Origin of the sequence: Stenotrophomonas sp. GD04024 (assembly GCF_029837545.1) — a bacterium.
In the GTDB taxonomy this organism is placed as follows: Bacteria; Pseudomonadota; Gammaproteobacteria; order Xanthomonadales; family Xanthomonadaceae; genus Stenotrophomonas; species Stenotrophomonas forensis.
In genome coordinates this window covers 1-57,671 of the sequence record NZ_JAOEDV010000007.1, presented here as the reverse complement: position 1 = coordinate 57,671, position 57,671 = coordinate 1, and the positions used below count along the sequence as shown (strand labels likewise).

General features: G+C 66.8%; 48 protein-coding genes, 1 pseudogene and 1 riboswitch (1 of these 50 running past the window's edge). Of the genes and pseudogenes, 23 read left to right on the top strand and 26 right to left on the bottom strand.

Annotated elements, in window-relative coordinates:
• Positions 1 to 703 carry the 3' portion of a hypothetical protein gene (locus N7590_RS03865; protein ID WP_279935174.1) on the top strand. Its footprint begins 287 nt before the window's first position, so only the last 703 of its 990 coding nucleotides appear in the window; the start codon falls outside the window, past its left edge; the stop codon is at positions 701 to 703.
• Between the two features lie 30 nt (positions 704 to 733).
• On the opposite strand, the gene N7590_RS03860 is transcribed toward N7590_RS03865, so the two are convergent.
• The 3 genes from N7590_RS03860 to N7590_RS03850 all read right to left on the bottom strand — a co-directional run bounded on the left by N7590_RS03860 (position 734) and on the right by N7590_RS03850 (position 2,692).
• On the bottom strand, positions 734 to 1,120 hold the full coding sequence (locus tag N7590_RS03860) for a VOC family protein (RefSeq protein WP_164241298.1): 387 nt from the start codon (positions 1,118 to 1,120) through the stop codon (positions 734 to 736).
• Positions 1,121 to 1,349: 229 nt separating this feature from the next.
• Positions 1,350 to 2,057, bottom strand: a complete 708-nt coding sequence (locus tag N7590_RS03855; RefSeq protein WP_164241299.1) for a YafY family protein — start codon at positions 2,055 to 2,057, stop codon at positions 1,350 to 1,352.
• Complete coding sequence (locus tag N7590_RS03850; protein ID WP_164241300.1) at positions 2,057 to 2,692, bottom strand: NAD-dependent dehydratase; 636 nt, start codon at positions 2,690 to 2,692, stop codon at positions 2,057 to 2,059. Before N7590_RS03850 ends, N7590_RS03855 begins: the two co-directional genes overlap by 1 nt.
• Positions 2,693 to 2,797: 105 nt before the next feature.
• On the opposite strand from N7590_RS03850, the gene N7590_RS03845 reads away from it, so the two are divergent.
• Positions 2,798 to 4,336: a GGDEF domain-containing protein gene (locus N7590_RS03845; protein WP_164241301.1), complete on the top strand. Its 1,539-nt coding sequence runs from the start codon at positions 2,798 to 2,800 to the stop codon at positions 4,334 to 4,336.
• A 105-nt stretch (positions 4,337 to 4,441) separates the two neighbouring features.
• On the opposite strand, the gene N7590_RS03840 is transcribed toward N7590_RS03845, so the two are convergent.
• The gene (locus tag N7590_RS03840) at positions 4,442 to 5,368 is read right to left on the bottom strand and encodes a DUF808 domain-containing protein (protein ID WP_006474503.1); all 927 of its coding nucleotides are present in this window, start codon (positions 5,366 to 5,368) and stop codon (positions 4,442 to 4,444) included.
• A 198-nt stretch (positions 5,369 to 5,566) separates the two neighbouring features.
• Here N7590_RS03840 and N7590_RS03835 point away from each other — a divergent pair.
• Positions 5,567 to 7,222, top strand: a pseudogene (locus N7590_RS03835) (AarF/UbiB family protein); the annotation flags it as partial.
• Positions 7,223 to 7,466: 244 nt separating this feature from the next.
• The gene (locus tag N7590_RS03830; RefSeq protein ID WP_279935172.1) at positions 7,467 to 9,572 is read left to right on the top strand and encodes a phosphoglycerol transferase I; all 2,106 of its coding nucleotides are present in this window, start codon (positions 7,467 to 7,469) and stop codon (positions 9,570 to 9,572) included.
• A gap of 537 nt (positions 9,573 to 10,109) precedes the next feature.
• On the opposite strand, the gene N7590_RS03825 is transcribed toward N7590_RS03830, so the two are convergent.
• Both N7590_RS03825 and N7590_RS03820 read right to left on the bottom strand, forming a co-directional pair.
• Entirely contained in the window at positions 10,110 to 13,637 is a 3,528-nt protein-coding gene (locus N7590_RS03825) for a hybrid sensor histidine kinase/response regulator (protein WP_164242644.1), read from the bottom strand.
• A 95-nt stretch (positions 13,638 to 13,732) separates the two neighbouring features.
• Positions 13,733 to 17,278, bottom strand: coding sequence for an ATP-binding protein (locus tag N7590_RS03820; RefSeq protein ID WP_164242645.1), 3,546 nt, complete (start codon positions 17,276 to 17,278; stop codon positions 13,733 to 13,735).
• Between the two features lie 165 nt (positions 17,279 to 17,443).
• Between N7590_RS03820 and N7590_RS03815 the strand changes: the two genes are divergently transcribed.
• Genes N7590_RS03815 through N7590_RS03805 form a run of 3 tightly spaced genes read left to right on the top strand, consistent with a single transcriptional unit; the run spans position 17,444 to position 19,235 of the window.
• Positions 17,444 to 18,076 (top strand): YceI family protein, encoded by a 633-nt coding sequence (locus N7590_RS03815; RefSeq protein ID WP_053511957.1) that lies wholly within the window; start codon positions 17,444 to 17,446, stop codon positions 18,074 to 18,076.
• Between the two features lie 10 nt (positions 18,077 to 18,086).
• Complete coding sequence (locus tag N7590_RS03810; protein WP_053511958.1) at positions 18,087 to 18,659, top strand: cytochrome b; 573 nt, start codon at positions 18,087 to 18,089, stop codon at positions 18,657 to 18,659.
• A 3-nt stretch (positions 18,660 to 18,662) separates the two neighbouring features.
• The gene (locus tag N7590_RS03805; protein ID WP_008268387.1) at positions 18,663 to 19,235 is read left to right on the top strand and encodes a YceI family protein; all 573 of its coding nucleotides are present in this window, start codon (positions 18,663 to 18,665) and stop codon (positions 19,233 to 19,235) included.
• Positions 19,236 to 19,268: 33 nt separating this feature from the next.
• Here the strand turns inward: N7590_RS03805 and N7590_RS03800 are convergent, their stop codons facing one another.
• On the bottom strand, positions 19,269 to 19,541 hold the full coding sequence (locus tag N7590_RS03800; protein WP_053511959.1) for a glutaredoxin family protein: 273 nt from the start codon (positions 19,539 to 19,541) through the stop codon (positions 19,269 to 19,271).
• A 99-nt stretch (positions 19,542 to 19,640) separates the two neighbouring features.
• Between N7590_RS03800 and N7590_RS03795 the strand changes: the two genes are divergently transcribed.
• Positions 19,641 to 21,023, top strand: a complete 1,383-nt coding sequence (locus N7590_RS03795; RefSeq protein WP_006464040.1) for an L-serine ammonia-lyase — start codon at positions 19,641 to 19,643, stop codon at positions 21,021 to 21,023.
• A gap of 78 nt (positions 21,024 to 21,101) precedes the next feature.
• Positions 21,102 to 22,097: an alpha/beta hydrolase gene (locus N7590_RS03790; protein ID WP_164242646.1), complete on the top strand. Its 996-nt coding sequence runs from the start codon at positions 21,102 to 21,104 to the stop codon at positions 22,095 to 22,097.
• Between the two features lie 32 nt (positions 22,098 to 22,129).
• On the opposite strand, the gene N7590_RS03785 is transcribed toward N7590_RS03790, so the two are convergent.
• From N7590_RS03785 to N7590_RS03775, 3 genes are read right to left on the bottom strand one after another with little or no spacing between them, the layout of a single operon-like run.
• Positions 22,130 to 23,197, bottom strand: a complete 1,068-nt coding sequence (locus N7590_RS03785) for a homoserine dehydrogenase (RefSeq protein ID WP_164242647.1) — start codon at positions 23,195 to 23,197, stop codon at positions 22,130 to 22,132.
• On the bottom strand, positions 23,194 to 24,429 hold the full coding sequence (locus tag N7590_RS03780) for an O-succinylhomoserine (thiol)-lyase (protein ID WP_279935170.1): 1,236 nt from the start codon (positions 24,427 to 24,429) through the stop codon (positions 23,194 to 23,196). Before N7590_RS03780 ends, N7590_RS03785 begins: the two co-directional genes overlap by 4 nt.
• The gene (locus tag N7590_RS03775; protein WP_164242649.1) at positions 24,426 to 25,457 is read right to left on the bottom strand and encodes a homoserine O-succinyltransferase; all 1,032 of its coding nucleotides are present in this window, start codon (positions 25,455 to 25,457) and stop codon (positions 24,426 to 24,428) included. The genes N7590_RS03780 and N7590_RS03775 overlap by 4 nt, the downstream gene beginning before the upstream one ends.
• Positions 25,458 to 25,534: 77 nt before the next feature.
• A riboswitch (SAM riboswitch) is annotated at positions 25,535 to 25,653 on the bottom strand.
• A 149-nt stretch (positions 25,654 to 25,802) separates the two neighbouring features.
• Between N7590_RS03775 and N7590_RS03770 the strand changes: the two genes are divergently transcribed.
• The 4 genes from N7590_RS03770 (at position 25,803) to N7590_RS03755 (ending at position 31,229) form a co-directional block, all read left to right on the top strand.
• On the top strand, positions 25,803 to 26,687 hold the full coding sequence (locus tag N7590_RS03770; RefSeq protein WP_053511843.1) for a M23 family metallopeptidase: 885 nt from the start codon (positions 25,803 to 25,805) through the stop codon (positions 26,685 to 26,687).
• Positions 26,688 to 26,753: 66 nt separating this feature from the next.
• Positions 26,754 to 28,358, top strand: coding sequence for a peptide chain release factor 3 (locus tag N7590_RS03765; protein WP_053511842.1), 1,605 nt, complete (start codon positions 26,754 to 26,756; stop codon positions 28,356 to 28,358).
• A 174-nt stretch (positions 28,359 to 28,532) separates the two neighbouring features.
• Positions 28,533 to 29,171 (top strand): hemolysin III family protein, encoded by a 639-nt coding sequence (locus tag N7590_RS03760; protein WP_053511841.1) that lies wholly within the window; start codon positions 28,533 to 28,535, stop codon positions 29,169 to 29,171.
• Between the two features lie 84 nt (positions 29,172 to 29,255).
• The gene (locus N7590_RS03755) at positions 29,256 to 31,229 is read left to right on the top strand and encodes an AsmA family protein (RefSeq protein ID WP_279935168.1); all 1,974 of its coding nucleotides are present in this window, start codon (positions 29,256 to 29,258) and stop codon (positions 31,227 to 31,229) included.
• Between the two features lie 494 nt (positions 31,230 to 31,723).
• On the opposite strand, the gene N7590_RS03750 is transcribed toward N7590_RS03755, so the two are convergent.
• The 3 genes from N7590_RS03750 to mtgA all read right to left on the bottom strand — a co-directional run bounded on the left by N7590_RS03750 (position 31,724) and on the right by mtgA (position 33,948).
• Positions 31,724 to 32,155, bottom strand: a complete 432-nt coding sequence (locus tag N7590_RS03750; protein WP_053511802.1) for a CBS domain-containing protein — start codon at positions 32,153 to 32,155, stop codon at positions 31,724 to 31,726.
• The gene (locus N7590_RS03745; RefSeq protein ID WP_053450529.1) at positions 32,115 to 33,134 is read right to left on the bottom strand and encodes a glycosyltransferase family 2 protein; all 1,020 of its coding nucleotides are present in this window, start codon (positions 33,132 to 33,134) and stop codon (positions 32,115 to 32,117) included. Before N7590_RS03745 ends, N7590_RS03750 begins: the two co-directional genes overlap by 41 nt.
• A 64-nt stretch (positions 33,135 to 33,198) precedes the next feature.
• Positions 33,199 to 33,948 (bottom strand): monofunctional biosynthetic peptidoglycan transglycosylase, encoded by a 750-nt coding sequence (gene mtgA, locus N7590_RS03740; protein WP_164241730.1) that lies wholly within the window; start codon positions 33,946 to 33,948, stop codon positions 33,199 to 33,201.
• 77 nt (positions 33,949 to 34,025) lie between these two features.
• Here mtgA and N7590_RS03735 point away from each other — a divergent pair, with 77 nt between their 5' ends.
• From N7590_RS03735 to N7590_RS03725, 3 genes are all read left to right on the top strand, one after another.
• Entirely contained in the window at positions 34,026 to 34,919 is an 894-nt protein-coding gene (locus tag N7590_RS03735) for an Hsp33 family molecular chaperone HslO (protein WP_164241731.1), read from the top strand.
• 116 nt (positions 34,920 to 35,035) lie between these two features.
• Positions 35,036 to 35,884 carry a hypothetical protein gene (locus N7590_RS03730; RefSeq protein ID WP_164241732.1) on the top strand — a complete coding sequence of 283 codons (849 nt, stop codon included), beginning with the start codon at positions 35,036 to 35,038 and terminating at the stop codon, positions 35,882 to 35,884.
• A 390-nt stretch (positions 35,885 to 36,274) separates the two neighbouring features.
• Positions 36,275 to 39,028, top strand: a complete 2,754-nt coding sequence (locus N7590_RS03725) for a TonB-dependent receptor (RefSeq protein WP_279935167.1) — start codon at positions 36,275 to 36,277, stop codon at positions 39,026 to 39,028.
• Between the two features lie 137 nt (positions 39,029 to 39,165).
• On the opposite strand, the gene N7590_RS03720 is transcribed toward N7590_RS03725, so the two are convergent.
• Positions 39,166 to 39,768: a TetR/AcrR family transcriptional regulator gene (locus N7590_RS03720; RefSeq protein WP_006464233.1), complete on the bottom strand. Its 603-nt coding sequence runs from the start codon at positions 39,766 to 39,768 to the stop codon at positions 39,166 to 39,168.
• 141 nt (positions 39,769 to 39,909) lie between these two features.
• On the opposite strand from N7590_RS03720, the gene N7590_RS03715 reads away from it, so the two are divergent.
• The 4 genes from N7590_RS03715 to N7590_RS03700 all read left to right on the top strand — a co-directional run bounded on the left by N7590_RS03715 (position 39,910) and on the right by N7590_RS03700 (position 44,268).
• On the top strand, positions 39,910 to 40,827 hold the full coding sequence (locus N7590_RS03715; RefSeq protein WP_053511807.1) for an alpha/beta fold hydrolase: 918 nt from the start codon (positions 39,910 to 39,912) through the stop codon (positions 40,825 to 40,827).
• Positions 40,824 to 43,301, top strand: a complete 2,478-nt coding sequence (locus N7590_RS03710) for an acyl-CoA dehydrogenase (protein ID WP_279935166.1) — start codon at positions 40,824 to 40,826, stop codon at positions 43,299 to 43,301. The genes N7590_RS03715 and N7590_RS03710 overlap by 4 nt, the downstream gene beginning before the upstream one ends.
• Positions 43,302 to 43,377: 76 nt before the next feature.
• Entirely contained in the window at positions 43,378 to 43,857 is a 480-nt protein-coding gene (locus tag N7590_RS03705) for a hotdog fold domain-containing protein (RefSeq protein ID WP_164241735.1), read from the top strand.
• Positions 43,858 to 43,884: 27 nt separating this feature from the next.
• On the top strand, positions 43,885 to 44,268 hold the full coding sequence (locus N7590_RS03700; protein WP_239544322.1) for a hypothetical protein: 384 nt from the start codon (positions 43,885 to 43,887) through the stop codon (positions 44,266 to 44,268).
• Positions 44,269 to 44,297: 29 nt separating this feature from the next.
• Here the strand turns inward: N7590_RS03700 and N7590_RS03695 are convergent, their stop codons facing one another.
• Positions 44,298 to 44,645 (bottom strand): DUF1304 domain-containing protein, encoded by a 348-nt coding sequence (locus N7590_RS03695; RefSeq protein ID WP_164241737.1) that lies wholly within the window; start codon positions 44,643 to 44,645, stop codon positions 44,298 to 44,300.
• Positions 44,646 to 44,723: 78 nt separating this feature from the next.
• Entirely contained in the window at positions 44,724 to 46,052 is a 1,329-nt protein-coding gene (locus N7590_RS03690; RefSeq protein WP_164241738.1) for an MFS transporter, read from the bottom strand.
• Positions 46,053 to 46,338: 286 nt separating this feature from the next.
• Here N7590_RS03690 and N7590_RS03685 point away from each other — a divergent pair, with 286 nt between their 5' ends.
• A complete protein-coding gene (locus N7590_RS03685; protein ID WP_053511032.1) occupies positions 46,339 to 47,739 on the top strand; it encodes a serine hydrolase domain-containing protein in 1,401 nt (466 codons plus the stop codon).
• A gap of 244 nt (positions 47,740 to 47,983) precedes the next feature.
• On the opposite strand, the gene N7590_RS03680 is transcribed toward N7590_RS03685, so the two are convergent.
• From N7590_RS03680 to nudE, 10 genes are all read right to left on the bottom strand, one after another.
• Positions 47,984 to 48,499, bottom strand: a complete 516-nt coding sequence (locus tag N7590_RS03680; RefSeq protein ID WP_053511034.1) for a hypothetical protein — start codon at positions 48,497 to 48,499, stop codon at positions 47,984 to 47,986.
• Between the two features lie 775 nt (positions 48,500 to 49,274).
• Entirely contained in the window at positions 49,275 to 49,670 is a 396-nt protein-coding gene (gene gcvH / locus N7590_RS03675; RefSeq protein WP_053450537.1) for a glycine cleavage system protein GcvH, read from the bottom strand.
• Between the two features lie 93 nt (positions 49,671 to 49,763).
• Positions 49,764 to 50,876, bottom strand: coding sequence for a glycine cleavage system aminomethyltransferase GcvT (gene gcvT, locus N7590_RS03670; protein WP_164241739.1), 1,113 nt, complete (start codon positions 50,874 to 50,876; stop codon positions 49,764 to 49,766).
• Positions 50,877 to 50,957: 81 nt separating this feature from the next.
• Positions 50,958 to 51,401 (bottom strand): NfeD family protein, encoded by a 444-nt coding sequence (locus N7590_RS03665; protein WP_053450539.1) that lies wholly within the window; start codon positions 51,399 to 51,401, stop codon positions 50,958 to 50,960.
• Position 51,402: 1 nt separating this feature from the next.
• Positions 51,403 to 52,362: an SPFH domain-containing protein gene (locus tag N7590_RS03660; RefSeq protein WP_008268117.1), complete on the bottom strand. Its 960-nt coding sequence runs from the start codon at positions 52,360 to 52,362 to the stop codon at positions 51,403 to 51,405.
• 67 nt (positions 52,363 to 52,429) lie between these two features.
• Positions 52,430 to 52,732: a DUF962 domain-containing protein gene (locus N7590_RS03655; RefSeq protein WP_164241740.1), complete on the bottom strand. Its 303-nt coding sequence runs from the start codon at positions 52,730 to 52,732 to the stop codon at positions 52,430 to 52,432.
• Positions 52,733 to 52,948: 216 nt separating this feature from the next.
• The gene (locus N7590_RS03650) at positions 52,949 to 53,278 is read right to left on the bottom strand and encodes a YnfA family protein (protein WP_164241741.1); all 330 of its coding nucleotides are present in this window, start codon (positions 53,276 to 53,278) and stop codon (positions 52,949 to 52,951) included.
• Complete coding sequence (gene mazG / locus N7590_RS03645; RefSeq protein ID WP_164241742.1) at positions 53,275 to 54,114, bottom strand: nucleoside triphosphate pyrophosphohydrolase; 840 nt, start codon at positions 54,112 to 54,114, stop codon at positions 53,275 to 53,277. Before mazG ends, N7590_RS03650 begins: the two co-directional genes overlap by 4 nt.
• Positions 54,115 to 54,127: 13 nt before the next feature.
• On the bottom strand, positions 54,128 to 54,931 hold the full coding sequence (cysQ, locus tag N7590_RS03640; RefSeq protein WP_053450542.1) for a 3'(2'),5'-bisphosphate nucleotidase CysQ: 804 nt from the start codon (positions 54,929 to 54,931) through the stop codon (positions 54,128 to 54,130).
• Complete coding sequence (gene nudE, locus N7590_RS03635) at positions 54,928 to 55,491, bottom strand: ADP compounds hydrolase NudE (RefSeq protein WP_006464605.1); 564 nt, start codon at positions 55,489 to 55,491, stop codon at positions 54,928 to 54,930. Before nudE ends, cysQ begins: the two co-directional genes overlap by 4 nt.
• 77 nt (positions 55,492 to 55,568) lie before the next feature.
• Here nudE and bioA point away from each other — a divergent pair, with 77 nt between their 5' ends.
• Together bioA and N7590_RS03625 are read left to right on the top strand one after the other, a co-directional pair.
• Positions 55,569 to 56,960 (top strand): adenosylmethionine--8-amino-7-oxononanoate transaminase, encoded by a 1,392-nt coding sequence (gene bioA, locus N7590_RS03630; protein ID WP_239544324.1) that lies wholly within the window; start codon positions 55,569 to 55,571, stop codon positions 56,958 to 56,960.
• Positions 56,951 to 57,671: 16S rRNA (uracil(1498)-N(3))-methyltransferase (locus tag N7590_RS03625; RefSeq protein WP_279935165.1), on the top strand; the 721-nt coding region annotated here is incomplete at its 3' end. The genes bioA and N7590_RS03625, both read left to right, overlap by 10 nt.

The following is a 57,671-nucleotide window of genomic DNA, read 5'->3' as shown; positions in this document are numbered from 1 at the left end:
ATTCACCGTTCGCTACTTCTGCATGGCCGCCCCCTACTTGTCGGACTTCTTCTCGTTGTTCCCTCAAGACGCCATGCCCTCGCCGGAAGCCATGTGGGACAAGCAGGAGCAGGTGTACGCGATTATCGATTCACGTTTACAGTCATGGCGCAACGGTGAACCCCTCGTCCGGGCGGTCATCCCCAATGCCGATCAACAAGGAGACGCCGAACCGGCTACGCCACTGGACGCTGATGCCTGGATCTCAACGCTGGCAACGCTATCGGATGCTGCGGTCACCCAAGAAGGCTGCTGGGCATACGCCGACCACTTCTACAGGCCCCTGACGAAACCGCCGTCAGTAGAAGTCGTCCTGGCAGTCATGAGGGAATTTGTTCGCGACCCACCACATGATGCGTCGATCATGACTGCAACGGACAACTTCCTGTCGGATATCCCGTTCTCCCGCTACATCAAAGCCTACTCCATCCTCGCGCCTGAACTGCTGGACCGTGCTTCAGATGCCGCGCTCAATCTGTTTGATTATCCAGGTTGTGAACTGACGCCCCGTCAGATACGGCAGTTCATCAAGGAACTCAGGCGGTGCAATCCCGGCCGCGATGTGGTCGGAGAGCTGGCCCAGCTGGCCATTGAGTGGGATTCGGAAGACGACGAGACATTTTCAATCGTCATCGAAGCAGCGCAGAAGCAAGGGCAGATCTAGGAGCCGGCCAGCACCGGCTCCCTCCCTGAATCAATCGCGTGCGACCAACCCCTCGGCGCGGCTGTACACACGCAGACGGTGGCCATCCGGGTCTGCTCCGACAAAAGTGTGGCCGAACTCCAATGTCACCGGTGCCTGCAGAATCCGCACGCCGAGCGCGCGCCATGCATCGTGCATCTGCTGCACAGCCTCCGGGTTGTCCACCACCATCGCCAGTTCGGCGGCACCGGCCTGCGCAGACACGGGGGGCTGCACGTCATCGCGCTGCCACAGCCCCAGTGCGGCGCCATCGCCGAGCAGGAACAGGGCGAAGCCGGGCGACTGCTCGACCGGCGGTTTGCCGAGAATGCCACTGTAGAAGGAGGCGCTGGCGGCGACATCGCGCACGTACTGCAGCAGGGTGCTGGGCGTGAACATGGGAAGCTCCGTTGTTGGGAGGCTTCATGGTGGTACCGGCCTGCTGACAGATTCTGTCAGCAGCGTCTAGCGTGCTCGACGGCTGTTGCCCTTGCCCTGGTAGATGTCGAGCTTGCTCGACTGCTGTTCGCGAAGATCAAGGGCGGTCGAGCAAGCTCGACCCCTACCAGGAGCGAAGAGCGAAGGCCGCCCTCCCCCGAAGCACAGAAGCAGTCGAGCAAGCTCGACGCTACGAACGGTCCAGCCAGTCCGGGGTGATGCCCTGCGCCTTCTGCCAGCGCCGCAGCAGGGTGGCGCGCGGCACGAGGTAGCGGTCCTCCAGCGCGCGCACCTGGCGGATGCGGTCCAGGCGGAAATGGCGGAAGTCCTCGCGGCTCTCGCACCAGGCCGCCAGCATCGGCACTTCATCGAAGTAAGCCAGCGCGAACGGCCAGACGATGCGTTCGCTGCGCTGGCCATGCGCATCCTCGTAACCGAACCTGAGGCGCTGCTGCGCACTGACCGCCTCGCGCACGGCCTGCAGGCGCGCGGCGGGCACCTTGGCCGTCGTTCGCGAAGGGCCAACGCGCAGGCCACTGTCACGCAATGCCTCGCGCCGTGCTGCAGGCAATACATGCGCGATGCGCGCCAGGGCATCGCGTGCAGCCTCGGCCAACGCGGGTTCGGTACGGGCCGCGACCCAGCGCAGGCCCAGCACCAGCGCGTCGATCTCGGCCGGTGGCAGGGTAATCGGCGGCAGGGTATCGCTCGGCGCCAGCTGGTAGCCGATGCCGGCTTCCCCGCGCAGGTCGGCACCCTGCTCGCGCAGGGTCTCGATATCGCGGTACAGCGTGCGCAGGCTGATGCCCAGCGCGTCGGCCAACGTCTGCCCGGCCACCGGCCGCCGATGGCGGCGCAGCAGCTGCAACAGCTGGGTCAGGCGCAGCGCACGCGACATCAGCCGACCAGTGCGCTGGATGCCACCACATGCTCGCCCGGCGGCGGCGCCAGGGCGGCATCCACCAGCGCCCTGGCAATCCGTTCGGCCGGATTGATCCGCCACGCCCGCGGCAACACCGGCCCCAACACGCCCAGCACCCGCAGGGCGAAGCGCTCGCCACGGCGCACCTGCTGCCGCTGCCCGCCAATCAGGCCGGGCCGCACCAGGGTGAGCGAAGCAAACCCGAGCGCGCGCAGGTCGCGCTCCAGTTCCCCCTTCACACGGTTGTAGAAGATCGCGGAGCCCGCGTTGGCCCCCGCTGCCGAATTCAGTACGAAGGCGCGCGCACCCTGGCCGCGTGCCAGCTGCGCAAACGCGAGCGGGTAGTCATGGTCGATGCGATGGAAGGCCTCACGGCTGCCCGCCTGGGCCATCGTGCTGCCCAGCGCGCAGATCACCGCATCCACCTGCGCCCAGTCGGGCGCCTCCGGCAGGGCGTCGAACTGCAGCAGCGGGGCGTACAGCTTCGGGTGGGCCAGGGTCAGCGCCCGCCGGGAAGGGGCCACCACGGCGCGGCAGCGCGGGTCGTCCAGCAGCATCGGCAGGGCCAGCCCGCCGACCAGGCCGGTCGCCCCCAGCAGCATCACGCGCATCACTACCTCCACTGCGGCATCCTGTCGCCCATCCTAGCCGTTCAAGCCGTCGGCGGCCGCGCCGATATGCTGGAACCAGTCCCTGCCAGCCCCAGGATTTGCTCCATGACGGACCAGCCCGACCACCGCCCCGCCCCCGGTACTGCCCTTGGGCCGCCGGCACGCGTGCGCGCGGTGGTGGATGACGGGCTGGGTGACCGCGTGGTGCTGCAGGGCGGCGGTGGCGTGGCCCTGCAGCAGCTGTTTGCCGGCGCCGATGCGCCGGAACCGCTGCTGGCCGCGTTCGCCAACGGCATGGCCACCCTGCCCGGCGAACTCGGTGACATGGGCGACCGCCTGCAATCGGCGCAGGCCAGTGCCGATTGGCCGCGCTACGGGCGCGCGATGCGGCAGTTGATCGACAAGTACATCCGCACCATCGAGCAGCATTCACCGGATGGGCAGCCCGAAAGCCTGCGCTTGTCCGAGCAGCTGCGGCTGCTGCTGGGCGGCGCGGTGGTGGCGCTGCTGCAGCACGACCCGGACCTGCGCGAACAGGCGCAGGCGCTGGCCATGCGCCTGCGCCAGTGGCAGCCGGGCACCGCACTGGAGCCGATCGAACAGGGCGTGCGCGAACTCGGCCACCAGGTCGGCGTGCGCGCCGAGAGCTGGCAGGAGCAGCAGGCGCTGCTGCTGGAGCTGTTCGCGCTGCTGCTGGAGAACGTGAGCGAACTGCTGGACGACCGCAGCTGGCTGCAGGGCCAGATCGCTGCGGTGCGCCAGCTGCTGGACGGGCCGCTGGAGGCCGAAGCCGTCGAGCGCACCCGCGCCGAGCTGCGCGAAGTGATCTACAAGCAGGGCCTGCTGCGCCAGGGCATCGACGATTCAAAGGCAGCGATGCGCGGGCTGATGGGCGAGTTCATCGAGCGCATGGATGGCATGGCTGCCAGCACCGGCGAGTACCACGATCGCATCGGCAGCTACGCGTTGCAGCTGCGCGAAGCGCGCAGCATCGCCGACCTCAACCAGCTGCTGCAGGACGTGATGCGCGACACCGGCAAGGTGCAGCAGCAAGCGGCGCAGGCGCGCGACCACCTGGCCAATGCGCGTCAGGAAGTGGAACTTGCCGAACAACGCATCGCCCAGCTGGAGCAGGAACTGCGCGCGGCCGGTGACCTTGCCCGCATCGATCCACTGACCCAGGCATTGAACCGCCGCGGGCTGGAAGAACTGCTGCAACGCGAGCTGGCGCGTGCTGCGCGCAACAACTCGCCGCTGGGCGTGGCAGTGATCGATCTGGACGACTTCCACCAGACCAACGACGCGCATGGCCATGCCGGTGGCGATGCGCTGCTGCAGCACCTGGTGTCCGTATGCAAGCTGCTGCTGCGCGCCACCGATGGCATCGCTCGGCTGGGCGGAGACGAGTTCGTGCTGGTGCTGCCGGAAACCCAGGGCGCCGACAGCATGGCCACCGTGCAGCGCCTGCAGCGTTCGCTGGCGCACCGCGTGCTGACGGTGCAGGACCGGCGCGTGCCGGTGCATTTCAGTGCGGGGTTGGCCCAATGGCAGCCCGGCGACGACGCCGAAGCGCTGCTGCGGCGCGCCGATGATGCGTTGTATGCGGCCAAGCGGCAGGGCAAGAACCGGGTGCAGGCGGGATAGCGCCCGGCGCCCGTGAACCGCTTCGGTGGGTGCCAACCTTGGTTGGCACGTGCGGGAAACAAAGCGTCGACCAAGGTCGGCCCCTATCGGGGAATCCGTCGCCGCTTATTTCCCGCGCAGCTTCTGGAAGCCGCTCACCGCAGCCAGCACGATGGCACCGGCGATGATGCCGACCACCATGTTGCCGACCGCACTGACCAGCCAGCCCCACTGGCCCTCGCCGCCAAGTGCCTGCACCGCGTGATGCAGTGCCGGCACGTTGTGCACCAGGATGCCGCCGCCGACCAGGAACATGGCGATGGTGCCAGCCACCGACAGGAACTTCATCAGCCACGGTGCAGAGGCGACCAGGCCGCGACCGAACGCCGCAATTGCGCCGCCCTTGCGCGACAGGTACAGGCCCACGTCATCGAGCTTGACGATGCCCGCCACCAGTCCGTAGACGAAGATCGTCATTGCCAGTGCGACCACCGCCAGCGTCAGCAGCTGGTTGGTGAAGGTCGCGGTGGCCACCACGCCCAGGGTCAACACGATGATCTCGGCCGAGAGGATGAAGTCGGTGCGGATCGCGCCCTTCACCTTGTCCTTCTCCCACGCCACCATGTCCACCTGTGCGTCGGCCAGCGCCTTGCGCCGCTCGGCCTGGCGCTCGGCGTCGTCATCGGATGAGTGCAGGAAGCGGTGTGCCAGTTTCTCCACGCCTTCAAAGCACAGGAAGGCGCCACCGATCATCATCAACGGCACGATCAGCGGCACATTCCAGCCACGGCTGTGCAACCACGCCTCCAGTGCACTGATCGCCAGCGCGGCCGGCACCAGGATCACCTTGTTGACCAGCGAGCCCTTGGCTACCGCCCACACCACCGGCAGCTCGCGGTTGGCGTTGACCCCGGTCACCTGCTGCGCGTTCAGCGCCAGGTCGTCGCCCAGTACGCCGGCGGTTTTCTTCGCCGCGACCTTGGTCAGCACCGAGACATCGTCCAGCAGGGAGGCGATATCGTCGAGCAGGGCGAACAGGCTGGCACCGGCCATGGGGCATCCAAGTGAGGGAATGAGCGGATTCTGACCGATACCGGGGCCGCTGCGGAAGCGGTCGGATTCACCGCGTGCCTACCGCCCCCCGGCGACACTGCGGAATCCGGACATTGCCGGCCAGCGGCCGGCACTACCAACTTTGTCGCATGGGAGTGTCGCTTGAGCAATCCGCCCACCGCCAATGGCAATCCCCCGCTGGTCAAGGGCATGAACCGGCGCAGCCAGATCCTGCGCCTGCTGATGCGCTACCGCCATTCGGGGGTGTTCTCGGGCATGAACCTGGACGCCGCCAGCCACCAAGCCGACGTCCCCGCCGACGGCAACCCGGAACAGTTCGTCAGCGACCTGGAAGCCCTGGGACCGACCTTCGTCAAACTGGGCCAGATGCTGTCCACCCGCCCGGACATGGTGCCGGTGGAATTCGCCACCGCGCTGGAGCGCATGCAGGAAAAGGTGGCCGAGATCCCGGTCGAGCGCATCCATGCCATCGTCGAGCAGGAACTGGGTGCGCCGGTGAACAAGCTGTTCGCTTCGTTCGACGCCGAGCCACTGGGCTGCGCGTCGATCGCGCAGGTGCACCGCGCGGTGCTGCACGATGGCCGGCAGGTGGCGGTGAAGGTACAGAAGCCCGAGGTGGCCGCGCAGCTGCGCTCGGACCTGGAGGCGCTGCGCAGCTTCGCGCTGGCCGCCGACCACCTGACCCAGGTGGGTCGCCGCGTGCGCCTGCGCGACTGGCTCAACGAGTTCGCCAAGACCCTGATGCAGGAGCTGGACTACCACGCCGAGGCCGAGAACCTGGCCCGGTTTGGTCGCCATCTCAAGCCATTCCGCCGGCTGTGGATTCCGCAACCGCTGTGGGATTACAGCAGCCAGCGCGTGCTGACCATGGAACTGGCTACCGGCGTGCGCGTGGACGCGATTCCCGATGTGCGCCGCACCGAGCAATCGATGGACCCGCTGGCCGCGGCGCTGATCCGTGGCTACCTGGACCAGATCTTCGTGCACGGCGAGATCCATGCCGATCCGCACCCGGGCAACCTGCGGGTGATGCCCGACGGGCGGCTGGCGATCTTCGACCTGGGCATGGTCGCGCACATGCCGCCGCGCCTGCGCGAGCGGCTGCTGAAGATCCTGTTCGCCGCCGTGGATGGCCGCGGCGAAGAAGTGGCCGACGACCTGATCAGCATCAGCACCCGGCTGGAGGCGTTCGACGAGGAGCGCTACCTGCGCGAGACCGGCCAGTTGATTGCGCGCTACGCCGCCAGCGGCAGCTTCTCCGAGGGCCGCGTGGTGCTGGACATGGTGCGCATCGCCACAGCCTGCGGCCTGCGCACGCCACCGGAGCTGAGCCTGCTGGGCAAGGCGCTGCTCAACCTGGAAACGGTGTGCCGGCTGCTGGCGCCGGACCTGGATACGCGCCGCATCGTCGAGCGCCAGCTGCAGCACGTGATGCGCGCGCGCCTGAAGAAATCGCTGTCGGCCGCCAACATCGCCAGCGAAGCAATGGAGCTGCAGCAGCTGTTGCGCGATGGGCCACGCAAGCTGTCGGACATCATGGCGCTGCTGGCCGAGAACCGCCTGCAGATGAAGGTGACCGGCCTGGAAGAGTCACGGTTGATGGAGAACCTGCAGAAGATCGCCAACCGCGTGGCGGCCGGCATCATCAGCGCCGCATTGATCATGGCCGCAGCGATGATGATGAAGATCGACACCGGCTGGCATCTGTTCGGCTACCCGCTCATCGCGCTGATCCTGCTGTTGATCGGCGTGGTGCTCGGACTGGGCATCGTGACCAGCGCACTGCTGTTCGATCGTCGCGCGCGGGCACGCGAGGAACGCGGCCACCGTTAGCGCATCCACTGAAACCGCCGTATTCATGCGGTTTTTAATGCAATCCAACGAAGCCTTTCACGCTCGTTTTACCTTCCGGGCGTGATTGCGCGCGCGTCATTTCAACAAACATTTCAGTCAGGTTCGTGCATGCACTATCGGGTCATCGGCCTGTCATGTGGATGTGCTTGTGGCAGCGCCGGTCGGATGGACACGCGTCGGTACGACGTCCATCACCACCACCCCGTCACTGCCGAAGCTGCCTATGCTCTGGATACTGCTGCTGTCGTTGTTGCTGCTGTGCTGGTTGTTCCTCGCGTCCGACAGGTGGGTGTGGTGGAAGGCCGGTGCGTTCTCGCTGCTGCTGCTTGCACTCAGTGCGTGGTGGTTAATCGACAAGCTGTCCGGTGATGGGCTCAATGCCGCCACCCTGTACCACCTGGGCGCCGACATGGAAGGCGCCGGCGTCGCCGACTTCAAGGGCTACATCGCCGGTTTCATCGTGCTGGCGCTGGTCTCGCTGCTGCCGCTGTTTGCCACGCGGGTGAAGCGCTGGCGCCGGCCCGGCCATGGTGCTGCCTGGTTTGCAGGCTTCGCGGCGGTGTGGGTGGCCACGATCATGATCAGCCCGCTGGCGCGCGACGGCCAGCGCCTGTACCAGCAGCTGCGCCCGGTCGATTTCGCCCGTATCGCACCCGAATACCAGGTGCCGACGCAGCCATTGCAGCGCCCGCGCAACATCGTCTGGATCTACGGCGAAAGCCTGGAGCGCACCTACCTGGACGAGAACGTGTTCCCGGGCCTGATGCCCAACCTCAATCGCCTGGCGTCCGAGTCGCTGGACGTGCGTGGGCTGGCCTCGGCCGAAGGCAGCGGCTGGACCATTGCCGGCCTGGTGTCGTCGATGTGCGGCGTGCCGCTGACCACCTCGCAGGGCGACGAGAACAGCATGGACCGCATGGGCAGCTTCCTGCCCAAGGCCGTGTGCCTGGGCGACTACCTGAAGCAGCAGGGCTACACCAATCATTACCTGGGCGGCGCCAACGGCCAGTTCGCCGGCAAGGGCCAGTTCCTGGCCAGCCACGGCTTCGATGAAGTGCACGACCTGTCGTGGTTCAAGCAGCAGAAGAAAATCGGCCGCATCCATTACTCGGCCTGGGGCGTGCACGACGACGTGCTGCTGGACACCGCCTACCAGCGCTTCGAACAGCTCTCGCGTGCGGGCTCACCGTTCATGCTGACCACGCTTACGATGGACACCCATCATCCCGCCGGCCACCTGCCGGTGTCGTGCAAGGGCGAGCGCTACCAGAGCCAGTACGGCAACATCAACATGCTCAACGCGCTCAAGTGCAGCGACCGGCTGATCTCGCAGCTGGTGCAGCGCATCCAGGCCAGCCCGTACGGCAAGGACACGCTGATCGTGATCGCCTCCGACCACCTGGCGATGCCCAACGATCTGACCCACATCCTGACCCAGCAGAAGCGCGAGAACCTGCTGCTGTTCCTCGGCGACGGCGTGGCACCGCGCCAGCTGGCGGTGGAGGACGGTTCGACGCTCGATTCCGGCGCGACCCTGCTCAGCCTGCTTGACCCGAAGCTGCAGACCATGGGCTTCGGCCGTTCGCTGCTGGATGAAAAGCGCACACCGAGTGCCAGCGTGGCCGCACGCCGCGAGGGAGGCCGCGACTATCCGCAGTACCTCGCCTTCGCGCGTTCACTGTGGCTGGGCGAACCGACCCGCGAACTGAAGATCGATGGCGATGACCAGGTGGTGGTCGGCCTGCAGCACGTGCAGCCGCCGGTGCTGCTGGAGTACGACAAGGACTGGGGCCTGAAGTCGGTGTACCTGGAAAACACCTCGCGCCAGTTCGATGACGCGAACCCGGACAACACCCTGGCCTACGTGGATCGCTGCACCGCGTTCGAGGACGGCTCGGCCGACGGCGACTGGTGTGCCCTGCTGGTCAACCGCGACAACGGCATCAAGCTCTACCGCGACAATGACCTGCGCGGCGGCATCCCGGTGGATGCACCGCTGGACGCCTTCCAGGGCCCGCGCCCGAGCGTGCGCCAGGCACACATGATCACCCAGAAGGGGCGCCGTACCCGCGCCGGCCAGTACATGCTGCAGCTGGTGGCAAGCACGCGCCCGGATCGCGGCTTCTGGATCGAGGCGGTGTCCTCGCAGCGCAAGGTGGTATTGGCGCAGCAGTGGGTACAGCCTGATGCCAACGGCAAGATCAACGTGTCCTTCGGGCTGGACCACGAAGTGGATGATCTGGAGATCCGTGCGTGGTTGAACCATGCCGAGAAGCTGGCGGTGGATACGTTCGCACTGGTGCCCTCGCGCAGCCGCCCGCGGGGGTAGGGGTTTCTTTGCAGGGCCTGCGGCCCTGCACCCGTGGTAGTGCCGGCCGCTGGCCGGCAACCTCAGAAGCAACAGCAACAGCGGGCATTCCGTGGGATGGCGGGGCGGTGTCGGAGTGCGGGGACGCCGCAAGTACGTCCTTGTAGGCTTGGCAGCCGCATCCATGCGGCTGACACCCCGCACTCCGACACCGCCCCACCTCTGAGAGATTCCGCTAGCTGTTGGTAGGTGTCGACCTTGGTCGACACGGTAGATCCACGCCATGCGTGGATGTTTTTCGGTTTCAATTCGAAATATTCGATTTCGATGGAGATTCATCCACGCATGGCGTGGATCTACTGCAGATCGCAGAAAACTGTCGAAGGCGGGGTGGGTCCGGTTGCGGGAGTGTCCGCGGCATGGATGCCGCGGCCAAGCCCCCATGGATGGGTTTACGGCGTCTCCCGCAACCGGACCCACCCCGCCATTCCACGGAATGCACGCTTTTGATGTTGACGTTGATCCGGCGGGTGCAGGGCCGCAGGCCCTGCCGCGTCCCTACCTGCCCATCACCCGGGCAATCGCTTCCACCAGCAGTTCCCCGGTCACCGGCTTGCGCAGGAAGCCACCAATACCTGCCGCTTCCACCTGTTGCTGCAGGTCCGGATCGCTACGCGCGGTCACCGCCAGCAGCGGCAGCATGTAGCCCTGGTTGCGCAGGTGCTGGGCCAGCTCGAATCCGCTCAGGCCCGGCAGGTCCAGATCGAGCAGGCCGACGTCGAAATCGCCGGCACTGATCTCGCGCAGCGCCGCCAGCGCATGGCCGGCATGTACCACTTCGTGGCCTCGTGCGCTCAGCAGGCCGCGCACCACGTCGGCCACGGTCGCGTCGTCCTCGACCAGGAGCACCCGCAGCGGTGGCATGTTCGCAGCCTCCTCGCGATGCGTTCCGCCCTCGGCTTCGGCACTGGCATCCACCACCAGCGGCAACGGCAGGGTAACCCCGAAGCAGGTGCCGCGGCCCAGCTGGCTTTCCACCTGGATGCGCCCCTGCATCGCCTGCGCCAGTTCGCGGCAGATCGCCAGGCCCAGGCCGCTACCACCGTACTGTGCGGCGGTACGTGCACCGTCGGCCTGCTCGAAGCGCCGGAACAGGCGCTGCTGCTGTTCCTGGCTGATGCCCGGGCCGGTGTCGCGCACCTCGAAATGCAGCGCGCGCAGCTCACCATCGCTGCGCGCGTGCAGCGTGATGGTGCCACGGCTGGTGAACTTGACCGCATTCGAGAGCAGGTTGAGCAGGATCTGCCGCACCCGCATCGCATCGCCGGTGGCCTGCAGGCCGGGCGGCAGCTGGTTGTCGAGGGTGAAGCGCAGGCCCTTCTGCGCGGCCAGCGGTCCCATCAGCGCAGCCAGATCCTGCAGCAGGCAGCTCAGCGCGAAGGGTTTGTGCTGCAGTTCAAGCCGCCCCGATTCGATCCGCGCCAGATCCAGCGCGTCGTTGACCAGGTGCAGCAGATGTTCGCCGGCATGCCGGATCGATTGCGTGTAGCCTCGCTGCTGCGGGTCCAGCGGCGAGGCCAGCAGCAGTTCACTCATGCCCAGCACGCCGGTCATCGGCGTGCGGATCTCGTGGCCGAGGTTGGCCAGGAAACGGGTCTTGGCCGCCGAGGCCTGCTCGGCCAGTTCCTGCTTGTGCAACGCCAGCTGGTAGGCGTGACGACGCTGCAGGCGACGCCGGTACAACCAGGCGAACCAGCTGGTCAGCAGCAACGCGATGGACGCCAGCACCAGCAAGCCAGACAGGCTGCGCCACCACGGCGGCTGCACGCGGAACTCCAGGCTCTGTACCCGCGACCAGACATGGTCGGCCGAGCGTGCCTGCACTTCCAGCCGATAACTGCCCGGGGGCAGGCGCGAGAACAGGCGTTCACCGGCCGGCCCGACTTCGACCCAATCCGGATCGTAGCCGGCCAGGCGGTAGCGATAGGTATTGGAGGCCGAATCGGCGAACGACAGCAGCCGCGCGACGATGCGCAGGTCGCGATCACCATCGACGATCTGCAGCGGCGTGTCATGGGTCAGGTCGAGCACCTGCTCGTTGCGGCGCACCTCGACCCGTTCGATCACCAGGGGCGCGCGCCGCACCGATGGCCGCACCAGTTCCGGATCGAACACCACCACGCCGGCTGGCGTTCCCGCCACCAGGTGGCCGTCGCCTGACATCACCAGGGTGTGCTCGCGGAATTCCTGGCTGGGCAGGCCATCGTGCACCCCATACAGGCGCACGCTCTGGCCGTCGGCGCCAATCCGCACCAGGCCGCGCGCACTGGTGGCCCACGCCACGCCCTGCGCGTCGACCACCAACCCCGACGCGGAGATCGCCGGATAGCCCTGCTCGGCGCCGACCACCGCCTGCCGTTCCAGCCGCCCCTGGCTCCAGCGATAGCGCGACAGCCGGCCATCCTCGGACAACCACACCTGGCCATCGCGGCCTACGTGCAGCGCATGGATCGCGGTCGCAGGGGCGCCCGGTACCGGCTGGAAGCGCTCGCTTTCCGGCAACCACTGCAGCAGGCCGCGGCTGCTGGCCAGCCAGATGTGGTCCTGCGGCCCGCACTCGACATCCAGGTTGAGCTGCCCCTGCTGCAGGCCGCGCTGGCCATTGTCCAGCTGGCGGCGCAGGCGCCCGTCCAGGTCGCGCTGCTGCAGGCCGGACGGCAGCATCAGCCACAGGCTGTCGCCATCACAGGTCATCATCGATTCGATGACCCCTTCCATGGTCGCATCGGCACCGGCATCACGCCCCCAGCGGCGCAGATCGCGCAGCTTCGGGTCATAGCGCAGCAGTGCATCGTTCGAACCGATCCAGACCTGGCCGCGTCGATCCTCGCGCACCGAGGTCAGCCAGTGCATGCCATTGACCCAGGTGCGGTGCTGTTCGACCTTGCCGGTCTTCGGGTCGAACCGGTCCAGCGCACCATGGCCGCCCACCGTCCAGATGCCGCCATTGCTGGAGGGGCTGGTGCCCAGGACGAAGGCGTTGCGCAGCGAGCTGGGGTCGTCCTCCAAGCGTGACAGCACCGAGAACTGCCACCAGCGGGGCAGCAGGTGCCACAGCCCGGCATTGGTACTGGCCAGCCAGATTCCACCCTCACGATCTTCGTAGGCACCGGTCCAGTTCGGTCGTACCGGCCCACGCGCCACCGCGCTGTACAACGGCACGGCCTGGTACTGGCCGTCGACCGCACGGCCGAGGCCGGTCCGGGTGTCCAGCCAGTAGCCGCCCTGTTCGTCGCGCAGCATCATGCCCAACACCTGCTCCCCTTGCGGAAGCTTCCACGGCGGTGTCTCGAAGCGACCGTCGGGGCGGCGCACGGTGGCACCGGCCATCGTGCTGATCCACAGGCTGCCGTCGGGCTCGGCGGTCAGGCCATTGATCAGCAGGCTGGGGATGACGTCGGTGCCGACACGTTCGAAGTCGGTCCCGGTCCAGCGCGCTACGCCATGCTTGGTACCAATCCACAGGCTGCCGTCGGCCAGGGTTGCCAGATACGGAACCGATGCGGACGGCAGGCTGCGCGGATTGTTGGCCTCCGGCAGGAAGCGCTGCAGCCGATCCTGGTTGTCCAGCCGGTACAACCCTCCCTCGTGGGTACCGAACCAGACCGAACCGTCCGGCGTGGCCGCCAGGCTCCAGACCGTGTTGGTCCCCATCAGCGGCTGGCTGCTGCGGTCGTAGAAGTGCAGCTGGCGGCGGTCGGCGGACATCCGCACCAGGCCGGCATTCTCGGTCCCGATCCAGAGCTGGTTGCGCGCATCGACCAGCACCGTCCAGATCCGGTTGTCGCGCAATCCGTCTTCCGAACGCCAGATCCGGTAGTTGCGCCCGTCGTAGCGGGCCAGGCCGTCGTTGGTGGCGATCCACAGGTAGCCGTAGCGGTCTTCGGCCATGCGGTTGACGGTATTGGACGGCAGGCCGTCGAACACTGTCACCTGGCGCGGACTCGGGGGCACAGGCTGCGCGGCAGCGGGTGACAGGCCGCACAGGAGGATCAGCAGCAGCATCGCTGCCCGCAGATACGCCACCGATTGCCTCCTCACGCTGCCCTGATGATTCCCGCGCTGCGGGCGTCGGCATGGTAAACCGAAAGTCGCGTCGTTCACGCCTGGCTCCGACGCCTTCAGACCATGTCCTGTCGCTTGGCACGAGCCTGCACGATCGCCGCCACCAGCATGTCGCCGGTAACCGGCTTGCGCAGGAAACCATCGAACCCCGCAGCGAGGACCTGCGACTCGGCATAGGCATCGGAACGCGCGGTCACCGCCACCAGCGGCAGCTCATAGCCCAGCGCGCGCAGCTGGCGGGCGATCGCGGTGCCGTCCAATGCCGGCAGATCAAGGTCCAGCAAGCCAACATCGAAGCCGTCGGTGGCGATCTCGGACAAGGCCCCCAGGCCATGCAGCACGTGCACGACGTCATGCCCCCTGCTGCGCAGCAGGCCGGCGATGACTTCGGCCACGGTGGCATCGTCCTCCACCAGCAGGATGCGCAGCGGCGGCAGCACCGGCAGCGCCGGAACGTCACCTGCGGCAGCGGCCGCCTGCCGCGTCCAGGGCAGCGGCAACCGCACCCGGAAGCGCGCGCCCTTGCCCGGCGAGCTTTCCACGTCGATGCGCCCGCCCATCGCCACCGCCAGCTCCTGGCAGATCGCAAGGCCCAGCCCGCTGCCGCCATAGCGCGAGGCCGTGCGCGGGCCATCGGCCTGCTCGAAACGGTGGAACAGGCGCTCCTGCTGCTCGGCGTTGATGCCCGGCCCGCTGTCGTGCACCTCGAAGCAAACGCCCCCGCCGTTTTCGTCCAGGCGTACGGCCAGGCCGACATGGCCACGCTCGGTGAACTTGATCGCATTGCCCAGCAGGTTGAGCAGGATCTGGCGTACGCGCATCTCGTCACCACTGACGCTGACCGGACCCGGCGGATCGTCGCCACGCTGGAAATCCAGCCTGCGCTGCCTGGCCATCGGCTGCATCAGCACCTGTACCTGGTCGAGCAGGCCGGCCAGATCGAACGGACGCAGGTCCAGCTCCAGCCGGCCGGCCTCGATACGGGCGAGGTCCAACGCATCATTGACCAGCCGCAACAGGTGGCTTCCGGCCTGCTGGATCGAGCCGGCATAGCTGCGCTGCACCGGGTCCAGCGGCGTGGCCAGCAGCAGCTCGCTCATGCCCAGCACGCCGGTCATCGGCGTGCGTACCTCATGGCCCAGCGTAGCCAGGAAACGGCTCTTGGCCTGCGAGGCCTGCTCGGCCAGTTCCTGCTTGTGCACGGTCAACTGCCACTGCTGGCGACGGCGCAAGCGCCCCCTGATCGACCAGGCCAGGGTGAGCAGCAGCAGTGAACCGATCAGGATGTAGCCGAAGATCGCCATGCCACTGCGCCACCACGGCGGCAGCACCTTCACCTTCAACTGCTGCGAAGGCGTCCATGCGCCGTTGGCGGTGGCCGCCTGCACTTCGATGACGTAGCTGCCGGTGGGCAGCCGTGAAAGCGTACGTTGGCCGTCACCGCCCTGTTCCACCCAGTCCTGGTCATAGCCGCGCACCCGGAAGCGGTAGCGGTTGCCCTGTGGATTGGCATACGACAACAGGCGTGCGTCGATCTGCAGGTCACGATCATCCGGCCCAAGCAACAGGGTGCCGGTATCGGGCAGTGGCTGCCAGCCGCGTGCGTCATCGCGGCGCACGCGTACCTCGGCAATCACCAGCGACGACGCCGGCAGCGCGACGTCAACGGCATTCACGTCGAAGGCAACCAGGCCGGTCTGGGCGACGGCGAGCACGCGGCCATCGGCATTCACTGCCGGAGGCCGGCTGGTGAATTCGGCATCGGACAGGCCATCGCGTTCATTGAACAGTTGCAGTCGCCGCGCCTTGGGATCCCAGCGCAACAGGCCGCGCGGCGTGGTCGCCCACACCCGGCCGTCGTCGGCCAATGCCAGGCCGCCCATGCTCACCGGCGGCACGCCGGCACTTCCATCAACGCGCTGGATCAGGCGCAGGCTCATGCCATCCCACTGGTAGCGTTCGAGCGCGCCCTGCCGGGCCAGCCACAGCTGCTGCGGGTCGACCCACACCAGGTCGAAGATCAGCCCGCTGGATACCCCTGGCACCGCCTCGAAGCGCCCCGCCTGCTCGCGCCAGATGCCCATTTCACCCATGACCCACGCCTTGCCATGGGCATCGAAGCGGATCTGTTCGATCGGTGAATCGGCCGCCTTGCGGAAATCATCCAGCGGATAGCTGCGCAGCACCCGGCCATCGGCGCTGCGCTGCTGCAGGCCCAGGTTCATCACCGACAGCCAGACCGTGCCATCGGGGGCCTGCCGCATCAGATCGATACGCTGGCGCAGGTCGGCGCCACCGTCGATCCGCCAATCCTGCAGCGCGCGGCTGGCCGGGTCGTACACACTGATGCGGCCGGCACGGCCCAGCCACAGGCGCCCGTCCGGCCGCGGCAGTACAGACCACACCGCGCCACTGCCAATCTGGCGGTCGCTGGCCAGCAGGCGCAGCGTGCCGTGCGCATCCAGCTGGTACACGCCGTGCGCCGAGCCCACGTAATACGCCTGGCCGTCGCTGGCCGCGCTCAGCAGGTACTGGCTGTCCAACGGCTTGCCATCGAGCTGGTTCCAGATCGAGAAGCGGCGCCAGTCCGGCGGCAGGTAAGCCAGCCCCTGGGTCAGCAGCGCCACCCACACTCCGCCCTCGTGGTCCTGCAGCAGATCGAGCACACCGCTCTGGGCGGTAAGGAAACCACTGCCGCGGTCGCCGTCGAGCCGCCACAACGCACTGGCATCTCCGCGCAGCAGACCGTCGGACGTACCCGCCCAGTAGCCGCCCTGGCGGTCGGCCAGTACCAGTGCCGAACGCAGGCGGGCGCTGTCGGTCCACCGCGGGCGGCTGACCCGGTCCTGCGCATCGATGCGATAGAGTCCGTCGTTCTGGCTGCCGATCCAGATCGAGCCATCCGGATCGCGGCCCATCCGCAGCACGCTCAACGTGCCAAGCTCCCGCGCCGCCACCGGCTCGAACCCATGGCCGTTCCAGCGTGCCACGCCGGCCTCGGTGCCGATCCACAGGCGCCCGCGCGCATCGACCAGGCTGCTGTAGATGGTGTTGCTGGGCAGGCCGTCCGCGCGCGCAGGATCATGCTTGAAGAAGCGCAGGCTGCCGTCCTCTCCGAACCGGCAGATCCCTTGGCTGCTGGTGCCGATCCACAAAGCGTTCTCGGCGTAGGCCAGCGTCCAGAACTGGCCCAGGCACGGGCCATTGACCGCATCGAAGGTCCTGAAGCGCTCACGGTCGGCATCCAGGCGGGCCAGCCCCTTGCCATTGATGCCCACCCAGACGCGGTCCAGCGGATCGACCAGCAGCGTCTCGATCTCATTGCCCGGCAGCGAGCCCGGCTGTTCCGGATCGTGCTCCCAGACCCGCAGGCCATTGCCGTCGTAGCGCACCAGGCCGCCATCGGTGGCGGCCCAGACGTGGCCCTGGCGATCCTCGGCCAGCGCCAGCACCATGCGCGAGGGCATGCCTTCGGCCGCGCCGAAACGGCGCAGGCGTGGTGTTTCCGCCATTTCAAGGGGCGCAGCCGCTGCGGCGAACGCCATCAGCAGCAGCCCCATTCCCGCGATGCCTCGCCACCACAGGCGCCAGCCGCTCGTCATCCTGATCCCCCTGTCCTGGGCCGATTGTCACACAGGCCCGGGTTCATGACTGCAACAGCCTGTTTCCACGGGCAGTGGCACCACGAACTGTTGCAGCCATGCACGCATCGTTGGCAGGGGCCTGTGCGTATGATCGCAACGTCCCCCTTCCGGAGCCCGCCATCGATGCGTCCCTGCCTGGCCCTGCTGCCGATGCTGCTCGCCACCGCCCCCGCCTGGGCGGATGCAGACACCTATCGCCTTGATCCGGTGCATACCCGGGTGTTGTTCAGCATCGATCACGCGGGTTACTCGCAGGCCATGGGCACGGTCTCGGGCAGTGAAGGCCGCCTTCAGTTCGATCCCGACAACTGGCGCGAAGCCACGCTGGACGTCGAGGTGCCCGTATCGCGATTGGACCTCGGCGACGCCAAGTGGAACCAGGCTACGCTGGCCCGCAGCTTGCTCGACGGCGAACGATTCCCGAACGCGCGATTCGTCTCCAGCCGCGTGGAACCGATCGATGCCAGGCGTGCCCACGTGATCGGCACCCTCACCCTGCGCGGGATCAGCCAGGAGATCACGCTGGAGGTGACCCTCAATGCCATCAAGCGCTATCCCCTTCCCCCATTTCGACGCACCGCCGGTTTTTCCGCCAGCACCACGCTGAGCCGGCGCGCGTTCGGCATCACCGCCTGGCCGGGCGTCATCGGTGATGCCGTACAGCTGAGGATCGAGGCTGAGGCCACTCTCGACCGCAGCGACGCCCCGGGAACTCCCGCTCCCGCCCCGCACTCCGCCCCCAAGACGGCCCGCTAGAGGACCTTTCATGACCGCCAAGAACACCCCCGCCGCCTGGGGGAGTGTCAGCCAGATCCTGCATTGGTTGATCGCACTGCTGATCCTCGCCCTGGGCGTGGTCGGCCTTACCATGGGTGAATTGCCCAAGACTCCCAAGTATTTCTGGGTCTACACCGCGCACAAGTCCATCGGCATCACCGTGTTGGCGCTGGTGCTGTTCCGCCTCGGCTGGCGCCTTTATGCCGGCGTGCCCAAGCCGGTGCCGGGTGTGCCCAGCTGGCAGGAGCGCATCGCCAGTGCAACCCACGTGCTGTTGTATGTGCTGATGTTCGCCATTCCGCTGTCGGGCTGGCTGTACGACTCGGCCAGTGGCCTGCGCCCGTTCCGCTGGTTCGGGCTGGTTGACGTACCCAAGCTGAGCGGCCCCGACCCGCAGGTTGTCGCGGTGTCCCATGCCATCCACGAATACGGCTTCTGGCTGTTGATCGCAGTGGTGCTGGCCCATGCCGGCGCGGCTTTCTACCACCACCTGTTCCAGCGCGATGCAACGTTGTCCCGCATGTTGCCGCGCGGCTGGCTCGCCTCCCCTCAGAAGGACTGACCGATGACCCTGAAACTGACCACCCCGGCCGCCGTGGCCGCCGCCCTGGCCGGCATGCTGGCCACTGCCCCGGTGCTCGCCGCCGACTACGCACAGGCCCCCGGTGCCGGTTCGATCCTGGTGTTTGCCACCAAGTACGACGGTGAAGTGTTCACCGGCAGCTTCCCGGGCTTCGCCACCAAGCTCAGCTTCGACCCGGCCAACCCGGCCGCCGGTTCGCTGGACGTGGTGATCCCGCTGGCCGGTGCCAAGAGCGGCAACAGCGACCGCGACTCGACCCTGCAGACCGCCGACTTCTTCAACGTCGGCAAGTTCGCCACCGCACGCTATACCGCCAAGGGCTTCCGCGCGGTGGGCAACGACCAGTTCGCCGCCGATGGCACCCTGGAACTGCGCGGCGTCAGCAAGCCGGTCACCCTCACCTTCACCTGGAAGCCGGGCACCCAGCCGGTGCTGACCGGCAAGGCCACCGTGAAGCGCCTGGACTTCGGCGTCGGCGGCGGTGACTGGGCCGACACCAAGACCATTCCGGACGAGACCGCGATCAGCACGATCGTGAAGTTCAACGCGAAGTAAGACGATCCCGGTAGTGCCGGGCGCTGCCCGGCATTAACGGATATCGGGTGGTTGCCGGCCAGCGGCCGGCACTACCTGATCGCATTCGGCCAGCCAGGCCTGCACGGTGGCCGCATCGAACGGCCAGTCCAGCTCGCGCTGCCCCGCCTCGTCGCGCAGCACCGGTACCCGCGCGCCATAGCACGCCTCCAGCGCAGGCTGGTCGTCCAGGAACACCGATTCGAACTCCGGTGCCCGCGCCTTGGCCAGTTCGGCCAGGGCCAGGTCGCACAGGTGGCAATCGTCACGCTGGATCAGGGTCAACACCGGTTCGGCTCCCGTGGCGGAAATGCTGCGCCGCAGCCATCGGATGGCCCGGCAAGCCGCTAGAATAGCGGCTTGTCCGGTACCCGCAGTTTGGCATCCATGGCTGTCAGCACGTTCGACGTTTTCAAGATCGGCATTGGTCCGAGTTCCTCGCACACCGTCGGGCCGATGAAGGCCGCCGAGCGATTCATCCATCGCTGGCTGCTCGACCCGGGCCGCCTGCACGAGGTCGCGCGCATCCGCGCCGATGTCTATGGCTCGCTGGCGCTGACCGGCCGCGGCCACGGCACCGACAAGGCGATCCTGCTCGGCCTGGAAGGCCAGCGGCCGAACCTGATCGACCCGGACATCATCCCGGCCACCCTGGAGCGCATCCGCAGCAGCAAGCGCATCCAGCTGATGGGGCAGCACGAGATCGCCTTCGACGAGAAGCGCGACCTCGGCATGAACAAGCGCCAGAAGCTGCCGTACCACACCAACGGCATGCGCTTCACCGCGTACAACGCCGACGACGAAGTGATCGCCACCCGCGATTACTACTCCGTTGGTGGCGGCTTCGTGGTCAACCAGGACGACGCGGCCGATGACCGCATCGTGCCCGACGAGACGCCGCTGCCCTACCCGTTCAAGAGCGGCGACGAGCTGCTGGCGCAGACCGCACGCAGCGGCCTGAGCATCGCCCAGCTGATGTTCGAGAACGAGAAGTGCTGGCGCAGCGAGGACGAGATCCGCGCCCAGCTGCGCGAGATCTGGAGCGCGATGCAATCGTGCGTGACGCGCGGCATCCGCGAGGAAGGCGTGCTGCCGGGTGGCCTGAAGGTCGGCCGGCGCGCACCGGCGCTGTACCGCGAACTGTCGTCGAAGCCGGAAGCAGCAATGCGCGACCCGCTGACCACGCTGGACTGGGTCAATCTGTACGCGCTGGCAGTGAATGAGGAAAACGCCGCCGGTGGCCGCGTGGTGACCGCGCCGACCAACGGTGCCGCCGGCGTGCTGCCTGCAGTGCTGCACTACTTCGACCGCTTCTGCCCCGGCGCGAACGAGCAGCGCGTGTTCGACTTCCTGCTGACCTCGGCGGCGATCGGCATCCTGTACAAGGAGAACGCCTCGATTTCCGGTGCCGAAGTGGGCTGCCAGGGCGAAGTGGGCGTGGCCTGCTCGATGGCGGCCGGCGGCCTGGTCGCGGCGCTGGGTGGCAACCCGAGCCAGATCGAGAACGCCGCGGAAATCGGCATGGAACACAACCTGGGCCTGACCTGCGATCCGATCGGCGGCCTGGTGCAGATTCCGTGCATCGAGCGCAACGCGATGGGCGCGGTGAAGGCGATCAACGCCTCGCGCATGGCCATGCGTGGCGACGGCAAGCACAAGGTATCGCTGGACAAGGTCATCAAGACCATGCGCGATACCGGCCGCGACATGCAGGACAAGTACAAGGAAACCAGTCGCGGCGGCCTGGCGGTGAACGTCATCGAGTGTTGAGGTGTAGAGCCGAGCCCATGCTCGGCTTCGCTTGACGGGATGCATTACGCTGGAGGCTCCCTCGCCCCCGAGAACGCCATGCGCCTGCTCGCTGCCGCCCTGCTCGCCTGCCTGCCGATGTCCGCCCTGGCCGCGCCGACCTATGGTCCGCGGCTGGAAGGTTTCGACTACGGCTATCCGGTGAAGACCTTCGCGCTGGAATCGCAGCAGCAGCCGCTGGAAATGGCCTACCTGGATGTCCTGCCCAAACGACGGGCCATCGGGGTGGTGGTGTTGCTGCACGGCAAGAACTTCTGCGCGGCCACCTGGCAGCAGACCATCGCCCCGCTGCTGGCCGCGGGCTACCGGGTGATCGCACCGGACCAGGTGGGCTTCTGCAAATCCAGCAAGCCCGAGCGCTACCAGTACAGTTTCGCTCAGCTCGCCGCCAACACCCACGCCCTGCTGCAGCAGCTGCAGCTGGGTGATGTGCCGGTGCACCTGGTCGGCCATTCGATGGGCGGCATGCTCGCCGTGCGCTATGCGCTGATGTACCCGCAGGACCTTCGCAGCCTGTCACTGGTCAACCCGATCGGATTGGAAGACTGGAAGGCGCTGGGCGTGCCGTGGCGCAGCGTCGACGAGTGGTATGCCGGCGAACTGAAAACCAGCTACGACAGCATCCGGCGCTACCAGTTGGACGTCTATTACGATGGCCAGTGGAAAGCCGACTACGAGCCGTGGGCCCGGATGCAGTCGGGCATGTACGAAGGGCCGGGCAAGCAGGCCGTTGCCTGGAGCCAGGCGTTGGCCTCGGACGTGGTGTTCAACCAGCCGGTGGTCTACGAACTGAAGCACTTGCAGGTACCGACCACCCTGTTCATCGGCCAGAAGGACCGCACGGCGATCGGCCGCGACCGCGCATCACCGGCGCTGAAGGCCACGCTGGGCAACTACCCGGTGCTGGGCAAGGCCGCGGCGGCGGCGATTCCCGGCGCAACGCTGGTCGAGTTCGCCGGGCTGGGCCATTCGCCGCAGGTGCAGGATCCGAAACAGTTCAACGCCGCGTTGTTGAAGGCCTTGAAGTCGCGCTGAGGGGGGCGCGCCGGGCGATGCCCGGCGATCCCTTACCGCACGATGCGCAGCACGTCATCCAGCAACGCGGCGGCGGTGACTTCCGCGCCCGCGCCCGGTCCCTGGATCAACAACGGCTGGCGCTGATAGCGATCGCTGTGGATGGCCACGCGGTTGTCGGTGCCCGCGCCCTGCGCCAATGGATGATCGGCAGGCAGCTCGCGCAGGCCCACCTGCGCACCCTGGCCATCGACGCGACCGACAAAACGCAGCACGCGGCCGTTGTCGCGCGCCTGCTGCCAGCGTGCCTGCAGCGGCGCATCCAGCTGTTCCAGCGCGGCTACCGCATCTTCCAGCGGCAACGCGGCGAGCGTTTCAGGCACCAGCGAATCCACCTGCACCTGCGACGCGTCCAGCGCCAACCCGCTGCTGCGGGCCAGGATCAGCAGCTTGCGGCGTACATCCTCGCCGGACAGGTCCAGGCGCGGATCCGGCTCGGTGTAGCCTGCCGCCAGCGCTTCGCGCACTGCGGCCGAGAACGGTGACTGGCCATCGTAGCGATGGAACAGCCACGCCAGTGATCCGGACAGGACGCCCTCGATGGCATGGATATGATCACCGCCGGCCACCAGCGCGCGCAGGCTGCTCAGCAGGGGCAGGCCTGCCCCCACGGTGGCGCTGTCGCCGTAGCGTGCACCGCTGTCGGCGCAGCTTTCGGCAATTGCCTGCGCGCGCGCCAGCTGCGCGCCTCGCCCCAGCTTGTTGGCGGTCACCACGTGCACGCCGCGCGCCAGCCACTGCACGTGGCGTGCAGCCACGTCTTCGCTGGCGGTCGCGTCAACCACCACGTCGCCACGCTCCAGTCCTTCGGCGCTGGCCCACGGCGGAGCGCTGTGGCCATCACGCGGTGCACGCCGTGCCAGCTCCAACGGCAATGCCAGGTCACGATCGATCTCCAGCGCAGTGCGCGAATTGGCCAGCCACTGCACGCTGGGCAATTCCAGCCCGCGTGCCTGCAGCGCCTGGTAGCGCTGCACGAAGGCCGAACCCACCGTGCCGGTGCCGAGCAGCGCCAGGCGTCCCGCGCCCAGCGCAGGAATGTCAGCGGCCAGTGCGCTCATGCGTCCACCACCTGTTTGCGGCGTGCAGCGGCATCGATCACCGCTTCGGCGCGCTGCAGCGCCGCGCCGAGATCGGCCAGCAGGTCACGCTCGGCCTCGATGCCCACTGACAGGCGCAGCAGCCCTTCGCTGATGCCGGCCGCCGCACGCGCTTCGGCGGTCATCGCCGCATGGGTCATGGTCGCCGGATGCGCGATCAGGCTCTCGACGCCACCCAGCGATTCGGCCAGGGTGAAACAACGCAGTCCATCAACGAACGCGCGCACCGCCGCATGCGGATCGTCGCCGGCACAGTGCGCCAGCTCGAACGACAGCATCGCGCCGAAGCCATCCTGCTGGCGTGCGGCGATGGCCTGGCCCGGGTGATCGGCCAGGCCCGGGTAGTACACCGCGCCAACCGCCGGATGCTGGTCCAGCAGGGCAACGATCGAGGCGGTATTTTCCTGGTGCACGCGCAGGCGCGCATCCAACGTGCGCAGGCCGCGCAGGGTCAGGAACGCATCGAACGGCGAGCCGGTCAGGCCCAGCGCATTGCCCCACCACACCAGCTGCTCGTGCAGTGCCGGATCGCGCGCGACCACTGCGCCACCGACCACGTCGCTGTGGCCGTTGATGTACTTGGTGGTGGAATGCAGCACCAGGTCCGCGCCAAACGACAGCGGCTGCTGCAGGGCCGGCGACAGGAAGGTGTTGTCGACCACCACCAGGGCGCCGGCCCTGTGCGCGGCATCGATGACGAAGCGCAGGTCGGTGATGCGCAGCAGCGGGTTGGATGGGGTTTCCACCAGCACCAGCTTCGGCTGGGTGGCCAGTGCCTGCGCCAGCGCACGCGGATCGGTCAGGTCGGCGGTGACCAGTTCGAAGTGGCCCTTCTTCGCCAGCGCGTTGAACAGCCGCCAACTGCCACCGTAGGCATCGTGCGGCACCACCAGGGTGTCGCCCGGCTGCAGCAGCGCGTTCAGCACCAGATTGATCGCGCCCATGCCGGTGGCGGTAACGACCCCACCTGCGCCGCCCTCCAGTTCCGCAAGTGCTTCACCCAGCAGGTCGCGGGTCGGGTTGCCACTGCGCGTGTAGTCGTACTGGCGCTTGTTGCCGAAGCCTTCAAAGCTGAAGTTCGACGACAACACGATCGGCGGAGTGACCGCACCATGCGCGGTATCACGATCGATGCCGGCACGGACAGCGGCAGTGGTACGGCTACAGGACGGCTCGTTGGCGTGCAGGCTCATGCGGACTCTCCAGAGGTACGGAAGGCAGTGGCGAGGATCGCGTCGATGCGATCGGTTTCTTTGAGGAAGGCGTCGTGGCCATAGGGCGAGCGCAGCACGCGCAGGCTGCCGCGCGGGCCCAGTCCTTCAACCAGGCCGACCAGATCGGCCAGCGGCACCAGGCGATCGCCCTCCACGGCCACCACCACGGTCGGCGGCAGGATCGCGGCAGGGTCCACGCGGTGCAGGTCGATCGATTCGGACAGGCGCAGGTAGGCGGTTACCGGCGTGCGCGCGACGTACTGCGCCCCGGCGGCGTCGAGATAGTCTTCGGCGGCCACGCGCACGCGGCCATTGATCACTTCCGGCGCGGCATCGAAGCGCTCGCCGAATTCTTCCGGGGTGCGGTAGCTGAGCATGGCGAACTGGCGGGCCAGGGCGAGGCCGTGGTCTTCGCCGCACTGCAGCTGGCCCAGCGCGACCGCGCGGCGCTGCAGTGCGCGCCAGGCCGCGGCATACGGATGCGGGCGATGCGCGCCGCTGGCCAGCACCAGCTGGCGCACGCGGGCACGATGGCGGATCGCGAACTGCTGGCCGACCAGCGCGCCATACGAATAGCCGACGAACGCCTTCAGCGCGCGGATGCCGAGATGATCCAGCAGCAGCGCCAGCGCATCGGCCTGGTCGGCGGTATCGATCGGAACGTCCAGCGCGCCATCTGCCCCGATGAAGTCGAAGGCCAGCACGCGCAGCTGCTGTGAGTCCAGCGCGCGGCCCTTGCCGACCAGATCCTCGGCCCAGCCCTTCTCGCTGAACTGCGGGTTGGACGCCACATGGCGGTGGGCGGAAATGCCACCGGCCAGCACCACCACCGGCGCATTCGCCGGGCCGACCCACTCATAGCGCAGGCGCACCGGGCTGGGGCCGGCGTGGCGCATCGACAGCACCGCGGCGAACTCACCGCGCTCGGCATGCACGCGGTCATCGACCGGCACGCTGACGGGGACAAAGGGTTCGGGGCGAAGTGCGGTACTGGCAGCGAAGCTCATGGCGGGATCCGGTTGGGGAATCGGCCATCGAGCCTTCGCGGGGCCCGCGTTCGAGATGCACGTGGGGTGCATGGTTCGAACCATCTTTCGGTGGACGCCACGGTCCCCGCAGGATTTGGCACCTACGCAGTCGCTTGCGCGCCTGCGGGCTGCCCCGGCTTCAAAGGGCCTGTCCCTCTGCCGGTCTCGATGGTGGGGCCACGATGCCAGCCCTTTCCAGCACTGTCAATCCCTTCATGCGGATAAAGCGATGGATATTTGCGGATGAACTCTGCGAAGGCCGTCCCGGTCGTCCCGTTCAGGATCGGATACAGTCCCGGCGGCCCCCTTTGACCGGAACCACGGATGCCACGCCTGCCCCTGACCTGCCTGCTGCTGTGCCTGCTGGCGAGCGCGACGGCCCATGCAGGCGACTGGCGCCAGGGCTGGGGTCTGGTGCCCAAGGCCGCCCCCGCCATTGCTGGGGAATCGGCCCGGGATGCCACGCCGATGGCTCGGCTGCGCCTGCAGCCGGTGGGCGAACACTGGCAGGCGCGGATCGACAACGGGCTGGCGGGGCCGCTGCAGATCGAACTGCGCGCGGCGCCGGGACACCCGGTCGAGGGTCTCCCGGTCGAATCACTGCTGCAGGGTGACAGCAGCCTGGTGGTCGGCCATCTGCCCGCCCCGATCGATGGCCGCATGCTCGATCTGCGCCTGCAGTCGGTGCCGGGCAACCCGGCCGCACAGGCCGAAGATGTCGCCTATCGCCTGCCGTTCGATGCGGCCCGCCTGCGCGTGGACCAGGCGCCGCAGGGCCGGTTCAGCCACGATGACGAGGAGAACCGCGAGGCGGTCGACTTCGCACTGCCGGAGGGCACCCTGGTGCTGGCCGCGCGCGAGGGTACGGTGATGCAGATCCAGGATGGCTTCCGTGGCAACGGGCAGGACCGCGAACGCGATGGTGCCCGTGCCAACTTCATCCGCGTGCTGCACAGCGACGGCAGCATGGCCCTGTATGGCCACCTGCAGGCCGGTGGCATGCGCGTGCGTCGCGGCCAGGCGGTGCAGGCCGGGCAGCCGATCGGCCTGTCCGGCAACAGTGGTTACAGCAGTGCCCCGCACCTGCACTTCGTGGTGCAGGTCAACCGCGGAATGGGCCTGCGCTCGGTGCCGGTGCGCATCTTCGCCGCACAGGGTCAGCTGCAGTTCGCCCGCCAGGCCGGGGCAGACGGCGGCATCGGGCGCTGACCGGCGCCGGCCGGTATAATCGGGCGCTTATCTCTTTGAAAAGCGCCCCGGGCGGGCGCCACTGCCATGTCCGAAGTCGCCAACGAAGCGTCGCGTCGCCGCACCTTCGCCATCATCTCCCACCCTGACGCCGGCAAGACCACGCTGACCGAAAAGCTGCTGCTGTTCGGAGGCGCGATCCAGATGGCCGGTTCGGTCAAGGGCCGCAAGGCCGCCCGCCACGCCACCTCCGACTGGATGGCACTGGAAAAGGAGCGCGGCATCTCCGTCACCTCCTCGGTGATGCAGTTCCCGTACGAAGGAAAGATCGTCAACCTGCTCGACACCCCCGGCCACGCCGACTTCGGCGAGGACACCTACCGCGTGCTGACCGCGGTGGACTCGGCGCTGATGGTGATCGACGTGGCCAAGGGCGTGGAAGAGCGCACCATCAAGCTGATGGAAGTGTGCCGCCTGCGCGACACCCCGATCATGACCTTCATCAACAAGCTCGACCGCGAGGGCAAGGACCCGATCGAGCTGCTGGATGAAGTGGAAACCGTGCTCGGCATCCAGTGCGCCCCGGTGACCTGGCCGATCGGCATGGGCCAGCGCCTGAAGGGCGTGGTGCACCTGCTGACCGGCGAAGTGCACCTGTACGAACCGGGCCGCAACTTCACCCGCCAGGACTCGACCATCTTCCCGTCCATCGATGCCCCCGGCCTGGCCGAGAAGATCGGTGCGCAGATGCTGGCCGACCTGCGCGACGAACTGGAACTGGTGCAGGGCGCAAGCCACCCCTTCGACCTGGACGCGTACCGCGCCGGCAAGCAGACCCCGGTGTTCTTCGGTTCGGGCGTGAACAACTTCGGCGTGCAGCCGCTGCTGGACTTCTTCGTCGAACATGCGCCGTCACCGCAGGCGCGCTCCACCACCGGCCGCGAGATCGCACCGGAAGAAAACAAGCTGACCGGCTTCGTGTTCAAGATCCAGGCCAACATGGACCCGCAGCACCGCGACCGCGTGGCGTTCATGCGCGTCTGCTCGGGCCGTTTCAGCGCCGGCATGAAAACCTTCCACGTGCGTACCGGCAAGGAGATGAAGCTGGCCAATGCGCTGACCTTCATGGCCAGCGACCGCGAGATCGCCGCCGAGGCGTGGCCGGGCGATGTGATCGGCATCCACAACCACGGCACCATCTCCATCGGCGATACCTTCACCGAAGGCGAAGCGGTCACCTTCACCGGTATTCCCAACTTCGCCCCGGAACTGTTCCGCCGTGCACGCCTGCGCGATCCGCTCAAGCTCAAGCAGCTGCAGAAGGGCCTGGCCCAGCTGTCCGAAGAAGGTGCGACCCAGTTCTTCCGTCCGCTCACCAGCAACGACCTGATCCTGGGTGCGGTGGGCGTGCTGCAGTTCGACGTGGCCGCCTATCGCCTGAAGGACGAGTACGGCGTGGAAGCCACCTTCGAGCCGGTCAGCGTGACCACCGCGCGTTGGGTCCACTGCAGCAACGAGAAGAAGCTGGAAGAGTTCCGCGAGAAGAACGCGCTGAACCTGGCGCTGGACGCGGCCGGCCACTTGGTCTACCTGGCACCGACCCGGGTCAACCTGCAGCTGGCGCAGGAACGTTCTCCGGATGTGCGCTTCTCGGCCACCCGCGAAGCGGCGCATACGGTATCGGCAAGCTGAACCGCAAGGGGCCCCGCGGCGGTTCATCCACGCATGGCGTGGATCTGCTGATCGCGGGCGCATCCGCGCAACGCGGGGATTCACCGACCATACGGTGATGGGCGTGCATGCGCCGCCCATCGCGGCGATGATAGGGGGGTGCGGGTCCCCCTCCCCGCGAACGATGCCTACGCCATGTCCACGACTTCCGTTGCTTCGATCCGCGAAGAAATCGCCAGCGCCCTGACCCACGGCCTGGGCGCCGTGCTCGCCCTCGGCGCGGGCGCGGTACTGATCACCCTGGCCGCCATCTACAGTGATGGCTGGCAGCTGGCCGGCGCCATCGTGTTCGGCATCGCGCTGCTGCTGCTGTATACGGCCTCCACCCTCTATCACGCCATCCAGCACCCGATCGCCAAGGGTCGCCTGAAGGTGTTCGACCACTGCGCGATCTACGTTCTGATCGCCGGCACCTATACCCCGTTCACCCTGATCGGCCTGCGCGGTCCGTGGGGCTGGGGGCTGTTCGCGGCGATCTGGACCCTGGCCCTGGCCGGCGTGGTGTTCAAGCTGTTCTACACCGGCCGCTTCAAGCGCCTGTCCACCGCGATCTACGTGGCCATGGGCTGGCTGGTGATCGTGGCGGTCAAGCCGATGCTGGCCTCGATCGACGGCTGGACGCTGGGCTGGCTGCTGGCCGGCGGCCTGTCATACACCCTGGGCACCTACTTCTACCATCGCGAATCGATCCCCTATTCGCATGCGATCTGGCACCTGTTCGTGATCGGCGGCAGCGTCTGCCACTTCGTCGCGGTCACCATGCAGGTGCTGTAAGACAGGGGCCCGCGCGCGGGTTGTGCACACCGCGCACATGGGTGCTTCGCGCCCCGTCCACGATGAGGGGGCAACCATGGCAGCGTGAATGCTGCCGCCTCCCCCGCCACATCGCGCACCTCCCGCTGGCGCCTCCGCCGACCCGGCCCGCGCGGCCGGCGCTGGCTGACGGTCCTGATCTTCCTGCTGGCGGCGGTCCTGCTGTTGATCGCACTGTGGGACTGGAACTGGTTCAAGGGGCCGGTCGAACGCGCCGTGCAGGCGCGTACCGGCCGGGTACTGCACATCGGCCACCTGGATGTGGATCTCGGCCGCACCAGCACGATCCGCGCCGACGCTATCACCTTCGCCAATGCCAGCTGGGCAAAACAGCCGGACATGGCCAGCGCCGACCGCGTCGAGATCGACGTGCGGGTGTGGCCGCTGCTGCGTGGCAGCGTGCAGTTGCCAGAAGTGCGCCTGACCCGGCCGGACGTCCTGCTGCAAACGGCCCCGCGCAAGGGCGAGCCAGGCAACTGGGATTTCCTCGGTGACAGCGCTGGCGGGCCAGGCCCCCAGCTCAAGCGCCTGCGCATCGACGACGGCCGCCTGCAGTTCCTGGATGCGCTCGGCCGCACCGACATCCGACTGGATGTGCGCAGCGGCCAGCCGAAACAGGCCGATGCCGCACCGCCGCTGCTGGTGCAGGGCAAGGGCCGCTGGCAGGGCAATCCGTTCACCTTGCGCGGCGGCACCGAATCACCGCTGCAGCTGACCGACAGCGACCACCCGTTCCGCATCCACCTCGATGGCCGCGCCGGGGCAACCCACGCGGTGGCCAGCGGCACGCTTACCAATCCGTTCCAGCTGCGCGTGTTCGACCTGCAGTTCGCACTCAGTGGCCAGGACCTGGCCGACCTGTACCCGCTGCTCGGCATCGCCATTCCGTCCTCGCCGCCATACGCATTGAATGGCCGCCTCAAGCGCGACCACGACACCTGGCGCTACGAGCAGTTCACCGGCAAGGTCGGCGACAGCGATCTCGGTGGCAACCTGCAGTTCGACGTCAGCGGTGCACGCCCGCGGCTGACGGCCACGCTCGAATCCCGGCGATTGGACTTCGACGATCTGGCCGGCTTCGTCGGTGCACCACCGAAGACCGGCAGCGGCGAGACCGCGAACGCCGAGCAGAAGGCCGAGGCCGCGCGTATCGCCGCCCGTGCCCGGGTACTGCCCGACACGCCCTACAACCTCGGCAAGCTGCGTGCGATGGATGCCGACGTGCGCTGGAAGGCCCATCGCATCAACGCACCCTCGCTGCCGCTGGACGACATGGATGCGCACCTGCTGCTGGATGACGGCGTGCTGCGGCTGGACCCGCTGAACTTCGGCGTGGCCGGCGGCGATATCCGCAGCACGATCCGCATGGACGCGCGCCAGGCGCAGATCAGCACCGCGCTGAAAGCCACCGTGCGCGGCGTGCAGCTGGGCCAGCTGTTCCCGGATGCAAAGCTGGCCGAGCAGGCCAAGGGCGGCATCGGCGGCGAAGTCGACCTGAGCGGTCGCGGCAATTCGATCGCCGCGATGCTGGGCAGCAGCAGCGGCAAGGTCGGCCTGGCGATGGGCCGCGGCCATGTCGGCAACCTGGTGATGGAACTGGCCGGGCTGGATGTCACCGAGTCGTTGAAGTTCCTGGTGACCGGTGACAAGCAGATTCCCCTGCGCTGCGCCTTCGCCGACTTCGGCGTGCGCGACGGCCTGATGAGCAGCCAGGCACTGGCGGTGGATACCACTGACACGATCATCATTGGCGAAGGCACGGTCAGCCTGCGCGACGAGACCCTCGACCTGCTGCTGAAGCCGCGCCCGAAGGACAAGAGCATCCTGGTGCTGCGTTCGCCGCTGCACATCACCGGCACATTCAAGGATCCCTCGTTCCGGCCGGACTTCAAGGCGCTGGGCATTCGTGGCGCGGTGGCCTTGGCGCTGGGCAGCATCGCCCCGCCGGCGGCGCTGCTGGCGACCATTGAACTGGGGCCGGGCAAGGATGCCGACTGCGGTGGGCAGTATGCGAAGTAGGCTAACAGCGTTGTTCACGGCGCCTGCATTGATCGTGGCTTAAGGGGGATGGGTGACCCAGGCAGGACACGCCGTGAACCCATCCATGGGGGCTCGATGGCGCCATCCATGGCGCCAACGGTCCTGCCTGGGCCACCCATCCCCCTCCTGACAGTTTCCTGCGCGCGCGGAACGAGAGCGGAAATTCAAAGTCAAAAGAAAAAAGCAAAGTCAAAAGCTGTTGCCAACCAAGGTTGGCAGCTACCAAAAGCAGATCGTCTGCGGCGAATCTCACCGCGCTCGCTGCAATGTATCAAGAGGTAGAGGGCATGGGCGTGCAGGACCGTTGGCGCCATGGATGGCGCCATCGAGCCTACAGGGACGTACTTGCGGCATGTCCTGCACGCCCATGCCCTCAGCCTCCCGGCGTACCATGAAGGCGCTGCTCTTGCGCTCTGGCTCTGGCTCTGGTTTGAAAAGCGGGCCGGCGGGCCGCAGGCCCGCCAGCGAACAACTCATCCCGCCACGATGTACTGCTGCAGCTGATCCAGCTCCCTGCGCTGTGCATCGATCACCGACTTCACCAGGTCACCGATGGAAATCACCCCCAGCACCTGCGCGCCGTCCACCACCGGCAGGTGGCGGATACGGAAATCGGTCACCAGCTGCAGGCAGTGCTCCACCTGCTCGCCCGACGACACCGTCACCACCTGCGCCGTCATGATCTCGGCCACCGCCGTATCGCGCGACGAACGATCCCGCAGCACGATCTTGCGTGCGTAGTCGCGCTCGGACAGGATCCCGACCAGTCGCGGCCCATCCATCACCAGCACCGCGCCGATACCCTTTTCCGCCATCAACCGGATCGCATCGATCACCGCCGCATCCGGTGCGACTGCGTGTACTTCAGGAGACTTGCCGTCCAACAGTTGCCGTACCGTGGTCATCCGCCTGCCCTCCGAGGGTGGGTTGCAGGGCCGAGTCTGCCACGGTGGATGCTAGCCATGCGTCAACCAGGTACAGCGGGCGCTGCTTGGACTCTTCATACAGCCGCCCCAGGTACTCGCCGATCAGGCCCAGCGCGATCAGCTGCACCCCGCCCAGGAACAGGATCACCGCCATCATCGTCGGCCAGCCCGCCACCCGGTCGCCATACAGCGCCGCCTTGACGATCACCCACAGGCCGAACACGAAGGCCACCGCCGCCGTTGCCAGCCCCAGATAGGTGGCGGCCCGCAGTGGCACGGTAGAGAAACCGGTGATGCCCTCCAAGGCGAAGTTCCACAGCCGCCACAGGCTGAACTTGCTGGTGCCGGCCACGCGCGCATGGCGGTGGTAGGGCACGGCCACCCGCTTGAACCCGACCCAGCTGAAGAGACCCTTCATGAACCGATGGCGCTCGCGCATCTCGCGCAGTGCGCTCAGCGCGCGGGGCGACAACAGGCGGAAATCCCCGGTGTCGGCAGGGATCGGCGTGCGCGACAGGCGCCCCATCACCCGGTAGAACATCGCCGCCGTGGCACGCTTCACCCAGGCCTCGCCATCGCGGGCCATACGCGTGCCATAGACGTTGTCGTGCCCCTCACGCCAGCGCGCGACGAACTGCGGCACCAGCTCCGGTGGGTCCTGGCCGTCCGCATCGAGGATCATCGCCGCACCCTCGCGCACCAGGTCCAGACCGGCCGTCAGCGCGGCCTCCTTGCCGAAGTTGCGCGAGAGCTTCAGCGCCGAGACCCGCGCATCGGCCTGGGCCAGGCCGGCGATCACCGGCCAGGTATCGTCGTGGCTGCCGTCGTCCACATACAGGATGTGCCCTTCGATGTCGGGCATGCCATCCAGCACCGCGCACAACCGCGGATGCAGCAACGGCAGTGCCAGGGCCTCGTTGTAGGCGGCGATGACAAAAGTAAGCCGTTCACGGGTCATGCCCGGATTGTACGTTGCCGGCACGCATGCGGGCCGCCACCTGCAGACCCGGCAGGCCGCGCCCTCACTCCTCCGACAGGTACGCTGCCCCACCCAGCTGTCGCGCCTGGCGCTGGATCCATGCCGCACGCCGCTGGACATACGGCCCCGGCGCCGCCGCGTTGTAGCGCCGTGGTGCCGGCAGCACCGCCGCCAGCCGCGCGCTTTCGGCCGGGCTCAGCCGAGCCGCGTCCTTGCCCCAGAATTTCTGCGCCGCGGCCTGCGCGCCATATACACCATCACCGAACTCGGCGATGTTGGCGTACATCTCCAGGATGCGCTCCTTCGGCCACAGCGCTTCGATCAGCACCGTGTACCAGACCTCAAGGCCCTTGCGGACCCAGCTGCGGCCCTGCCAGAGGAACAGGTTCTTGGCCACCTGCTGGCTGATCGTGCTGGCGCCGCGCAGGCGGCCCCCCTTTGCGTTGTGGTCGCGCGCCTTTTCAATGGCCTGCAGGTCGAATCCATTGTGGTCGGGAAAGCGTTGATCTTCGGCCGCCACCAGCGATATCGGCAGGCTGGGCGCCATCTGGTCCAGGTCGCGCCACTGGTAATGCAGCCGATAGGACCAGTCCGCCTCACCCAGCGCCTCACCGTAGCGCCACAGCATCACCATGGACCCCGGCGGGTCGATGAACCGCAGTACCAGTACCTGCAGGCAGCTGAAGGCGGCCAGCAGCACCGGCAGCCACAGCAGCCGCTTCCAGCGCCAGCGTCGCCGGCGCGGCGCGGCCACCTCCGCTTCTACCTTGTGCTGCTCTCCCGCTGCCCCCATTACTGGTGCATCCTTCTTCTGTCTGGTTGTCGGCGCATTATCCGGCAACCGCCCCCGTTTACGCGCGATGTGAGCCGATGACCGCCAACTCCGATTCCCTGATCCGCTTCCTGCTGCCCGACGCCGGCGTCCGCGGCGTGCATGTGCACCTGCAGGCCACCTGGCAGGAAATCCTGTCCCACGCCCAGTACCCGGATACCGCGGCCGAGCTGCTCGGCGAGGCCTGCGTGGCCTCGGCGCTGTTCACCGGCCACACCAAGATCGATGGCCGCCTGTCGATCCAGCTGCGCAGCAGCACCGCCCTGCGCACGCTGTTCGCCGAATGCACTGCCGCCGGTACCCTGCGCGGCATCGCCCAGCTCAGCGACGGTGCCGACGCGCCGCGCGACCTGTCCAGCCTGGGCGATGACGCCCTGCTCGCGATCACCATCGAGAACCCGGGTCTGGACCCGCGCGAACCGCAGCGCTACCAGAGCCTGGTCGGCCTGACCGCATCGGAACTGGACGAAGCCTTCGAGGACTACTTCCGCCAGTCCGAGCAGCTGCCGACCCGCCTGCTGCTGGCCGCCGACCGCAACGGTGCCGCCGGCCTGCTGCTGCAGAAGCTGCCGGGCGACGAGGGCGACGAGGACGGCTGGGCCCGCGCCAGCGCCCTGTTCGAGACCCTGGGCAAGGCCGAACTGCTGGCCACCCCGGCCGAGCAGTTGCTGCACCGCCTGTTCCACGAGGAGAAGCCCGAGCGGATGGGCAGCAAGCCGCTGTCCTTCGCCTGCTCCTGCTCGCGTGAACGGGTCGCATCGATGCTGCAGTCGCTGGGTGAGGACGAGGCCCGTGCCGCCGCCGAAGCCACCAAGGCAGTCGAGGTGCGCTGCGAATTCTGCGGGCGCGAGTATCACTTTCCTTTGACGGAGTTCGGCATACTGTTCCACGGTGCCGAGGGGACTGTGCCGGCACCTGAACGGCTTCAGTAATCGGCTGGTCTTGCATCTGGGGGGATCAAGGCTTGTTAAGAATTCATAAACGCCCTACGATCAAGTTCCCGTTTCCGCGGGAACTTCCGTTGTTCATCCCTGTCTGAACTGGTCCGATGCGTACCTTCCTGCGTCTACCGCTGGCCCTGCTGATCGCCCTTGGCGCGATCGCGGGCGCGCATGCGCAGAGCAAGGACACCCGTACCGTGCTGCCGGTGTGGAACAAGGGCAGCGGCAAGGTCGAGGCCCTGCTGTATCTGGAACCCACCGGCGAACAGGCAGCCGGCGCCCGCTGGCACTTCGGCCGCAACTCGCTGGATGCCGCCTTCGGCCTGTCCTCCGGCGATTCGCTGGGCCTGCTCTGCAACAGCAGCAGCGGAACCAGCATCAGCGGCCTGGCCAGTCACTGCATGCTGGCCAGCCTCGGCGACGATGACGACCTCAACAGCCGCCGCTTCACCGGCACCGCCGCACTGAACCGTGGCAACAGCCGCCTGGGCATCACCGCCGGTACCGGCCGTGAAACCCTGCCGGCCTGGCTGTCAGGCCCGAACAAGACCCCTTCGCTGCGCGCCGAGCAGAACGACCTGACCGTGTTCGCGCAGAAGAACATCGGCCGCGAGGGCTTCGTCTCCATCGCCGGCACCTATGCCAAGGCCCGCCTGGTACCGCTGGCTGATGCCTCACCGGCCATCGTCGATCGCTGGGACACCAAGAGCCTGAGCATCGGCGCCGGCTACGGCAACTTCACCGGCAGCATCATCGGGCGTGTCGTCGACGTGCCGGGCAAGCCTGGCAAATGGGAAGGCCTGGGAATCGGGCTGACCTGGCGTACTCCCTGGTCCGGCCAGCTCACCGTCGGCGCCGAGAACGTGATCAGCCGCGGCAAGAATCCGTTCTCGCCGCGCAATGAAAGCAACGATGACGGCACCGTGCCGTACGTCCGCTACGAGCAGGATCTCTGACCGGACAGCACCGGCGGGGCTCACAATCCGGGCGTTGAATGGGAACGGGTGCCGCAGGGCGCCCGTTCTTTTTTGCGCCGCAGCAATCCTGAATGGCCGATGGACGGAAAGAATTCTTTCGCCTGCACACTGCAACAACCGAAATATTTTCTTTCACATGAAACTAACGCCAGGCTGGCGAGCTGGGCTGGAACGGCCTCAAGTCGTTGAATTCAATGACGTCAACGACCCGCCCCCATCGCATTCAGCCCTGCCACGGCCTGTATTAACACACCTTTAATTTTTGGGAACGCACCAGTACTATCGGCTCAGCCTCGCGTTTTTTGGAGCGCCTTTTCGCTCCGTACGCAGGCAATCACCCAGCCAAGATTTCTTGGAGAGAGAGAGCCAATGAACTTCAAGTCCAACAAGCTGCGCGACGCCGTCCTGGTCGCGCTCGTTGCCGGTGTGGCGTCCACTGCCACCGCCCAGGCTCAGGAAGCGACCAACCTTGACCGCATCTCGGTCACCGGTTCGCGCATCAAGAGCACCGACATCGAAACCTCGCAGCCGGTGCTCAGCCTGACCCGCGCCGACATCGAAAAGCAGGGCGTGACCTCGGTCGCCGACATCCTGCAGCGCGTCGCCGCCAACGGCGCCGCCCTGAACCGTACGTTCAACAACGGCGGTGACGGCTCGGCCGGCGTCAGCCTGCGCAACCTCGGTGCCGAGCGCACCCTGGTGCTGGTCAATGGCCGCCGCTGGACCACCGGCCTGGACGGCAGCGTCGACCTGAACACCATCCCGACCGCGATGATCGAGCGCATCGACATCCTGAAGGACGGCGCCTCGACCATCTACGGTTCGGACGCCATCGCCGGCGTGGTGAACATCATCACCAAGCAGAACTTCGATGGTGCTGAAGTCAACGCCTACAAGGGCCAGTACAGCGACGGCGACGGCGAGCGTGAAGCGTATGACTTCACCCTGGGCACCGTGACCGACCGCGCCTCGATCACCGTCGGCGCGTCCTACGTCAACGAAAAGTCCGTGATGGCCGGCGATCGCAAGATCTCCGCCGGTGGCCCGCCGTTCTTCAGTGGCCAGAGCGCAACCGGTATCCCGGGCAGCTATGTTCGCAACGGCAACCAGTACATCATCATCAATGGCGTTGAAACCCCGTTCGATGCGAACGTCCACGGTTACAACACCGCGCCGGACAACTACCTGCTGACCCCGAACGAGCGCACTTCGCTGTTCGTGCTGGGTTCGTACAACGTGACCGACAACATCACCTTCCGTACCGAGGCGATGTACAACGAGCGCAAGTCGGAACAGCTGCTGGCCTCCATGCCGGTGACCGGCCAGCGCCTGAGCGCGGCTAGCATGTACAACCCGTATGGTGTCGAACTGACCGGCGTCAATCGTCGCTTCAATGAATCCGGCGGTCGTTCGTTCAACCAGAACGTCAAGAACTGGCACTTCTATGGTGGCTTCGAAGGCTTCTTCGAGTTCGCCGATCGCAACTTCGACTGGGACGTCGGCTACCGCTACGACAAGACCGACCAGAACGACCTGACCTACGGCCTGTTCAACAGGCAGCGTCTGGCCGAGGCCTATGGCCCGTCGGCTCTGCGCGATGGCAAGCCGGTCTGCTTGAATTCGGCGGGTGCCGTCATTGCCGGCTGCGTGCCGATCAATCCGCTGGGCGGCCTGGGTTCGATCTCGCAGGAAGCTCTGGACTACACCTCGTTCACCGCACACGACTCGGCGAGCCTGGTGTCGAAGGGCTACTACGCCAACATCTCCGGTGAGATCGTGCAGCTGCCGGCCGGTGCGCTGGGCTTCGCTGCCGGTTACGAGTACCGCAAGGAAACCGGCCAGTTCGATCCGGACGCCTTCATTGCTTCCGGCCTGAGCACCGGCAACGGTGCGGCGCCGACCAAGGGCGGCTACGATCTGAACGAGTTCTTCGTGGAACTGTCGATTCCGGTGCTGGCGGACCTGCCGGGCGCCAAGCTGCTGGACTTCAGCGTGGCATCGCGCTACTCCGACTACAGCAACTTCGGCAACACCACCAACAACAAGTTCGGCTTCCGCTGGAAGCCGATCGACGACCTGATGATCCGCGGTAACTACTCCGAGGGCTTCCGCGCGCCGAGCATCAACAACCTGTATCGCGGCGACACGGACTCCTTCGAGACCTACATCGATCCCTGCTCGTCCAACGCAGGCCTGCGTACCGGTGCGGTTGCCGCACAGTGTGCCGCACAGGGCGTCCCGGCCAACTTCATTCAGCCGGGCGCCGGTGCGGGCCGCAAGCAGACGGTTGTGCCGTTCACCTGGCAGGCCAATCCGAACCTGAAGCCGGAAACCTCGACCAGCAAGACGCTGGGCCTGGTGTGGAGCCCGAGCTTCGTCACCGGCCTGAACGTCACCCTGGACTGGTGGCAGATCAAGGTTGAAGACGCGATCACCCGCCCGGCGATCCAGGACATCATGAGCTACTGCTACGGCGGCACCCCGCAGCAGCAGGCAGCCTACTGCGGCCTGATCACGCGTGATCCGAACTACGGCACCGTCAACCAGCGCTACACCATCACCAACGTCAACATGCCGCTGCAGAACCTGGCATCGTACAAGGTGGAAGGTTGGGATCTGGGCCTGGCCTACCGCCTGCCGGAGACCTCGTTCGGCCAGTTCACCATCAGCTGGGACAGCACCTATCTGTCCAAGTGGGACACCAAGTCGACCCAGGATTCGCCGGTTGAAGGCCGTCAGGGCCGTTACCGCGACCAGGATCCGTACTGGCGCATCCGCTCCAACCTGTATGTGGATTGGAGCTACGGTGATTTCGGCGTCAACTGGGGCCTGCGCTACAAGTCCGGCATGCGCGAAGAATGCCCGTTCAGCCCGACCCAGGACCCGGAGACCTTCCCGTACTGCTCCGACGGTGCGAAGGGCGAGAACCACATCGCATCGACCACCTACCACGACATCCAGGTGCGCTACAACACCCCGTGGAAGGGCACCATCATGCTGGGTCTGAACAACGCGTTCGACAAGGATCCGCCGGTGTCCTACTCGGTCCGTGCCAACATGTTCGACCCGCAGTACGACCTGCCGGGCCGCTACATGTACATGCAGTACAAGCAGAAGTTCTGATCGATCCACTGATCAGCTGATGCAGCAACGGCCCCGCAAGGGGCCGTTGTTCTTTGTGCCGCCGGCAATACGTGGATGGCACGCAAGAAAAAAGCCGCGGCAGTGCCGCGGCATTCTCGTGACCAGGACGGCGATCTTCAGCCGTTCGGAATCAGCGTCTCGATGAGGTGCTCGACATAGGCCTCGAAATCCTCGCGGGCCTGCTTGGGCTGCTGCAGCTGCAGCGACAGCTGCAGGAAGCCGACATACGCGGCATAGGCCAGGCGCGCACGATGCCGCGCATCGGTGGAGCTGAGCCCGGCCTGGCGGAACGAAGCAATCAGATAGTCCAGCCGGCGCTGCGACACGCGGTCGATCACCGGGCGCACCATCGGATGATCCAGCGCCTTCAGCAGTTCGCTGTAGATGATGTGCGGCTGCACTTCGTGCGCCACCATCTGGAACAGCTGGCGCAGGCGTACGCGCGGATCGGGCACATCCTCGAGGCTGCCGAACACCTGTTCCTGTTCGAACAGTTCCCAGCGTTCCAGCGCCGCCTGCAGCAGGGCATCGCGCGAGGGGAAATGCCAGTAGAAACTGCCCTTGGTCACACCCAGGCGCCGTGCCAACGGTTCCACCGCGACGGCACCTACACCTTGTTCAGCAATCAGGTCGAGGGCCGCCTGGGCCCAGTCTTCGGCACTCAGGCGGCTGTTGCGGCCGGCGCGCGGTTCGCCGGCGGAAGCGTCAGGTTGATTCATGGGCTGATTTAACCATACGCCGGGGTTCGTTGCAGTACGCCGTTGCGGTGGAAACCGTTACGGGCCCTGCCGGCCCCCCTGCCGCAGTGCACCATACCATGCAGTATTGACTTCCCCCTCAAGCAATCCATACTATCCGGTATGGTTACGTCCCCTACTCCCGCTGCGTTCCATGACCTGCGCCTGGACGCTGCCCATGGCGCGCGTTTGGCAGCGACCGCCAGTGACCACGGCCGTCGCGGCCGGGTGCTGTTCGCGCATGGGTTTGGCCAGACCCGCCACGCCTGGAATGCCACTGCGCGCGCGCTGAACGCGGCCGGCCTGCAGACCCTGGCCTACGATGCCCGCGGCCATGGCGATTCGGACTGGAATGCCGCCGACCTGCCGTATCACGGCGAACAGTTCGCCGATGACCTGATCGTCCTGGCCGGCGAGCAACCGCGCCCGCCGGTGCTGGTTGCCGCGTCGATGGGCGGCCTGTTCGGCCTGCTGGCCGAATCGCGCTGGCCCGGCCTGTTCTCGGCAATGGTGCTGGTCGACATCACCCCGCGCTGGGACACCGCTGGTGTCGAACGCATCCTTGCGTTCATGACCGCCCATCCCGATGGCTTCGCGTCGCTGACCGAGGCCGCCGACGTGATCTCGGCCTACATGCCGCACCGGCCACGCAAGTCCGAGCAGTCGCTGCGTGCACTGCTGCGCGAGGACGGCAACGGCCGCTGGCGCTGGCATTGGGATCCGCGCCTGGTGGCCGAGCTGGCCCGCGACAGCGAGCAGCACCAGGATGCGCTGGCCGAAGCCGCACGCCAGGTGAAATGCCCGCTGCTGCTGGTCAGCGGCGGCCGCAGTGACCTGGTCACGCCGCAGACCGTGGCCGAATTCCTGGCGCTGGCGCCGCACGCGCGCCATGTACAGCTGCCGCAGGCCACGCATATGGTCGCCGGCGATGACAACGACGCCTTTACCGCTACTGTGTTGGACTATCTGGACGTGTTGCCCGCAGCGGATGCTGCAGCTTCGTCCGCCACAAACGAGCACGTCACCGGAGCACGCTCATGAGCATCGTTCTTCCCTTCCTCGCCCTGCTGCTGGCAGGCGCGTTCGTCGCCTACCACCGCATGCGGCTGGTTACCTGGACGCTGATCAGCGTGGCCCTGCTGGCCGCCTGCTGGTTCATTCCCTACGTCAACCAGACCGCCACGATCGTCGCGGCCGCGGTGCTGGCGGTGATCGCCGTGCCGCTGCTGCTGCCGTTCATCCGCAAGCCGCTGCTGACCGCCCCGATGATGAAGGTGTTCCGCAAGGTGCTGCCGCCGCTGTCGCAGACCGAGCGAATCGCGCTGGAAACCGGCTCGGTCGGTTTCGAAGGCGAGCTGTTCACCGGTGACCCGGACTGGAACATCCTGCTGAACTACCCCAAGCCGCAGCTGACCGCTGAAGAGCAGGCCTTCCTCGATGGCCCGGTCGAAGAGCTGTGCACCATGGTCAACGACTGGGAAATCACCCATGTCCATGCCGACCTGCCGCCGGAACTGTGGGCCTTCATCAAGAAGAACAAGTTCTTCGGCATGATCATTCCCAAGGAATACGGCGGCCTGGGCTTCTCCGCGCTGGCCCACCACAAGGTGATCCAGAAGCTGGCCTCGGTGTCCTCGGTGGTCAGCTCCACCGTTGGCGTGCCGAATTCGCTGGGCCCGGGTGAACTGCTGGTGCATTACGGCACCCAGGAACAGAAGGACCAGTACCTGCCGCGCCTGGCGGATGGCCGCGAGGTTCCGTGCTTCGGCCTGACCGGTCCGTTCGCTGGCTCCGACGCCACCTCGATTCCCGACTACGGCATCGTCTGCAAGGGCGAATGGAACGGCGAGCAGGTGCTCGGCGTGCGCCTGACCTTCGACAAGCGCTACATCACCCTGGCCCCGGTCGCGAGCCTGATCGGCATGGCCTTCCGCATGTATGACCCGGATAGCCTGATCGGCGACACCCGCGACATCGGCATCACCCTGGGTCTGCTGCCGCGCGACACCGCCGGCGTGGAAATCGGCCGTCGCCATTTCCCGCTCAACTCGACCTTCCAGAACGGTCCGATCAAGGGCAAGGATGTGTTCATCCCGCTGACCCAGCTGATCGGTGGCGCCGCGATGGCCGGCAAGGGCTGGAACATGCTCAACGAGTGCCTGGCCGTGGGCCGTTCGATCACCCTGCCCTCCACCGCCAGCGGCGGTGCCAAGGCCGGTGCCGCCGTCACCGGCGCCTATGCGCGCATCCGCAAGCAGTTCGGCCTGTCGGTCGGCCGCTTCGAGGGCGTTGAAGAGGCGCTGGCCCGCATCGGCGGCAAGGCGTACAAGATCAGCGCGCTGTCGCAGGCTACCGCTGCGGCGGTCGATCGTGGCGACGTGCCGTCGGTACCGTCGGCGATCGCCAAGTACCACTGCACCACCATGAGCCGCGAAGTGATCTCGGACATGATGGATGTGATCGGCGGCAAGGGCATCATCCTGGGGCCGCGCAACTTCGCCGGCCGCAGCTGGCAGGCCGCACCGATCGCGATCACCGTGGAAGGTGCCAACATCATGACCCGCAGCCTGCTGATCTTCGGCCAGGGTGCGATCCTCTGCCACCCGTGGGTGCTGAAGGAAATGAAGGCGGCGCAGGATCCGGACACCCGTGCCGGCCTGCAGGAGTTCGACCGCAGCCTGTTCGGCCACATCCGCTTCGGCATCTCCAATGCCGTGCGTTCGTTCTGGTTCGGCCTGACCGGCGCCCGCTTCGGTGCCGCCCCGGGCGATGCCTATACCCGCCGCTACTTCCGCAAGCTGGACCGTTACTCGGCCAACCTGGCGCTGATGGCCGACATCTCGATGATGACCCTCGGCGGCAAGCTGAAGTTCAAGGAATCGCTGTCCGGCCGCCTGGGCGATGTGCTGAGCCATGTCTACATGACCAGTGCCATGCTCAAGCGTTACCACGACGAAGGCGCACCGCAGGCCGACCAGCCGCTGCTGGCCTGGGCCTTCCATGACAGTGTGCACAAGATCGAGGAATCGCTGTCGGCCGCCCTGCGCAACTTCCCGATCCGTCCGATCGGCTGGCTGATGTGGGCGCTGATCTTCCCGCTGGGCCGTCGTGCCGAGGCTCCGGGCGACCGCCTGAGCCGTCGCGTCGCCGCCCTGCTGATGGCGCCGAACGAAGCCCGCGACCGCCTGGCCAATGGCGTGTTCCTGACCCCGTGCGAGAACAACCCGGGTGGCCGCATCAACAGCTACCTGAGCAAGGCGATCATGGCCGAGCCGGTGGAGCGCAAGTTCCTGAAGGCGCTGAAGAGCAAGGGCATCGAGGCGCTGGACTTCAAGGCGCAGCTGGACGAAGCCGTGGCCGAAGGCGTGATCACCCAGGACGAGCGCAGCCTGCTGGAAGAGCTGCGCACGCTGACCCTGGACACGATCACCGTGGACGACTTCGACACCCACGAACTGCGCGCGGCCAGTTACTACGACCGCCAGCACAAGGACCCGCATTCGCAGGCGGCCTGACCGCCCGCGACACGCGTTGCCTTCGACGGCGGGCCTCGGCCCGCCGTCGCTTTATCCGCCGACCGGAATACCCACCATGTCCACGCCCCTGCTCTCGCTCTACCACCGCCTGCAGCGCTGGCCCGCCGGCAGCTGGCTGTTCTCGCGCGCGGTGTGTTTCAAGGCGCCCTACTTCGCCAGCATCGCGCCCACCATCACCGCACTGGAGCCAGGCCGCTGCGAAGGCGTGATCCGCCAGCACCGCCGCATCAACAACCACATTGGCACGGTACATGCGATCGCGATGTGCAACCTGGCCGAGCTGGTCGGCGGGGTGATGGTGGACGCCAGCCTGCCGGCAGACATGCGCTGGATCCCCAAGGGCATGGACGTGAAATACCAGGCCAAGGCCTTGGGCACGTTGAAGGCCGTGGCGACGCCAATGTTGTCCATCGTCAGTGCTGCGGACGGCTACGACCTGCCCGTGAAGGTCAGCGTGACCGATGCGGCAGGGACCGAGGTGTTCCATGCGACCATCGCAATGTGGGTATCGCCGCGCCCTCCGCGCACAGGCTGATCAACCATGACGACCACTGAACTGCTTGTGCGCCTGGCAGGCATTCACAGCCTGGGGTTTGCCGCCTTCCATCTGGCGTTCTGGCGGCTGTTCGGCTGGAAACGCGAGCTCGCCAAGCTCGGCACGCTCAACCGCGCGATCATGCAGATCCTCAATCTGCGCGTGATCTATGTGTTCCTGGGAATGGGGCTGATCGCGCTGATCTTTGCCCCGGACCTGGTCGACACTCGTCTGGGGTTGGTCCTGCTGGGTTTCATGGCGGTGTTCTGGGTGGGCCGCACACTTGAGCAATTCATCTTCCTGCGTATCAACGACTGGCGCGTACACCTGCTGACGGGCCTGTTCGTGCTGGGTGCGGCGCTGCATGCCGTGCCAATGTGGCTGGGCTTCATGCGCGCCATCAGCCGCTGAGCGGCGGCGCCTGCCAGCACGCGCCCACGTCAGAGCGCTCGCGACACCAGCGCCAGAATGGCCGGTACGGCCTGGATCATGAAAATGCGCCGGCTCACGCTGTACGCGCCATAGCACCCGGCCACCACCACGCAGGCCAGCGAGAACGTCACCAGCACCGGCTGATCGATCACCAGCCCCACCCCGATGCCCGCCGCCAGGAAGCCGTTGTACAGGCCCTGGTTGGCCGCCAGCACGCGCGTGGTCTCTGCCTTCTCCGGCGTGTTGCGGAAGGTCTTCAGGCCCAGCGGGCGCGTCCACAGGAACATTTCCAGCACGAGGAAATAGACGTGCAGCAGGGCGACCAGCAGGGTCAGGGCGAGTGCGATCCAGTACATGGGCGGTTCCTTGGATAGATGGATGGGGTGATGGGGTCAGAGCCCTCTCCGTGGGAGAGGGAGCCGACCCCGCGCGGCTCAGCGGTCGCGCGGCAGCTTCTTTTCTTCGCGCAGCACACCGAATGCAGCGGCGGTCATGCACGCGGCAACCACCACGCCGCCGATGAACACCACGTGTGAACCAAACAGCGACAAGCCCTTGTGCACCCACGCAAAGCTCAGGTCCGCGCCGCGGTACACCACGGTATCGATGGCCGCACCGGCCTTGTAGCGCCACTGCCGGTCCACGCGGGTATAGATGGTTTCGCGTGCCGGCTTGGCCAATGCGAACTCGCTGGCGCGGGTCATCACCTGCACCACTGCGACCATCAACGGCATGGGTGAAGCGGCAAGCACCGAAAAGCCGATCAGGATCGCAAAGCCAGGGACCAACAGGGCCGGCGCAATACCGTGACGCGACAGCAGCCACCGGGTCAGGCCAAGCTGCATCAGCAGCGCCAGTGCGTTCACCGCCAGGTCGATACGCGAGAAGAAGGCCGTGGCAGCGCCTGCATCGTTGAACGCCGCACGCACGATGCTGGCCTGCTGGTTGTACAGCAGGGTGCCCACGCCCACACCGAACACCACCATGATCGCCAGCCAGCGCAGCAACGGCTCACGCACGATCAGTTTCAGACCGTCCAGCACGCTGCCACCCATCGGCTGCTCGCCGGATACCAGCTGCTGCTCCTGCTCACGCAGCACCGCCCAGTGCCGCAGTCGCCAGATGCTCAACAGGCAGATGGCGAGGAATCCGGCCGAGACCAGCATCAGGTTGGCGATGCCCACACGCTGCACCAGTGCACCGGTGATGATCGGCCCGAGAAAGGCACCGATGGTGCCTGCCGCGCCGATGTAACCGTAGAAGGCACGTGCCTGCGCGTTGGAAAACACATCGGCCATGAAGCTCCAGAACACCGCCACCGCGAACAGGTTGAAGACAGTGATCCAGAAAAAGAACGCCATGCCGCGGCCCGGCACACCGCTGTCGAACAGTACGTAGAAACCCAGCAAGGTGACGATGAAGAAGCCATACACCGCCGGCAGGAACACCCGGCGCGGGAAACGGCTGACCAGCCAGCCGTACACCGGCTGCAACACCAGCATGATCACGAACACGCAGGTGAACAGGAACTGCAGGACGAAGTCCTTCAACGCGATCCCATGACGGTCGAACCAGCCGATCAGGATCGGCGGGAACACCGTTTCCAGGTCTGCCGAGGCCGCCATCGCCTCGCGCACCGGACGCAGCACGTAGTAACCGCTGAGCAGGCAGAAGAAATACAGGAAGGACCACCACAGCGCCGGCGACTCGCGCAGCGCCGCCACCAGTCCGCGCAGCGGCCCCTTGCCCGATGCCGCGCTCACGCGGCGTCCCTCGCCCACAGACGGCGGTTGGACAGTGGCATCGCAGGCTCCGGGCGCAGTGAAGCGCGTACGTTAGCGAATGCAATGCAACATCGCCAGCAGGCGACCGCCGATGGACGTTGGGGCCAGGTCTACGGAAGGTCCGGATGACACGTTCCGACACACGCATTTGGAGCGTCAAAATTCCAACTTTTTCAACAAGATGCGCATTCATCTTCGCTTTGTTTGTGCACAGGGGAAAAGCGGCGCTAGAATCGCCATCAGCAGTCGCGCACGGGTCCAACCGATGAAAAAGAACAGCCTGCGCCGTCCGATCCGTTCGGCGGCCACCGGTTTGCTGGGCATGTTGATGCCCGTTGCCTTGTCCACCACCGCGCAGACCCCGCCGGCGTTGCCACCGATGCCGGCCAACATCGAATCGACCGCCGCCACCGCCGTCGCCCACACCCAGCCGGCGGCCTACCGCACCGGACTGGTGCCGCAGGTGCAGGCCCCGGCCGCAGGCTTCAACGTCGCCAACATCGAGTCGATGGCACAGCAGCTCACCTATGGCGAGCGCGTGCCGGGCATGGCGGTGGCGATCGTGCAGGGCGGCCGCATCCTCAGCGCGCGCGGCTACGGTGTCACCGACGTCAACAACCCGCTGCCGGTCGATGCGCACACCGTGTTCCGCCTGGCGTCGCTGTCCAAGGCATTCGCCGGCACCATGGCCGGCCTGCTGGTCAACGACGGCACCCTGCGCTGGGACAGCAAGGTCACCGACTATGTGCCGGGCTTCCGCCTGAACTCACCGGAGGCCACCGACCGCCTGACCGTCGCCGACGTGCTCAGCCATCGCGTCGGCCTGCCCTACAACGCCTACGACCGCGACATCGAAGGCAACGCCGAGTACTACGCGCTGACCCAGAAGCTGGCCAACACCAGCCTGAAGTGCCTGCCGGGCGACTGCTACGCGTACCAGAACGTGGCCTTCAGCCTGATCGGCGACGTGGTCTATGCCGCCTCGGGCAGCTTCTACGAACAATCGGTCGAACGCCGCATCTTCAAGCCGCTGGGCATGAACGATGCCAGCCTCGGCCTGGCCGGCATCCAGGCCAGCTCGCGCTGGGCGCGTCCGCACGTGCGCAGCCGCAACGGCTGGGTATCGCTGACGCCGAAGCCGACCTACTACCGCGTCGCGCCGGCCGCTGGCGTCAATGCCAGCGCCAGCGACATGGCGCAGTGGCTGCTGGCCCATACCGGGCACCGCCCGGACGTGCTGCCGGCACCGCTGCTGGCGACGCTGCATTCCAGCCTGATCAACACCCCCGGCGAGATGCGTTCGGGCTGGCGCCGCGAGCGCCTGCATTCTGCCGGCTACGCACTGGGCTGGCGCACCTTCGACTACGCCGGCCACGACGTGGTGTTCCATGCCGGCGCGGTGCAGGGCTATCGCGGCCTGGTCGCGCTGGTGCCGGAACGCGATCTCGGCATCGCCATCATGTGGAACGGCGAAAGCGGCCTGCCCAGTGGCCTGCTGCCGACCGTGCTCGATTCCGCGCTCGGCCTGCCGGCGCAGCGCTGGCTGGACGTGGACACCGACTTCGGCAGCGACAACCTGATGGCCGAGGGCGCGAGCCCCGCGCAGCAGGACAAGCGCAAGGGCAAGGGGGCTTCGAGCAACCGCGCGGTGGCGTCGCCGCGCTGATCTGGCGAGCTGTGCCGTAAGCATGAGGGGCGGCCTGCGGGCCGCCCTTTTTGTTCGTCTGCACAGCGCCGTGCTCGACCGCCGGTGATCGATGGAGTCGAGCGTGCTCGACCCTACAAGGGCGGTGAAGCAGTCGACTGGCAGTCGACTCTACCGTTGCCCATGGCGGCGAGCGCCCATAAAAAAACCCCCTCCCTGCTGGGCAACAGGGAAGGGGTTTCAGGATGCGGCTATCGGGAAATACTTAGATCAGCGGCGCCGGCGTTGCCGGCAGAGCGACCGGAGCGGCCTTCTTCTTGCGGGCGGCCGGCTTGCGCTTGGCAACCTTCTTCGCTGCCTTCTTCGGGGCAGCCTTCTTGGTCGCCTTCTTCGCGGTCTTCTTGACTGCCTTCTTGGCGGTCTTCTTCACCGCCTTCTTTGCAGTCTTCTTTACTGCCTTCTTGGCGACCTTCTTGGCCGGCTTGCGGGCAGTGGCCTTCTTGGCAGTCTTCTTGGCTACCTTCTTGACGGCCTTCTTCGCGGTCTTCTTGACGGCCTTCTTGGCAGTGGACTTCTTGGCTACCTTCTTCGCCGCCTTCTTCACTGCCTTCTTCGCAGTGGTCTTCTTGGCGACCTTCTTCGCAGCCTTCTTCACTGCCTTCTTGGCGGTCGCCTTCTTCGCGACCTTCTTCACTGCCTTCTTGGCAGCGGCCTTCTTCGCGACCTTCTTCACCGCTTTCTTGGCGGCGGGCTTCTTCTTCGCAGCTTTCTTGGTTGCCATGGGATGGCTCCTCGTCAGTGATAGGGAGTTGAAACGCCCAGGTGGATCAAACCCGCAGGTGCTGCGTGCGGGGACCGCCGGCGCGTCAGGCGCGCCGTTACGGATGCGGCAATGCCCGCCTCGATCGGCGGAGCGGGCATCGGAACGGGAGGTGCCTTGCATTTCTCCGGGGGAAGCGGGGCCATGTCCACCGTCATCAGGGTCGCGGTGGTCTTGAAGGGGCTGCTTCGCATCGGACGATTGATTCTGCGCACTCGGTTGGGCAGGCAAGGTCTGCTGAGGCGAAACCTAATCACGGTTTTTTTTACTGTCAACAACCCCCGCGAAAAATTTTCACATCCGCGCCATTCCCGGTGGCGCCTGCACGGCCGTTGCGCTCCGCTCGCAACGACCCTCAAAGCACAACGCACGCACGCTGGCGACAACGCCAGCAGTGCATGCGTTGAACAAAAAACACTTGAAATAAGCACTCCGCGCAGATGCATGGATGCGATTCGCAGTGACGGGCATGCATCGCCAACGGCGGTCGTCGCCAGTGCCAACGCCAGCACAACGGCACCGCAACGGGGGGCGAAAAGTTTTCACATCCGGACGCGCCGACGCAGGGTGGAAACGCGGATTTGCGCAAAACTGCGCACGCCCGTCGGCACCGCCCGCAGGTCGGCTGATACCGCGTCGAGGGTGTGCAGCGAACCCTGCGTCATGAGTCCGGCGCGTTCGCCAAAACAAAAACGGCCACCCGAAGGTGGCCGTGTCCGAACCCGGGAACGACGACTCAGTGGTCTTCGTTTTCCAGGGCTTCGGCGTATGCGTCCGGGTCCAGCAGCTCGTTGAGCTCTTCGGCGTTGGTCAGTTCGACCACGAACATCCAGCCTTCGCCGTAGGCATCTTCGTTGATGGTTTCCGGCTTGTCGGACAGGTCCGAGTTGACCTCGACGACCTTGCCGCTGATCGGGCTGTAGACGTCCGAAGCGGCCTTGACCGATTCGACGACGGCGATCTGCTCGCCGGCCTTGGCGGTCGCGCCGACTTCCGGCAGCTCGACGTAGACCAGGTCACCGAGCAGGCCCTGGGCGTGGTCGGAAATACCGACGGTGACGCGGCCGTTGCCTTCGACACGGGCCCACTCATGGGACTTGAGGAACTTGAGGTCGCCGGGGATCTCGCTCATGGGACTGCTCCAGAGATATGCAGGGGTGGAAAAAACGGGGCTAGTGTAACCAACCGGCCGCCACTGCTGTCAGTGACGGCCGGCATGTTCGGATCAGGCGTCGGCAAGCACGCCGGGCTGGGCCTGGCCTTCGCGCACGAACGGGAACTTGACCACGCGCACCGGCACCTGCCGGCCACGGATATCGACGGTAACCTCGCCGAGTTCGCCGGCCGGCACGCGGGCAAACGCGATGCCCTTGGCCAGGCTTGGCGAGAAGGTGCCGGACAGGATCTCGCCCTGGCCGCTGGCGGTGGTCACCGCCTGGCCGTGGCGCAGCACGCCCTTCTCGTCCATCACCAGGCCGATCATCTGGCGCGCGGTGCCAGCAGCCTTCTGCGCTTCCAGCACGTCGCGGCCGATGAAGTCGCGGCCTTCGTCCAGCGACACGGTCCAGGCCAGTGCCGCTTCATAAGGGCTGATGTCCTCGTCCATGTCCTGGCCGTACAGGTTCATGCCGGCTTCCAGGCGCAGGGTGTCACGCGCACCGAGGCCCGCCGGCTTCACGCCCGCGGCCAGCAGGCGGTTCCAGAACGCGACCACGGCATCCTGCGGCAGCAGGATCTCGAAGCCGTCTTCGCCGGTGTAACCGGTGCGGGCGACGAACAGCTCGACACCATCGTCAGCCTTGACCTGCAGGGCAGCGAAACGTCCGAGCTTGGCCAGCGCGTCGCGGTCGGCGCCGCCGACCAGACCGACCACGATGTCGCGTGCCTGCGGTCCCTGCACGGCGAGGATGGCCAGGTCCGGGCGCTGCTCGACGCTGACGCCGAACGGCGCGGCCTGCTCGCGCAGCCAGGCCAGGTCCTTCTCGCGGGTGGAAGCGTTGACCACCATGCGGAAGAAATCATCGCCGAGGTAGTAGACGATCAGGTCGTCGATGACGCCGCCGCGCGGATTCAGCATGCACGAGTACAGCGCCTTGCCCGGCACCTTCAGCTTGTCGACCGAGTTGGCCAGCAGGCGGCGCAGGAACGGCTTGACCTGGTCACCGCGCAGGTCGACCACGGTCATGTGGCTGACGTCGAACACACCCGACTCGCGACGCACCAGATGGTGCTCGTCGAGCTGCGAGCCGTAGTGGATGGGCATGTCCCAACCCCCGAAATCGACCATCTTGGCGCCGAGGGCGCGGTGGGTATCGTTGAGCAGCGTCTTCTGGGTCATGACCGGGTCCGGCAGCAGAGGAAACAAGAATCCCCATTATCCCAGATCGGTCGCCCGCAGGCGTGCCGCAGCGCAGCGGCTCTACAGGGGGCGGTCTGCCGGCTCGACCTGCAGCGTGCTGCCCTGTACCGCCACCACCCGCACCAGGCTGCCGGCCTGCAGTTCCGGGCCGCTGACCTGCCAGTACGCGTCGTCGATGCTGACCCGGCCCTGCCCGCCGACGATGCCCTGCTGCAACGGCACCACCCGTCCGACCAGCTGCTCGGCGCGGCGGTTGAGCAACGGCGCATCGCTGGGCCGCGCCCTTGCCCTGCCCCAGCGCCGGTAGCACTGGATCGAAACAATGCTCAGCAGCACGAACGCCACCACCTGCCACAACAGGGGAATGCCACTGAACACGGCAACCAGTACGAACACGGCCGCCGCACCGATGCCGATCCACAACATGAACGCGCCTGGCGCCAGTGCCTCGGCGGCAAACAGCAGCAATGCCAGTGCGCCCCAGCCTACGACTTCCCAACGCATGTCAGCCCCCGATCGGCGGGGGTCGCTTGCCCGCCGGTGCATTGCCCTGGGACGCCAGCGCCTGCTTGGCCAGCTCGGCCACGCCGGCGATGGAACCGATCACGCCACTGGCTTCCATCGGCATCAGCACCAGCTTCTGGTTCGGCGAACTCGCCAGTTCCTTGAACGCCTCCACGTACTTCTGCGCAACGAAGTAGTTGATCGCCTGCACGTCGCCTTCAGCGATCGCTGCCGACACCACCTTGGTGGCCATGGCCTCGGCCTCGGCCAGGCGTTCGCGCGCCTCGGCATCGCGGAACGCGGCCTCGCGGCGACCTTCGGCTTCCAGCACGGTAGCCTGCTTCTCGCCATCGGCGCGCAGGATCTCCGACTGCCGCGAACCTTCTGCCTCGAGGATCTGCGCGCGCTTCTCACGCTCGGCCTTCATCTGCCGGGCCATCGCATCCAGCAGGTCGCGCGGCGGCTGGATGTCGCGGATCTCGATGCGGTTCACCTTCACGCCCCAGGGGTTGGTGGCATGATCGACCACGCTCAACAGCTGGGCGTTGATCACCTCGCGCTGGCTCAGCGATTCGTCCAGGTCCATCGAACCGATCACGGTACGGATGTTGGTCTGCACCAGGGCGATCATCGCCACTTCCAGATTGGCCACCTCGTAGGCGGCCTTGGCCGCATCCAGTACCTGGAAGAACACCACGCCATCCACGCGAACGGCTGCGTTGTCCTTGGTGATCACTTCCTGGCTGGGTACGTCCAGCACCTGCTCCATCATGTTCACTTTGCGCCCCACCCCGTAGACGATCGGGATCAGGAAGTGCAGGCCAGGGGTCATGGTGTGGGTATAGCGCCCGAAGCGCTCGACGGTCCATTCGTATCCCTGCGGCACCATCCGTACTGCCTTGAACAGAATGACCACGGCCACGAAGGCCAGTACCACGGTAAAGAACATGGTGGGGAACATCGCGCTTTCCTTATCTATGACGTCCAGGCCCCAGCATAGCGCGTGAAGGCGGCATGCACAGCCTGGGCTACCAGGGAACCCGTCGGCGCAGGATGTCCACGAACATCACCCAGTCACCCATGAATGAGTACAGCGGGTGGCGGAAGGTAGCCGGGCGGTTCTTCTCGAAGAAGAAATGGCCGATCCAGGCGAAGGCGTAGCCGCACAGCAGCGCGGCCAGCAGCAGCATCGGCTGCCCGCGCAGGAGGGCTGCCACAATCAGCAGCAGCACCCCACAGCTGCCGATGAAGTGCAGCCGGCGCGACACCGGATGGCGGTGCTCGCTGAGGTAGAACGGATAGAACTCGCGGAAGCTGGCGAATCGCGACATACGGATGCTCCGGGGGCCGTGCTCACCGCCATCATGCGCCTTCCCGGGAGGCAAAGCGGCAGTGCATGATCCGGTGGCGCTGCCTTTGTAGAGTCGAGCCATGCTCGACTGGCCCCCGCAGATGCAGTCGAGCATGGCTCGACTCTACAGAAGAGCGGAATCCGCCGGACATGGCCCGGCGCTACAGAATGCCGGAGCAGTCGAGCGCGCTCGACGCTACACAGAGGGCGTGCGCGGCCCGAACATGATCACCGCCATGCCGGCCAGGCACAGGACTGCACCGATCAGATCCCAGCGGCTGGGGCGGATGCCGTCGACCAGCCACAGCCAGAACAGCGCGGTGCCGATGTAGACGCCACCGTAAGCGGCATAGACGCGGCCGCTGGCGGTCGGATGCAGGGTCAGCAGCCACGCGAACAGGGCCAGGCTGGCCGCCGCCGGCAGCAGCAACCAGATGCTCCCACCCTTGCGCAGCCACAACCAGGGCAGGTAACAGCCCACGATCTCGGCCAGCGCGGTCAGCAGGAACAGGGCGAGTGTCTTCACGCCTTTTCCGCCGCCTTGGCGCGCTGCCACAAGCCTTCCTGCGCATCCAGGTCCATCGTTGCCAACGTGCTGCCCTGCGCTTCGGCCTGCGCTTCCATCGAACGGAAGCGACGCTCGAACTTGTGATTGGCCCCGCGCAGCGCGGCGCCCAGGTCGATCTCGGCGTGGCGGGCCAGGTTGGCGCAGACGAACAGCAGGTCGCCCAGTTCTTCCTGCAGCCGCACCTTGTTGCCGGCAAGGTCACCGCGCTCGAACTCCTCGCGCAGTTCCTGCAGCTCCTCGGCCGCCTTGTCCAGCACCGGCAGCGGGCCCGGCCAGTCGAAACCGACCTTGGCCGCACGCGACTGCAGCTTCACCGCCCGCTGCCATTCCGGCAGGCCGCGCGAGATGCCGGCCAGCGCGGAGGTATCCTGCTCGCCCTTGGCGGCGCGCTCGGCGCGCTTGATCGCCTCCCAGTTGCGCATCACCCCGTCGGCATCATCGACGCTGACGTCGGCGAACACATGCGGATGGCGACGCTGCATCTTGTCGCTGATCGCGCGGGCGACATCGGCAAAGGCGAAAGCGCCCTGCTCCTCGGCCATGCGCGCATGGAACACCACCTGCAGCAGCAGGTCGCCCAGCTCGTCACAGAGATCGTCGAGGTCGCCACGGTCGATCGCATCGGCGACCTCGTAGGCTTCCTCGATAGTGTACGGCGCGATGGTCGCGAAGTTCTGCTCCAGGTCCCACGGGCAGCCGCCCTGCGGATCGCGCAGGCGCGCCATGATCGACAGCAGGCGTTCCAGTTCGGTGCTGGCAGCGCTGTGCTGGGTGGGGGTGTCATGCGCGCTCATGCGGCCTCCAGGGTCAATCGGACAACCAGTCGCGCCACGGCAGGCTGGTGTCACCAAGGGCAATGAAATCGCCGTTCAACAGGGTTTCGCGGCGGTTGTAACGGAAGGGCTTGCCGGTCGCTGCCGACAGTACCGCGCCGCCCGCGGCGTGCAGCACGCACTGGCCGGCGGCGGTATCCCATTCGGAGGTCGGGCCGAGCCGCGGGTAGACGTCCAGGCCGCCTTCGGCGATCCGGCAGAACTTCAGCGACGAGCCCTGGGCAATGGTCTCGATGCGGCCCATGCGGGCCAGCAGTGCCTCGGTCTGCGGTGAGCGGTGCGAGCGGCTGGCGGCGACCCGCAGCGGCGCGGTGGCCGGCGTACGCGTGCGCAGCACGGTGTCATGCAGGCCCTGGCGCCGGTAGGCCAGCTCGCCACGCATGGCATGCCAGACGATGCCGGTGACCGGGGCCAGTACCACGCCGAAGGCGGGCGCGCCCTGGTAGATCAAGGCGATGTTGACGCTGAACTCGCCGTTGCGCTTGACGAACTCGCGGGTGCCGTCCAGCGGGTCGACCAGCCAGTACGCGCCCCAGTGGCGACGCTGCTCCCATGGCACCTGCGCCGATTCCTCGGACAGGACCGGAAGCTCCGGGGTCAGCTGCTGCAGGCCCTGTTCGATCACCTGGTTGGCGGCCAGGTCGGCCGCGGTGACCGGGCTGTTGTCATCCTTGATCCGCACGTCGAAGCCACCGGCATACACCTGCATGATGGCCTGTCCGGCTTCCTGGGCGATGGCGATGGCCGTCTCGCGCAGGTCCGTGGTCAGCTTGATCATCGCGCTCCCTGCAGCCACTGGCGGGCGATGAACAGCGCTGCCAGCGAGCGACCCTCGGAGAAGTCCTCGCGCAACATCAGCTGGTCCAGCTCGGCCAGCTTCCACGGCACGACCTCCAGCTCTTCCGGCTCATCGCCGGGGAGCTTCTCCGGGTAAAGATCGCGTGCCACCACCAGCCACGACTGATGGCTCATGTAGGTCGGGGCCAGGGTCATCGCGCGCAGCACGTCGACCCGGCGCGCACCGTAGCCGGCCTCTTCCTTCAGCTCACGGTCGGCCGCCTGCTCGGGCGTCTCGCCGGCGTCGATCCGGCCCTTGACCAGGCCCAGCTCATAGCGATGCATGCCGGCCGCGTATTCACGTACCAGCAGCACGGTCTCCTCGTCGAGCATCGGCACCACCACCACCGCGCCATGGCCACGGCTGACCAGGCGCTCGAAGCGGCGGTGCTCGCCGTTGGAGAACTCCAGGTCCAGATGCTGGCGCTGGAAGGGACCGTTCTCTTCATCGGTGATCCGATGGATGATCGGCAAGCGACGGCCGGCACGGTCATCGTTCATGCGGAGTCTCCGCGGCGGCCGGCGCCTGCGCCGGGGCCGATAGAATGTGCAGGCAGCAACATGTTCATGAGCCCGAAATGCTAGCAGACCCAACCCCCTCCCCGCTGGCCCGCCAATGGCGGCAGCGCGACCTGCAGGTGCTGTGGCACCCGTGCACGCAGATGCGCGAGCATCCGCACACCCTGCCGCTGGTGCCGATCGCCCGCGGCGAAGGTGCCTGGCTGATCGACCACGACGGCAATCGCTACCTGGACGCGGTCAGCAGCTGGTGGACCAACCTGTTCGGCCACGCCGAGCCGCGCATCGGCGGCGCCATCGCTGCCCAGGCCGGGCAACTGGAACAGGTGATGCTGGCCGGATTCGGCCACGAGCCGGCCATCATCCTGGCCGAGCGCCTGCTGGCACTGGCGCCGCGCCAACCCGGCCGCGAGCCGCTGGCGAAGGTGTTCTACGCCGACAACGGTTCAGCCGGCGTGGAAGTGGCGCTGAAAATGGCCTTCCAGTACTTCCAGAACCGCGGTGAGTCCCGCCGCACCCGCTTCATCTCACTGGAGAACGGCTACCACGGCGAGACCCTGGGCGCCCTGGCGCTGGGTGACATTCCGCTGTACCGCCGTGTCTACGCGCCGCTGCTGGCCGAAGGCCTGTTCGCGCCCTCGCCCGATGCCTATCTGGCCGAGCCGGGCCAGAGCCCGGCCGACCGTGCGCGGCAGGCCGCCGACGGGCTGGCCACGCTGTTCGACCAGCACCCGGGCGAGATCTGCGCGGTGATCCTGGAGCCACGCCTGCAGTGCGCGGGCGGCATGCGCATGCATGACCCGGCCTACCTGCAGCGCGTGCGCGAACTGTGCGACGCACACGGTGCGTTCATGATTGCCGATGAGATCGCCACGGGCTTCGGCCGCACCGGCACGCTGTTCGCCTGCGAACAGGCCGGGGTGATGCCGGACCTGATGTGCCTGTCCAAGGGCCTGACCGGCGGCTTCCTGCCGCTGGCCGCGGTGCTGGCGACACAGGCGCTGTACGACGCCTTCCTTGATGACTCGCGCGAGCGTGCGTTCCTGCATTCGCACAGCTACACCGGCAACCCGCTGGCCTGCGCGGCCGCCCTGGCAACGCTGGACATCTTCCGCGACGACGATGTGATCGCCCGCAATCGCGGGATTGCTTCGGTGATGGGCACGCTGGCGGCACCGTTTGCCGACCACCCGCATGTGGCCGATGTGCGCCAGGCCGGCATGGTGGTGGCGTTCGAGCTGTCGCGTGGCGGCAACAGGCAGACGCCGTTCGACCCGGGCCTGCGGCTGGGGCTGCACGCCTACAAGGCCGCGCTGAAGCGTGGCGTGGTGCTGCGCCCGCTGGGCGACGTGCTGTACTGGATGCCACCCTATTGCGTGGACGACGAACAACTGGAGCTGCTGGCACATACCACGCTGGCAGCGATTGACGAGGCGATTGCATGCGCGTGACCCGCTGCCCCATCGACCTGGCGCTGCACAGCGGCCAGACCCTGGCCCTGCCGGAAGAGACCGCCAACCATCTGGTGCGGGTGATGCGCCTGCGCGAAGGCGATACCTGCGTGCTGTTCAACGGCGACGGCCATGACTACAGCGCCACCCTCACCGTGGCCGGCAAGCGCGAGGTTCAGGTCCGCATCGACGCAGTGGACAGGGTGGACAACGAATCACCGTTGGCGATCACGCTGCTGCAGGGCATCGCCCGTGGCGAGAAGATGGACCTGATCCTGCAGAAGGCCACCGAACTGGGCGTCGCGGCGATCATTCCGGTCAACGCCGAGCGCACCGAGGTGAAGCTCGACGCCGCACGCGCCGAGAAGCGCGTAGCGCACTGGAACAACGTGGTGACCTCGGCGTGCGGCCAGTCGGGGCGTGCGCGCATTCCACCGGTGGGTCCGCCCCTGTCACTGGCGCAGGCTGCGGCGGCATTGCCTGCCGATACGTTGCGGCTGACACTGGACCCGCAGGGCGCGCATCGGCTGTCGACGCTGGACGCCGCACCCGCCGGTGGCATCGTGATCGCCATCGGTCCGGAGGGCGGTTGGTCGCCGCGCGACCGCGACCAGTTGGCGGCGGCCGGGTTCCAGGGATTGCAGCTGGGCCCGCGCATCCTGCGCACGGAAACCGCCGGCCTGGCCGCGATCGCGGCACTGCAGGCACGGC

Bases quoted from the DNA above. Each gene is read 5' to 3' on its own strand.
- nudE (WP_006464605.1), bottom strand. From the start codon at position 55,491: ATGAACGATGACCGTGCCGGCCGTCGCTTGCCGATCATCCATCGGATC.
- cysQ (WP_053450542.1), bottom strand. From the start codon at position 54,931: ATGATCAAGCTGACCACGGACCTGCGCGAGACGGCCATCGCCATCGCC.
- N7590_RS03770 (WP_053511843.1), top strand. From the start codon at position 25,803: ATGCCACGCCTGCCCCTGACCTGCCTGCTGCTGTGCCTGCTGGCGAGC.
- N7590_RS03730 (WP_164241732.1), top strand. From the start codon at position 35,036: ATGCGTACCTTCCTGCGTCTACCGCTGGCCCTGCTGATCGCCCTTGGC.
- N7590_RS03735 (WP_164241731.1), top strand. From the start codon at position 34,026: ATGACCGCCAACTCCGATTCCCTGATCCGCTTCCTGCTGCCCGACGCC.
- N7590_RS03665 (WP_053450539.1), bottom strand. From the start codon at position 51,401: ATGCGTTGGGAAGTCGTAGGCTGGGGCGCACTGGCATTGCTGCTGTTT.
- N7590_RS03750 (WP_053511802.1), bottom strand. From the start codon at position 32,155: ATGACCACGGTACGGCAACTGTTGGACGGCAAGTCTCCTGAAGTACAC.
- N7590_RS03715 (WP_053511807.1), top strand. From the start codon at position 39,910: ATGGTTACGTCCCCTACTCCCGCTGCGTTCCATGACCTGCGCCTGGAC.
- N7590_RS03820 (WP_164242645.1), bottom strand. From the start codon at position 17,278: ATGACGAGCGGCTGGCGCCTGTGGTGGCGAGGCATCGCGGGAATGGGG.
- N7590_RS03725 (WP_279935167.1), top strand. From the start codon at position 36,275: ATGAACTTCAAGTCCAACAAGCTGCGCGACGCCGTCCTGGTCGCGCTC.
- N7590_RS03705 (WP_164241735.1), top strand. From the start codon at position 43,378: ATGTCCACGCCCCTGCTCTCGCTCTACCACCGCCTGCAGCGCTGGCCC.
- N7590_RS03845 (WP_164241301.1), top strand. From the start codon at position 2,798: ATGACGGACCAGCCCGACCACCGCCCCGCCCCCGGTACTGCCCTTGGG.
- N7590_RS03850 (WP_164241300.1), bottom strand. From the start codon at position 2,692: ATGCGCGTGATGCTGCTGGGGGCGACCGGCCTGGTCGGCGGGCTGGCC.
- N7590_RS03745 (WP_053450529.1), bottom strand. From the start codon at position 33,134: ATGACCCGTGAACGGCTTACTTTTGTCATCGCCGCCTACAACGAGGCC.
- bioA (WP_239544324.1), top strand. From the start codon at position 55,569: ATGCTAGCAGACCCAACCCCCTCCCCGCTGGCCCGCCAATGGCGGCAG.
- N7590_RS03680 (WP_053511034.1), bottom strand. From the start codon at position 48,499: ATGGCAACCAAGAAAGCTGCGAAGAAGAAGCCCGCCGCCAAGAAAGCG.
- N7590_RS03855 (WP_164241299.1), bottom strand. From the start codon at position 2,057: ATGTCGCGTGCGCTGCGCCTGACCCAGCTGTTGCAGCTGCTGCGCCGC.
- gcvH (WP_053450537.1), bottom strand. From the start codon at position 49,670: ATGAGCGAGATCCCCGGCGACCTCAAGTTCCTCAAGTCCCATGAGTGG.
- N7590_RS03760 (WP_053511841.1), top strand. From the start codon at position 28,533: ATGTCCACGACTTCCGTTGCTTCGATCCGCGAAGAAATCGCCAGCGCC.
- N7590_RS03790 (WP_164242646.1), top strand. From the start codon at position 21,102: ATGCGCCTGCTCGCTGCCGCCCTGCTCGCCTGCCTGCCGATGTCCGCC.
- N7590_RS03795 (WP_006464040.1), top strand. From the start codon at position 19,641: ATGGCTGTCAGCACGTTCGACGTTTTCAAGATCGGCATTGGTCCGAGT.
- N7590_RS03805 (WP_008268387.1), top strand. From the start codon at position 18,663: ATGACCCTGAAACTGACCACCCCGGCCGCCGTGGCCGCCGCCCTGGCC.
- N7590_RS03815 (WP_053511957.1), top strand. From the start codon at position 17,444: ATGCGTCCCTGCCTGGCCCTGCTGCCGATGCTGCTCGCCACCGCCCCC.
- N7590_RS03785 (WP_164242647.1), bottom strand. From the start codon at position 23,197: ATGAGCGCACTGGCCGCTGACATTCCTGCGCTGGGCGCGGGACGCCTG.
- N7590_RS03830 (WP_279935172.1), top strand. From the start codon at position 7,467: ATGCTCTGGATACTGCTGCTGTCGTTGTTGCTGCTGTGCTGGTTGTTC.
- N7590_RS03775 (WP_164242649.1), bottom strand. From the start codon at position 25,457: ATGAGCTTCGCTGCCAGTACCGCACTTCGCCCCGAACCCTTTGTCCCC.
- N7590_RS03660 (WP_008268117.1), bottom strand. From the start codon at position 52,362: ATGTTCCCCACCATGTTCTTTACCGTGGTACTGGCCTTCGTGGCCGTG.
- N7590_RS03810 (WP_053511958.1), top strand. From the start codon at position 18,087: ATGACCGCCAAGAACACCCCCGCCGCCTGGGGGAGTGTCAGCCAGATC.
- N7590_RS03840 (WP_006474503.1), bottom strand. From the start codon at position 5,368: ATGGCCGGTGCCAGCCTGTTCGCCCTGCTCGACGATATCGCCTCCCTG.
- N7590_RS03720 (WP_006464233.1), bottom strand. From the start codon at position 39,768: ATGAATCAACCTGACGCTTCCGCCGGCGAACCGCGCGCCGGCCGCAAC.
- N7590_RS03860 (WP_164241298.1), bottom strand. From the start codon at position 1,120: ATGTTCACGCCCAGCACCCTGCTGCAGTACGTGCGCGATGTCGCCGCC.
- N7590_RS03780 (WP_279935170.1), bottom strand. From the start codon at position 24,429: ATGAGCCTGCACGCCAACGAGCCGTCCTGTAGCCGTACCACTGCCGCT.
- mtgA (WP_164241730.1), bottom strand. From the start codon at position 33,948: ATGGGGGCAGCGGGAGAGCAGCACAAGGTAGAAGCGGAGGTGGCCGCG.
- N7590_RS03695 (WP_164241737.1), bottom strand. From the start codon at position 44,645: ATGTACTGGATCGCACTCGCCCTGACCCTGCTGGTCGCCCTGCTGCAC.
- N7590_RS03765 (WP_053511842.1), top strand. From the start codon at position 26,754: ATGTCCGAAGTCGCCAACGAAGCGTCGCGTCGCCGCACCTTCGCCATC.
- mazG (WP_164241742.1), bottom strand. From the start codon at position 54,114: ATGAGCGCGCATGACACCCCCACCCAGCACAGCGCTGCCAGCACCGAA.
- N7590_RS03655 (WP_164241740.1), bottom strand. From the start codon at position 52,732: ATGTCGCGATTCGCCAGCTTCCGCGAGTTCTATCCGTTCTACCTCAGC.
- gcvT (WP_164241739.1), bottom strand. From the start codon at position 50,876: ATGACCCAGAAGACGCTGCTCAACGATACCCACCGCGCCCTCGGCGCC.
- N7590_RS03710 (WP_279935166.1), top strand. From the start codon at position 40,824: ATGAGCATCGTTCTTCCCTTCCTCGCCCTGCTGCTGGCAGGCGCGTTC.
- N7590_RS03685 (WP_053511032.1), top strand. From the start codon at position 46,339: ATGAAAAAGAACAGCCTGCGCCGTCCGATCCGTTCGGCGGCCACCGGT.